The following is a 56,335-nucleotide window of genomic DNA, read 5'->3' on the forward strand; positions in this document are numbered from 1 at the left end:
ATGGGTGCCGTTCTCAAGACGGTGTCCTTCACCGATCCCTTCGCCGAAGACACCGAGAGTACGGAGCCGTAGCGGCCCGGCAGGGCACGATCCGGCCTGTCCGGCTGAGCGCCCCGCTCCTCCGCAAGGGCCACGCGTGGACGCCAAGGGAAGTGGGTGCGCATCGGCACACCCATCGAACACCCGCTCGCGATCGCAGGCAACGCGATAGCGAACGGCACTCACACCGCGCGACGCTCCAGAAGAAGCGCACGAACGCCTCCGAGATCGTCATCCCTTCAGGCACGATCAGGACACAGCTCACACCTCCGAGCACCCCATGCGCCCAGGATTATCACCATTCACAGCGAACTTCGCGCTGGCGAAACCGAGAACCTCCCCGATACCGTCAGACCTCTTGAACGGACTTTTGTCTCACGGGGAGTTCACTGTGAAGCGCCGTACTTTGCCCGCCGCTGCCGCGCTCGCGGCAACCGCAGCGCTGCTGTTGACCGCCTGCGGCAGCGGGGACGACAAGGCCAGCGAAAACGGCAAGATCGCCGGGGCCGACCAGGGGACGAAGACTCCGACGGCTTCGGCATCAGCTTCGGGAGCGCCGGCGGCGGACAAGCCGGACGGCGTGGACGTGTCGCTGCCCAAGGACATGGACCTGACCATGATCTTCGACTGGGACAAGCCGAAGGACCAGAACGAGGCTGCCGCGATGGAGGATGCCGCGAACTTCCTCCGGGCCATCTACCGGGGCATCGACAAGCGCACGACCAAGGACGCGGCAGTGACCACCTACGCCACAGGTGACGGGCTCCACTACGCGCAGGTGCAGATCAACGACTGGATCAAGGGTGGTTGGACGGCGACCGGCACGGAGCGCCACTACGACGTCAGCACCCGGTCCACCACAAACGGCCAAGCCGTAGAGGTGGCGTTCTGCGTGGACTCAACCAAGTTCTATGGCAAGGAGATCAAGACCGGGAAGGTCCTGAAGACCAAGCCCAGTCTCGCGGACTTCGACTACTTCAAGATCGTCATGGCCAAGTTCCCCACGGCGGACGACCTGTGGCAGGCGTCCAAGGTGTACGTCCAGACCAAGGCGGCGAAGTGCCAGTGAGCGGATCGCGCCGCGTCCTGCTCGGCACCGGAGCACTGACTCTCGCTCTCGGCATTGCCCTCCTCACGGAACCGGCCTATGCGGCAGGGCCGACGGGGAAGGACAAGGGCGCCGACACGGAGCAGTCGGGCGGCGGGGACTCGAACGGCATCTACGCCGCCGCCAAAATCCAGTACTCCGGCTCCGTCACCAAGGACGGCAGCACCGGAAACGTGACGTCTTCGGACGTCAACTGGACTCCACCACCGTGCTGGTACGCCCCGTACCTCGGTGCCAAGGACTTCAAGAAGAAGATGTCCGGGGAGATCGAGAACGCCAAGAGCACGCCCGGTATGGGCGGTACCGCGGGCGCGGCGATCGGTGAGATGCAGCGGCACTACGAGGACGAGTACGGCTGGACGGACACTCCCGGCTACAAGGACTACAACGTCGACAAGGACGGCGACGGGATGTTCTGGGCCGCGGTCGAGAATCCCGACGAACCCGACGTACTCAAGCGGAGTTCGTGTAACGACCTCCCGTTCTGGGTCGAGAACGGCGACACCCCGCCGGCCCGGTACGAAGAGGCCCTCAGCCCGGAGATCCTCGCTGCCCTCGCGTACCAGCGCATGCAGTTGCCCGACAGCAAGGTGTCCCTCGCGCCCGAGGCCACCACCAAGGTGAACCTGCCGACCTGGGCCTGGCTCGACAAGGCCGTCTTCGACGAGGTGCAGGCCACGGCAGCCATCGATGTCCCCGGTTTCAACATCCGGGCCACGACCACCGCGAAGCCCGTCGCCCTCAAGCTCGAACCCGGCACCGCTGACGCCGAGACCTTCCCCGCCTCCGGCGAGTGCGTCTTCAACACCGACGGCTCCATCGGCAAGCCCTACGTCACGGGCGACGCGGGCAAGACGCCGCCCTGCGGCATCCGGTACCTGCACTCCTCCGGCGACGGCGTCTTCAAGCTTCGGGCGACGATCACCTGGAAGATCTCCTGGACGGGTACCGGCAACACGGGAGACGACCTGCCCGACGGCACCTTCGGCACCACGCAGGACATCACCGTCCAGGAAATCCAGGCCGTCGTTCGCTGATCGGACGTATGCGGCCCCAGTGGTTCTTTCTGCCGGTTCTGCAGAACGCTCGCTGCGGGGCCTCCAGTCGGTTCAGCAGCGCTTAGGACACGGTCAGCGTCCTGGCAATGCTGTCCGCAGCATCCTCCATGATGTCGTCGAGGCCCGGCACGGTCCAGGAAACGAGAAGAACGAGGGCGTCGTCGGTTCCCTCCGGAAGGACTCCGTACGTGACGGTCTGGATCAGCGCTCCTGGACCACCGCGGGGCATACCGTCCGCGGCGAAGTTCTGGCGAAGGCGGACGGCGGGGCCGATCGGCACCTTGGGGTGTGAGATCTGCGGAGGGCCGAAGTCATGTGCGGTGAAGGTGTCCGCCAGCCAGTCGAGTGAGAACCTCGGGACCGTGTCGTCGGTCCGAATGACCTCGACTTCCAGAAGGGCCAAGGCGGTGTCGAACCCGTCGGGGTAGAAGGCGAAGCCGTACAGCGGAGCACGACTGCGGCTGTCCTCGGCCCAGTTCCGCAGGTCCTTTCGCAGGGCCCTGCCGTCCAATTCGTACCCCGCGGCGCTGCTTCGCTCGCAGAGTTCCGCCGCGGTGCTCTTTGCCCACCTCTTCACGTCGTCCGACGGGTCGAGTGGGAGCGGTACCCAGTCCGTCGGACAGACGATGCCGCACATCTGGATGTCACTCATGGATGGGGTCACCGTCCAGCCAGGTGAGCGAACCAGCCACCGCGTCGAAGAGCTCGACCATGGCGTCGGCGATCTGGAGGAGTGGAGTGGAGAAGGTCAGCAGCAGGTGCGCCGCTGCTCCCGGAACCGGGAGTTGGTAGTCCAGCGTGACCGATGGCAGCGCATAGTCCTCCTCGGTTGTCGGCGGCGCCACCGGGGCCGCCTGTGGATCCCGGCGGAGTCGGAGGGCAGTGCCGGCTGCAAGCTCGACAAGTGACGCGGTGCGGCCGTCACCGCCGAGGCCGGTAGCCAGTTCGCTCAAGGAGGGGGCGCCGCCGGAGCTCGGAGGCAACAGAGTGATCAGCAACGAGGCGGGAATCGTCAGCGTGGCTGCCCTCTGCAGGCTGAGATAGAGCTCGATGCCACCGGCGTCGTAAGCATCGGTCGCACGTTCCAGCATTTCCTTGCGCAGCAGTTGACGCAGGTGTGGCACGTCGTCCGCACCGCTGAACTGCCTCTTCACCAGGGCGTCGACGGACCGCTCGCGGCGCTCCGGTTCGAGCGAGACGCGAAACCAGCCGCTGGGCAGCATGAGTTGGTAATCGGAAGGTGGCGTCGGCGTGGTAGTCATGCCGCCTCGCCTTCAGCTCGGCGATCGAGCCGGAGGCGGCTCGTCAGACGATGCGCGACGACTGGTACGAGTTCCGCGAGGATGGTGAGGGCCGCCAGTACACCGGCCACCCGCGCCACCGGCTGATCGGAGCCAAGGCCCAGCAACGGGATCAGACTGAGGATCGGTACCACGATCGCTTCCCCGCCTCCGAGCACTGACGAGTGCCAGCTTGTCTTCTCGCGCGCCCTCTTGGGGTCGACCGGGGCCAACCATCGTGCGTCGGCGGCCATCGTGTGGTTCTTCCACCACCCGTCCGCGTCCCGGCTGTGCCGTACCTTCTCGTCGGAGACGGGCAGACCCGATGCTTTGACGAAGCGGGACCAGTTCTCGGGCCCCGCGGGCCCGGCAAACCACCATCGCCACGGCAGCAGTGCCCGTGCCGCGTTCTGCCCGTCCCTGAACTCCACGCCGAGCACAGCACCGGACGACGGTTCCACCAGGCGGACGAGGCGCGTCACGCCGTGGTTTCTCCGCAGCGGGAGCCATCGTTCCGCACCCACGGTGTCGGTGAGCACCAAGTCTTCGGGGAGGACGTGAAGTACCGCCGTGTCGAGAAAGCGGCGCGTGGCACCGGCTCCGGACTCGGGGGAGGGCACGATCACGTCCGCCCCGGCGAGCAGTGCGTCACCGTGCGTGCGTGTTCTCTGGAAGATTCGCAGAACCAGGTCGGCGCCGGGCACCAGAAACAGGCCAGTCGTCGCAATCAGCATGGTCCACCGGTTGCCGTGTCCCAGCATGGGCAGCACGAGGAAAAACACGAACCAGACCAGCGTGCCGAGACCCCGGACCCAGCTGTGCCAGAGGGCGAGATCCGCGTACCTCGCGATGTCCGGCCGTGCCCCGGATTCCCGGTCGGCCTCGGTTTGTCCCGTCGACGCGTCGCCCTCGCCCCCCTCGAGAAGGACACCAAGATCCGCGACGAGCGCCGGGAGACCCGTACGCTCCAGGCATTTCCTCGGGGTCAGTTCCAGAAGGCCGACCCGTCCTGCCTCAGGAAGCCATTCCGCCAGGGGAACCCGCAGTACAGGACTGCCGTCCGCCGTGAGGAAGTCGACCACGCCCCATCGCTCCGCAGACGGGACGTTCTTCCCGCTCCCGGGCGGAGGGACATACCGTGCGCGCGTAATGCCGCTTTCCCCGACGGGAAAGTGACGCTCGCGTTTCCTGCGATCACGCAGGATCAGCTCGCTTCCGCGCCGGTACACCCTCGCGTGACGCACGACGTCCGCCGCGTAGAAGGGTCTCATCCTCGGCCGCAAGGCCGGTTCCGGGGTTTCGGTTCCGGAGACGAATCTACTAGCCATCACTCGTTGTCCAAGCGTCCTTGATGCCGGTGGCCGCCCACAGTCCGTCGTCCAACGCGTCGGTGCCGAAGAGATCGCCTACATATTGGGTCAGCTCTCCCTTGTCCGCACCGTCGATGAAGGATGCCACGGCCGTCGTACCCTGCCAGATGCGGGTCTGTGTCTTGAATACGTCCATGGCGGCCTTTACCTTGTCGACCTCACGGATCTCCGGTGCGATCTTGTTGATCTCCTGGCTCAGTGTGTCCAAGCCGCTGTCGCCGGGCCTGAACGAGACGTCCGCCCACGTACCGCGGTTGAACAAGCTCCTCACGTTGGTCGAGTTGAACTCGGTGATGCCCTTGAAGCCCTCCTTGGTCTCCTGGTAGATCGCCTCGGGGCTGAACGCCTCCTTGACGCGTGCCATGCCGGGGAACCAGCCCTTGGGTGCGCCGGCCAGAGCCTGCGCACCCACCTTTCCGCGCGGTGCGCCACCGCTGAGCCGGTTGGCGAGCTTCCATGCCTGAGTCTCAGCCCTCTTGAAGGCAGCGCTGCCGGCCTTCGCCGTCACCCCTTCCATGGCTTCCCGGAAGGCCGTCGTACGGGCCACCACTTTCGCACCCTGCATCGCTCCCTTGGCACCCGCGATGGCGCCCCGGCCGATGCCCATGGTGGCAAGGCCGACGACGTCCAGTGCGACATCGAACCAACTGCCCTCGCCGGCGAGCGCCAGCATCAGGTGTCCGATCAGGGAGAGAAGCGTGGCCGCCAGGGCAATCGACCCGAGCAGGCCCGCCAGGGCCTGGCCGACGATGGGGATCCACCCCACGAACAACGCCAGGGTGCCGCAGATGGTGGCGACCCAGCCGAGTACGTCGAGCCACCAGTTCAGCGTCCCCGCGTGATCGTGCACCCACCCCTTGAACTTGTCCCAGCCGCTGTCCTTGAGACCGTCATGGTCGATGGCGTGCCGGATCGCGTCGCGGGCGCGTTTCGCCGCCGCGTCGCGGACGTCCTTCGCCGCCTCCAGGTCCCGCTTCGCCCGCTCCAGTGCCGAACCGGCGGCCTCCTGGCGTTTCTCCAGCTTCTTGCGGCCGGGATCGTCGTCGGGGGTGTCCTTGGGCAGCTTGTCGAGGGCGCCGCCGCTCGCGCGGTGCTCGTCGTCGGCGGTCCGGGCGTCGCGGAGCGCCTTGTCGGCCATGATCTGGGCGCGGTGGAGCTCGGAGGCGTACTCGGTGGAGGACGAGCCGTCGAGGACCCGCTCCCCCAGCGCGTCGGCCGCCGCGTCGTAGCGCTGGAAGGCCTTGCGCAGCTTCCCCCCGGCCTCTTCCGCCTGCTGCCGGAACTCGTCCGCCGCTTTGCTCTTCCACGCCTCGACCGAGGACAGTGCCTTGATCTCGGCGGCCTGCTTCTTGATGGACTCGGCGGTCTTCCGCAGTTCCCTGCCGAGTGCGGCGACTTCGTCCGGGTCGCCGGGCACCGGGTCGGCCGGTTCCCCGATCACCGCCCACTCGTCGGCCCGGGGCCGCGTCACTTCGCCCCTCCCGCGGGCCCGGCCGGCTTGGCGTCCGTGCCGCGCAGGGCGTCGGCGAGTTGGTGGTCGATGTCCTCGTAGCCCTTCGCCGCCGCTGTGAGGATCTTCGAGAGCCTCTCCAACTCGTCCAGCAGACGCCCGCGGTGGACCCGCCAGTTGTCGCCGAAGTCGTCGAAGACGTCGACCAGCCCCTTTTCGCCGAAGACGGGCACCCCCAACCCCTTCGCGGGGTTCGCGTTCTCGGCGAACTCCTTGTGGATCCTGGAAAGCGAGCGGGCGCTCTCCTTGATGCGTGAGAGATCAGCCGTCTGATCCGACACAACTACCCCCGTTGCCCCGTCGAGAAAAGCCGGGAAAGGCTGAGAAAGGCTGAGAAAGCTTGTGGAACGTTCGCACAAAGCCCGTCGGTGCGATGGCCGACCACTCCATCGCACCGACGTGACTCATCACATGCCGGGTCGACCCGGTGACTAACCCTTGGCCTGCTTCGCCAGCGAGTCGTCCAGCTGCTCGTACGCTTCCTTGGCCTTCTTCAGGAAGTCGGACAGGCCGTGGAGGCCCTGGATCGTCTTCGTCGCGCCCTTGGTGAAGTCCTTCATGGAGTCGTCGTACGCTCCCGAGGCCTTCTGGGTGGTGAAGCCGTTCTCCACCAGGGCGGAGACGCGCTTCTCGACGTTCTTGATCTTGTCCTCAAGCTCGTGCATGTCCTTGATCAGGTCGCCTGCGACCTTCTCCATCTCGGCATATGTGAGATCCGTGTCTTTGCCGGCCATGACGGCTCCCTCCCGTTCGTGTGGCCTCAGGGCCTTCCCCCGTGGCACCGTTCGCGCGGATCCTTGGCCATGGCATGGCCGTCCGCACGAGCAAAGATCCTACGGGGGTGACGCGTGCGACCGCACGGGCCTTGTGCGGCGGAATCGTGAACCGTCCACATCCCGTTGCACCCGGGAAAGAGCGGGCGGCTATGGTCACTTCCACTGTGTTGGGTGCTCTAGGTGTGTTGGGGGACGGAACGTGCGCCTGAGTCTGACCGTCGTCGATCCGGTCGGCGGCGCCACCGCCGACGTGGTGCTCGACGCGGATCCCGAGTCCACCGTCGGAGACGTCGCGCGGGAGCTGGCCCGGCAGGTCGGACCGGGGTATCCCGACCCCGGTGAGGGCGGCGCCCGGGTCATCCCGATCGGCGCGCACCGGCAACAAGCCGCGCCCGTCCAGGTCTCCGGGCCGCTCGCCTACGTCGACGGGTACGCCCTCGACCCCGCCGCCACCGTCGTCGGCTCGCCGCTGCGGGACGGCGTCGTCGTCAGTCTGCACGATCCCGCCGGGTGTCTGCTCGGTGAGCCCACCGGTGTGGTGGAGTTCCGGGTCGCGGGCGGTCCGGCCGCCGGTGCCGTGCACCGGCTCGGGGTCGGGCGGTACGACATCGGTACCGGGCCCGCCTCCCACCTCCGCGTCGAGGACCCCGAGCTGCCCGCCCGCGCCGCCACCCTCACCATCGCCATCGACGGCACCTGCAAAGTGCAGATACATACCGACGGGGCGAAGTTGGACGGGGAGGGGGTGGAGAGCGGCGGGGACTGGCCGCTCGGCGCCCAGCTCGCGCTCGGCAACACACTGCTCGAAATCACCGGGTACACCCCGCCCAACGCCGCCCTCAAGTGGTCCGACGACGGTGCCGGGCTCGACTACAACCGGCCCCCGCGGCTGCGCCCCGCCGACCGGCAGACGCACTTCTCGCTGCCCAACCCGCTCAGCGACTACGAGGCCCGGCCGCTGCCCTGGCTGATGGCGCTGCTGCCGCTCGTCGGTGCCGTCGTCTCCGTGATGATGTTCGGGCGCTGGTACTACCTGATCATGGCGCTGATGAGCCCCCTCATGCTCTTCGGCAACTACTACATGGACAAGAAGCACGGCCGGAAGTCCCACGCCAAGCAGCTCAAGGAGTACAAGGAGCACAAGGCGCGGATCGAGGAGGAGGCGCAGGAGGCGCTCGTCGCGGAGCGGTCCGAGCGGCGGGCCGCGGTGCCGGATCCGGCGGCCGTGCTGACGTACGGCACCGGGCCGCGGACGCGGCTGTGGGAGCGGCGGCGAACCGACGCCGACCACCTGCTGATCCGGTTCGGCACCGGGCGCGTGCCCTCCGAGGTCGAGCTCGACGACCCCGAGCAGGACGAGCACAAGCGCAAGGTCCGCTGGTACATCGAGGACGCCCCGGTCGGGCTCTCGCTGCGCGACCTCGGGGTGATCGGGGTCGCCGGGCCGGGCGACTCGGCGCATGCGCTGGGGCGTTGGGCCGTCGCCCAGACCGCTGTCCTGCACAGCCCGATGGACGTGCAGTTCTACGTCCTCACGGACAACGCCGCCGGTGAACGCTGGGACTGGGTGCGGTGGTTGCCGCACTCCCGGCCCGGCGGCGGACAGGACGTGAACGTCCTCATCGGCACCGACTCCGAGACCGTCGGCGCCCGCGTCGGCGAGCTCACCCAGCTCCTCGACGGCCGGCAGAAGGCCCTGCAGAAGGGCGGGCGGAGCAAGACGGACGGGCCGGCGTTCTCCGATCCCGACATCGTGGTGGTGTGGGACGGGTCGCGGCGGCTTCGCTCCATGCCCGGTGTCGTACGGCTGCTGAAGGAGGGGCCGGGGGTCGCCATCCGCTCCCTCTGCCTCGACGAGGAGGAGCGGTTCCTGCCCGGGGAGTGCCAGGGGGTCGTGGTCGCCGAACCGCGGGCCGCCAAGGAGACCGCGCAGGCGGCGCCCGTGGCCCAGCAGGCGGTCGGCGGGTTCCCGTCCTTCCAGGCCTGGCATCCGCAGAGCGGCAACGGCGGCGAGGAACAGGCGCCGCAGGACCTGGAGTTGCGGCTGCGCGTGGAGCAGAGCGGGGCGCTGCGCAAGCTGGGCGTACGGCCCGACTTCGTCTCCGCCGCCTGGTGCGCGCGGCTCGCCCGCTCGCTCTCCCCGCTCCGCGACATCAGCGGCGAGAGCGAGGACTCCGCCCTGCCCGCCGCCAGCCGGCTGCTCGACGTGCTCCAGCTGGAGCCGCCCACGCGGGACGCGGTCGCCGCGCGCTGGCAGATGGGCGGGCAGTCGACGATGGCGGTCATCGGGGAGTCGTACGACGGCCCGTTCGGCATCGACCTGCGGCGCGACGGGCCGCACGGGCTCATCGCCGGTACCACCGGTTCCGGCAAGTCCGAGCTGCTCCAGACCATCGTGGCCGCGCTCGCCGTCGCCAACACCCCCGAGAACATGACCTTCGTGCTCGTCGACTACAAGGGCGGCTCGGCGTTCAAGGACTGCGTGCAGCTGCCGCACACCGTGGGCATGGTCACCGACCTCGACGCCCACCTCGTGGAACGGGCCCTGGAGTCGCTGGGAGCGGAGCTCAAGCGGCGCGAGCACATCCTCGCCGCCGCCGACGCCAAGGACATCGAGGACTACCAGGACCTCGTCAGGAGAGACCCCTCGCGCTCCCCGGTGCCCCGACTCCTCATCGTCATCGACGAGTTCGCGTCGATGGTGCGTGATCTGCCCGACTTCGTCACCGGACTCGTGAACATCGCCCAGCGCGGGCGGTCCCTCGGCATCCACCTCCTCCTCGCCACCCAGCGGCCCTCCGGTGTCGTGTCGCCCGAGATCCGCGCCAACACCAACCTCCGGATCGCGCTGCGCGTCACCGACGCCGGTGAGTCGACCGACGTCATCGACGCGCCGGACGCCGGGCACATCGCGAAGAGCACGCCGGGACGGGCGTACGTCCGGCTCGGGCACGCCTCGCTGGTGCCGTTCCAGTCGGGGCGGGTCGGCGGACGGCGGCCCGGCGCCGCGGACCCGGCCACCCTCGCGCCCTGGGCCGGGGCGCTGTCCTGGCAGGACCTCGGGCGGGCCGCGCTGCGCAAGCCGAAGTCCGAGGCGAAGGAGGACGACGAGATCACCGACCTGAAGGTGCTCGTCGACGCCGTCCGCGAGGCCAACACCGCGCTGCGGATCCCGGCCCAGCACTCGCCGTGGCTGCCGGCCCTCGACGACATGCTGCTGCTCGACGACGTGCCGGCCGTGCAGGCGCAGGGTTCGCTGCCCGCCGCCGCGTACGGTGTCGAGGACCTGCCGGCCGACCAGGCCCGCCGCGCGGTCGCCGTCGACTTCGCGACCTTCGGGCACCTCATCATCGCGGGTGCCCCGCGCACCGGGCGCTCGCAGGTGCTGCGCACCATCGCCGGTTCGCTGGCCCGCACCAACTCCTGTGCCGACGTGCACCTTTACGGCATCGACTGCGGCAACGGCGCGCTGAACGCGCTGACCCGGCTGCCGCACTGCGGCGCGGTCGTCGGCCGCAACCAGACCGAGCGGGTGGAACGGCTCATGGCCCGCCTCTCCGGCGAGCTGAGCCGCCGTCAGGAGCTGCTCGCGGACCGCGGGTTCGCGGACATCGGGGAGCAGCGGGCCGCCGTGCCGGAGGCGGAGCGGCTGCCGCACATCGTGCTGCTGCTGGACCGCTGGGAGGGCTGGCTGCCCACCCTCGGCGAGCTGAACCACGGTGACCTCACCGACCAGATCATGGTGATGATGCGGGAGGGCGCGAGCGTCGGCATCCATCTCGTCCTCACCGGCGACCGGCAGATCCTGGCCGGCCGGATCTCCTCCCTCACCGAGGACAAGTACGGTCTGCGGCTCGCCGACCGCGCCGACTTCTCGATGCTGGACATCAACTCCCGCAAGGTTCCCGAGGAGATCCCGCCCGGCCGCGCCTTCCGCAGCGAATCGGCGGCCGAGACGCAGTTCGCGCTGCTCTCCGCGGACACCACGGGACAGGGCCAGAACGCGGCGATCGTCGCGATCGGCGAGGCGGCCGAGGCCCGCGACGCCCGGGTGGAACGCTCCCGGCGCCCGTTCCGGGTGGACGTGCTGCCCGGCCGGATCTCCTTCGAGGACGCCTGGGCGATGCGCTCCCCCGCCGCGGCTGCCACCCCGCTGTGGGCCCTGGTGGGCGTCGGCGGCGACGAACTCACCGCCTTCGGACCGGACCTGGCGCAGGGCGTCCCCGCCTTCGTGATCGGCGGCCCCGCCAAGTCCGGCCGCTCCACGACCCTGTTGGGCTTCGCCCGCTCCTACCTCGCCAACGGCGTACGGATCGTCGTCGCCGCGCCCCGGCAGTCCCCGCTGCGCGAACTGGACGGTCAGGAAGGCGTATTGAAGGTCTTCACCGGTCGGGACGTGGACGAGGACGAGCTGACGGAGGTGCTGTCGTCGGCGTCCCCGGCCGAGCCGGTCGTCGTGCTCGTCGACGACGCCGAGGTGCTGGACGACTGCGACGCCGAGGGTGTCTTCAAGCGGATCGTGGAGCGCGGCACCGAGGAAGGCCTCGCCGTCGTCATCGCCGGTGACGAGGACGAGATCTGCGACGGCTTCTCCGGCTGGCAGGTCGACGCCAAGAAGGCCCGCCGGGGCATCCTGCTCTCCCCGCAGGAGTCCGGCTCCGGCGAGCTGATCGGCATCCGTACCACCCGCGCCATGGTGGGCGGCCCGATCCAGCCCGGCAAGGGCATGCTCCACCTGGGCACCGGGGAGCACGTCACGGTGACGACCCCGCAGTAGCCGAAGCCGGTCCCGGGGCGGTCGCGGGACCGCCGCCGGGCCGGGGGGACCCCCGGGGTTCTCAGTCCCCCGTCTTCGACATCACCGCGACCGGGTTTCCCTCCGCCGAGCTGTTCGACGTGTAGACGAGGTCGCCGTGGCTCGGGGTCAGGTAGACGGTGTTCGTGGCGGGGTCGCAGCCGTCGTGGTTGCCCTTGGCGCCGGTGGAGGAGGCGACGAGCCGGGCCGCCGTCACCGATCTCAGCGTGAGGATGTCCGTGCAGACCCCGCCCAGCTGGTCCGTCTGCCGCAGGCGGCCCAACTCCTGGCCCACCGCAACCTGTTCGACGGTGACCCGGAAGGTGCCGATGGGCAGGTTGCCGGACAGGGCGGTCGCCGAGCCCTCCCAGGTGCCGAGGTAGGCCGCCGGGATCTCCCCGCCGCCGGCCGCGGACGACGCCGACGCCGACTTCGAGGGCGATGCCGACGTCGATGCCGATGTCGAGGGCGACTTGGCGGTGGCCCCCGCGTCACTGTCCGACCCCCCGCCCGCCCCGAGGAACGGCTGCACCAGGAACCCCACCCCGACGGTGACCACCGCCAGCGCGGCGGCCACCGCGAGCGCGACCGTGCAGCTCACCCGCCGCCCGCGGCCGTCCGCACCCGGTACGGCGGTCGCCGCGACGCTCACGGACACCTTGCCGGGCTTCCCGGGCATCCCGAGGGTCTCGGGCATCCCCTCCGACGCGGGCGCGGCATCCCGCGGCTCCGGTACGACCGCGGGCGGCACCGTCGGCGGCGGGCCGAACTCCCCGACCACGGACGGGGTGCTGAACTCCACCGGCCCGGACACCGGCACGGGCGCAGGTACGGGCGCAGGTACGGCGGCCGGCACCGCCTCCGCCGCCTCCAGGTTCAGCACCTCCACCGCGCTCCGGCTCACCCGCTCCACCAGCGCCCCCGGCAGCCACCCGCCCGTCACCAGCCGCGCGGCCCCCTCCGGCGCCAGCCGCCGGGCCACCTCCGCCGGGCCCGGCCGCAGCCCCGGCTCCTTCGCGAGGCAGGCCTCGGCCACCTCCCGCAGCTCACCGCTCAGCGAGCCGAGTTCGGGCTCCTCGTGGACGACCTTGTAGAGCAGGGCGGCCGAGGAGTCCCCGGGGAACGGCGGCGCCCCGTTCGCCGCGTACGCCAGCACCGCGCCGAGGGAGAAGACGTCCGCGGCGCCCGTGGCGCCCTTGCCGAGGATCTGCTCCGGGGACATGTATCCGGGCGAGCCGATCGACACCCCCGACGACGTCAGCGACGCCGTGCCGTCCGTGGCACGGGCGATGCCGAAGTCGATGAGGAGCGGCCCGTCGAGGGTCAGGAGCACGTTCGACGGCTTCACGTCCCGGTGCACGAGCCCGAGTTCGTGCACCGCGGTCAGCGCCTCGGCGAGTCCCGCGCCGAGCGCCCGTACGGTGTGCGCGGGCAGCGGGCCGCCGTCGGTCACGGCGGCCGTCAGGGAGGGACCGGCCGCGTAGGCCGTGGCGACCCAGGGCACGGGGGCGTCCGGGTCGGCGTCCAGGACGGAGGCGGTCCAGGCGCCGCCGACCCGCCGCGCGGCCTGCACCTCGCGGCGGAAACGGGCGCGGAACTCCTCGTCCAGGGCGAAGTGCGGGTGCACGATCTTGACGGCGACGGAGCGGCCTCCGGCCGAACGGCCGAGATAGACGCGGCCCATGCCGCCGGAGCCGAGCCGGCCGAGCAGCCGGTACGGGCCGACGGCCGTGGGTTCGTCACCCGCGAGCGGCTGCATGCGCCCTCACCCCCCAGAGAGTTCGGCAGCAGCCTATTCGCTCCGCGGGTCGGGTGGTTGTTTTGCTGCGGGCCCGGTGGGGGCTGGTCGCGCAGTTCCCCGCGCCCCTACGGGGCGCTCAGCAGGTCGACCTTCACGTCCGGTGCGAAGCCGGTTGTCGGGCCCACGCGGCGGGCGAACTCGGCCACCGCGGCCAGCTGGGGTGCGCCGAAGCTGAAGTCGAGGGTGGTGAAGTACTGGGCGAGGGTCGCCTCGTCGAACGCCTCCCAGCGGGCGGCCTGTTCGGCGACCTTGGCGACCTCCTCCAGGGAGAGGTTGCGGGAGTCGAGGAAGGCGCCGTGCACCTCGCGGGTGATGTGCGGTTCGCGCTCCAGGTAGTCCCGGCGTGCCGCCCACACCGCGAAGACGAACGGCAGACCCGTCCACTCCTTCCAGAGCGCGCCGAGGTCGTGGACCTCCAGGCCGTAGCGGGGGCCGTCCAGCAGGTTGGCGCGCAGGGCCGCGTCGCCGATGAGCACCGCCGCGTCCGCCTCCTGCATCATCAGGCTGAGGTCGGGCGGGCAGGTGTAGTACTCGGGCTGGACGCCGTAACGGTCGGCGAGCAGCAGCTGGGCGAGGCGGACCGAGGTGCGCGAGGTGGAGCCGAGGGCGACCCGGCGGCCGTCCAGCTGGTCCAGAGGGACCTGCGAGACGATCACGCAGGACATCACCGGGCCGTCGCAGCCGACGGCGATGTCCGGGAAGGCGACCAGGTCGTCGGCGTTGCGCAGGAACTCGACGAGGGTGATGGGCCCGATGTCGAGGTCGCCGCGCACCAGCTGCTCGCTGAGCTTCTCAGGGGTGTCCTTGGTCAGCTCGAAGTCGAGGAGGGTGCCGGTTCTCGCGAGCCCCCAGTAGAGGGGCAGGCAGTTCAGGAACTGGATGTGGCCGACGCGCGGCCGGGTGCGAGAATTGTCCACATCGCGAGACTAGACCCCATGGGGTAGCGTGCTGAGACCGCCCCCACCTCAGGTGTCCCGACCGCCCCTCCGGTCAACCCACCCTCGGGGCCATTCAAACGTCCGGGTGACGTGATCTTGGCCTCTGTTGCTTTCGGCTGCCTACATGCTAGGCTCGCCGCAAGTTGCAGTTTGGTTTCCCTTGCAGTACAGAGCCTGCGGAGCATGTAACCGCGGGCTCTTGTAGTTTTCAGACATATGCAGTTGTGCGGCACTTAGTTTGTTTTCACACTTGCAGGTTCTGGAGCAGGGCGACCCTTTGGGCCCAAGGAGGGCTTATGGCTACCGGAACCGTGAAGTGGTTCAACGCCGAAAAGGGCTTTGGTTTCATCGCCCAGGAAGGCGGCGGCCCCGACGTCTTCGTCCACTACTCCGCGATCAACGCCAGCGGGTTCCGCTCCCTGGAGGAGAACCAGCAGGTGAGCTTCGACGTCACGCAGGGCCCGAAGGGTCCGCAGGCGGAGAACGTCACCCCCGTCTGATCCCAGACAAATCAAGTCTGATCGCAGACTGAGTGCAGTACCCAAGGAGCCCCGCGCCGTCAGGCGACGGGGCTCCTGCCTTTTCCGTCCGCTTACACGTGCTGCATCACCAGCACGAACGTGGTGCCGGGCGCCAACGCCTCGTACACATGCGGAACATCGCCGCGATACGTCAGATAATCCCCGGGGTTCAATTCGACGGTTTCTCCGCGTGGCCCGGCCTTCACCTGCCCGCCGCATACGACGAGATGCTCGACCGTACCCGGAATGTGCGGCTCGGACTCCCGCGCCGCACCCGGCTCCATCCGCAGGTGGTAGATGTCCCGGCGGACTCCGGGCGGGCAGGACGACAGCAGGGTGGCGGCGAAGTCGGCCCGCTCCGACGCGACCGTGGGCCCCTCCCCCGCCCGGATCACCTGAACACCGGACACCGGCGGCTCGACCAGCGCGCTGAACGGCACGCCCAGCGCGACGCCCAGCGACCACAGCGTCTCCACGCTCGGGTTGCCGCCGCCGGCCTCCAGCTGGGAGAGCGTGGACTTCGCGACGCCGGCCCGTTTCGCCAGCTCGGACAGGGAGAGCCCGACCCGGGCCCGCTCGCGCTTCAGCGCCCCGGCGATCCACTCCATCGGAAGCCGGTCCGGCCGGCCGGTTGCTTCGGACATCTCGCTCGTTCGCTCCATCGGTACGACCGTTCGCCTTGACGAACACCACCCTACTCGTTCACTGTAAAAAACATGCGTTCGCCAAACCGAACAACCCGAACAACCCGAACAACGCAGCCACGGCGGACGGCCTCCCTGGTCCGGGACAGTTCACTCGTCTGGCTGGCCGGCGGAATCGTCGGCGTCTCCTTCGGCGCGGTCAGCGTCGCCGGCGGCCTCCCGGTCTGGGTCCCGGTCGCCATGTCCCTCGTCGTCTACGCGGGCTCGGCCCAGTTCAGCGCGGTCGCCGTGCTGTTCGCCGGCGGCGGCCCGCTCGCCGCCGCGGCCACCGGCCTGCTCCTCAACACCCGTACGGCGGCCTTCGGCCTGGCCGTCGCCGACCTGCTCGGCCCCGGCCGGGCCACCCGCCTGCTCGGCGCCCACCTGGTCACCGACGAGACGGTCGCCTTCGCCCTGGCCCAGCCGGACCCGGCCCGCCGCCGGGCCGCGTTCTGGATCTCGGGCCTCGGCCTGTTCGCCGCCTGGAACGTGGGGGTGGCGGCCGGCGCCCTCGCGGGCGGCACCCTCGGCGACACCGCCCACTACGGCCTGGACGCGGCCTTCCCCGCCGTCCTGGTCGCCCTGGTCCTGCCCGCCCTCCGCAAGGACACGGGCGTCCGCCGGGCAGCCCTGCTCGGCGCGGCGATCGCCCTCGCGGTGACCCCCGCCGTCCCGGCCGGGGTCCCGGTCCTGCTCTCCCTCTGCGCCCTGGTGGTGGTACGACGATGAACGCAACGGTGGTCATGATCCTGGCCCTCGCCCTCGGCACGTACGCCTTCCGGCTGGTGGGCCCGGTACTGCACGGCCGGGTGGAAATCCCGGCGCGGGTCCAGGAGCTGGCGTCGGCGGGAGCGGTGGTCCTGCTGACCGCGCTCCTCGCGACCGGCGCACTCACGGAGAACGGCGGCTTCGCGGGCTGGGCGCGCCCGGCCGGGGTGCTGGTGGCCGGCGTACTCGCATGGAAGAAGGCGCCATTCGCGGTGGTGGTCGTGGGGGCGGCGGCGGTGACGTCGGGGCTGCGGGCGGCGGGGCTGGGGTAGGAGCGTGATCAGGTGCGGATCAGGATCAGGGTCTCGGTGGGCGTGATCCTGCCTTCGGCGCGGTGGCGAAGAATCTGGAGGCCGGCGGCGACCCGGCGGCAGCGGGAGGCCAGGGCGGGGGCGAAGGCGCCGTCGTCGGCCACCGCGGCCAGCGTGAACGCGGCGACTTCCATGTGTGCGAGGTGGACGCGCCAGAGGTCTTCTCCGGCATCGGGATCGGGCAGCGATCGGGCCAGCGAATCCAGTTGTCGAGCCAGCCGACTCAGCAGCACGCCGCCCTCGTACATCGGCCGGTTGTCGGAAACAGTCGACGCGTGTGCGACGGCCTCTTCGAGCGTGGGGGTGATCTCGTCGCCGTAGACCGTGAGGAGCTGACGCGTCTGCGCGCTCAGCGGGTCGGCCACGCTGCTGTCGGATGCGCGCGGGCGTCTTCTGTTCTGCGGCGGAGGGTCCGGTTCACCGAGCGTGAGCCACTGCAGAAGCCGGTGGGCGGAGAAGGCTGCTTCAAGCAGGTCCGTCTCGGCAGGCGGAGCGGGATAGAGCCGGTCGAGGTCGTCGGCGAAGGCCCGGCTGCGAGCGGTCACCTCGGGAGGAGGGGCGGGGACGTAGCCGGAAGCGACCAGGATTTCGAGGGCCATGCCGTGAGCAAGGGGAAGGTCGGTGGGCCGGTCGGCAACGAGGTCAGCGATTACCTGAACGGCAGGGAGAACCTCCGATCCGTCCTGAGCGCCGGCCGCGAGTTGGTCAGCGGCGCCCCGGGCGGCACGGTGCAGACGGCCGTCGGCATGCTGGAAGGGGGCACTGAGGACGTCTCTCAAGTCGACGTACAGACCGTCCACATGGTCCAGGCCGAGGCGGACGGCACGGTCGAGGTTGCGGGCGAGGGCGAGCGTCAGGGCGATGGTCGCGTCGGGGTCGTAGTCGGGGCCGGGGAACTCGGCATCATGAAGGCCCCGGACGCGTGCCAGGGTCGCTGTGACCGCGACCAGGTCGAAGAGCCCCTCGGGAACGCTCGTCCCGCCCGACCACGGATGGGGCAGGCCGTCCGGAACCCACAGCTCCGGCAGGGCCCCCGACTCCACGGCCGCGTGCCACACGCTGTGTTCGGGTGAGCGGCTGGTCAAGGTGAAGGCCGGATCGGTGACCTCCGCGTAGGTGGGCAGGCGGACGGTGGTGCCCTCGGGGAGGAGGTCGTTGATCCAGCTGACCAGTTCCACCGCCTCGGTGCGGGTGATGCCCACGGCGGGGTCCGCCGGCCTCGGCCCGGTGGGCTTGCCGGAGAAGAGGCCGTACAGCTCACGTGAGACCGGCCGGACCGTGACCCGGGCGTCGTCGGTGAGGCGTACCGTGTCGCGGAGTTGGCGGACGACGGTGACCGCGGTCATCAGGCGGCGGCGCGGGGAGCCGGGTGGCTCGTCCAGGAGTTGCCGGCGCAGGGTGTCGAGGCGGACCGCGGTGGCCGGGGACAGTTCGGTGGCCTGTTCCGCGCAGTCGAAGGCCAGGGCCAGCGTCCGGGTGGTGTCCGCCGCCAGGCACGCCTCCACGATCGGGGCGGGATCCGTACGGGCCGCGTACAGCAGCGTCGTCTCCCGCCACCAGTCGGCGTCGATCCCGGCGACGAGCACGTCGACGAGCCGGCGGTGCTGGATGTGCAGGGCCGCGAGGTGTTCCTGGAGGGTGAGGTGGGCGAAGGCGTACAGGCCGTGTTCGCGCTCCACCAGGAGTCCGCTGGTCACCACGGAGGCGAGGAAGACGTCCGGTCCGGTCGTCGCGGCGACCCTGGCCAGCGCCGGTTCCAGCAGCTCGGCGGCCTGCCCCGCGGCGATGTCGCGACGCCCCTCGGCCATCATCGTGTACGCCAGCTCCCGCAGCACCACCTCCTTCTTCGCCCCCGGCACCTCGTCCGCGACCGTCGCCACGTTCTTCGCCTCGGCCCTGCGCCACAGCAGCACCTGGCAGATCTCCGCGTACAGCTCCGCCCGGCTGCCGGGCAGCGCGCCCCGGTAACGGTGCACGTTCGCGATCATCGTCAGGAGGAGCGGGTTCGCCGCGAGGTCGTACAACACCGAGCGGTCCCGCAGGCGTCGGATCAGGTCCTCCGCCTCCGCCGCCGCCCGCGTCTCCACCCCGGCGTCGTGCACGCCCGTGCTCAGGCGCTCGATCGTCCGGTACCAGCCGTGCAGGAAGCGGGAGATCTGTTCGCCGGTGAAGCGGCGCACCTGGAGGACACGGGCGCGGTTGAGCGGGGCGGTCCGGTAGCCGTGGGGGCGGGAGGTGAGGACGAAGTCGTTGCGTTCGTAGCGCTCGATCTGTCTCTCCGCCCACGCGGAGACATGCCTGCGGTCCTCCTCCCGGGCCACCTCGTCCAAGCCGTCGAGCAGCACCAGGCAACGCCCGTCCCGCAGTTGCTCCTCGAACCAGCCCTCCGGCTCCGGCGGCTCCAACCCGCCCACCGACGCCGTGATGATCTGCGGGAGCGTGAGGGAGGCGTCGGCCGTGATCGCCTCCGCGTGGTCGCGCAGGTAGAGGAGTACCGGTACCCGGCCGTGGGAGTCTCCCGCCAGCCGCAGCGCCAAGTGCTTGAGCAGCGTCGTCTTTCCCGTGCCCGGTGCGCCGATCAGCGCCAGGCACGCACCCTGTTCCCCGCCCAGGAACGCGTCGATCGACTGCCGCGCCCCCGGCCCCGGCACGGCACCGGCCAGCGGCTCCCGTTCCGCCGTGTGCACCGGCCCCGGCGCCACGCTCACATCGACGAACACCTCTTCCAGCCCCGGCGTGTAATCCCCGCGCGTGGCCAGCCCCTTGAGATCGACGAAGCGGTGCGTGCTGCGCACGTGACGCCGGTACGACTGCTCGAACCTCGACGTCCGCCGTTGCACCCAGCGGTCGACCGCGTCGGCGACCCGCGTCACCCAGCGGCCCTGCAACTCCCCGAAGACCTTGCCCGCGAACCCGGTGACGACCACCAGCACCTCGTACCCGACCAGGGCGCAGGCCGCGAGAACGGGATGCCGCGCAACGGCGGACGGATACACCGCCGCGAGTGCCCCCGGCGGCGCAACCGTGAGCGCGACCAGGCCGACCCGGGCCAGAACCGTCGATCCTCCCCCGTCCCCCATCGCCGTGGCCCCCTACGAGGAGGCGATCCCCGTCAGAAACGCCGACCAGGAGGAGAGGGAGAGGGTCAGGTGGGGGGCGGCTCTGCGCTTGGAGTCGCGGATGTGTATTGCGGAGGGGTGGGTGCAGACTTCGAGGCATTGGCCGCCCTCGCCGTCGCTGTACGACGACTTCCGCCAGGCGTAAGCGGCTTCGAGGCATTGACCGCCCTCGCCACTGCTGTGGCTCGACTTGAACCAGCTCAACTTCTCTATGGTCATCGTTCTTCCAGCATCTTCTCGATCAGGTCCAGGGACTCATGCGGGTTCAGTGCCTGCGCCCGGATGATCCCATAGCGGGCAGCGAGCACACGGACCTCTTCTCGGTCAGTGACGAGCTTTGGGTACCCCTGACTCTCCATGTAGCCCACCTGTTCCTTCCCTTTGGGAGTCAACAGCGTGAACGAGTTGTCCAGACAGGGGTGTTCATGGCGTTCGGTAGGCATCACCTGCATCTGCACGTTGCGCATTCGCCCGATCCGCAGCAACTGCCGGAGCTGCGCATGCTGTACGTCGACACCACCGATCGGCCGCTCCAACACCGCCTGTTCCATGATGAAGCTGAACTCGGGCAGCGGCCACTGCTCGAAAATGTGCTGGCGGGAGAGCCTGTCGGCGACTCGCCTCTCGATCGTGTCCTCGTCCAGTGGTGGGTACCGTTGGGTGAACACGGCCCGCGCGTAGTCCTCGGTCTGCAACAAGCCCAGGACGCCCATCGTGCTGTAGTCGTAGAGCGAGACGGCCTGCGCTTCCAGCACCGCATATCCCCTGTACCACTCTGGATGCCGCGTCCGCGCCCTCTTCATCGCCTCCTTAAGCTCAGGGATCGCCGCGACCAGCAACCCCCCGGCCCCCAACAACTCGTCCGCCTTCACGAGCATGTCCGGCTGCGGGACGCGCACCCCCCTCTCCATCGCCGAGATGGCATCGGGGCCGTACCCCACCATCGCCCCGAACTCCTTCTGCGTGAGCCCCGCCCGCTCGCGCAGCAGCTTCAGCATCTTGCCCAGGGCTGTGATGAGCCCCGTCGTCCCGTCGGCCTCCGCCGGAGTCTCCGGCCTCCGCTCCTGCTGTACGTCCGTCACGCACCCCACCGCCTCGACGTCCTCGTGGTCACGGCCGACGACCCGTACGCCTCACCCGACACACCCGTACGGTCACCGTGAGTCGCGCGATCGCCCCTGGTCAGGGTACGGAGAACCGACCACGCTCTGTCACGTGAACGCCGAAATCTCCACCCCCACCGCCGAACTGACCCAGCGTCTGAGTGCCACCCCACGCGGCGCACGCCTGGCTCGCCGCCTCGTGGCCAACGCGCTGGACGCCTGGGGTCACCCCTACGACGGCGAACTGAACCACACGGCCCAGCACCTGGTCGCGGAGCTGGCCGCGAACGCCGTCACCCACGGTCGCGTCCCCGGCCGGGACTTCGAGGTGCGGGTGCTGCTGCTCGCCGACGACGACACCCTCCGTATCGAGGTGAGCGACGCGAGGGGCGACCGGGGACTGCGGTTCGTGACGGATCCGGAGGCGGACGGGGGGCGCGGGTTGCTGCTCGTGTCGCTGCTGGCCCGTACCTGGGGAGTCACCGGGCGGGACGTCGGCAAGACGGTGTGGGCCGAGCTCGCGCTGTGTGTCAGTGGCGGCCGTTAGGGTCCGCGGCATGACAGCCGACTTCCTGGACGCCACCCGTACGTTCTACGACGCGGTCGCCTCCGACTACGCGGACCGCTTCCGCTCCGAGTTCGCCGGCAGGCCCGTGGAGAGGGCCATGTTGGACGTGTTCGCCGAACGCGTGGGCCCCGGCGCCGAGGTGGCCGATCTCGGCTGCGGTCCCGGCCGGGTGACCGGCCGGCTGGCCGCGCTGGGCCTGTCGGTCTTCGGTCTCGACCTCTCGGAGTCGATGCTCGCCATCGCCCGCCGCGAGAATCCCGGACTGCGCTTCGTCCAGGGCTCGATGCTGGAACTGGAGGCGGCGGACGGGGTGTTGGACGGGGTGCTGTGCTGGTACTCGTCCATCCACACGCCGGACGACCGGCTGCCCGCGCTGTTCCGGGAGTTCGCGAGGGTGCTGAGGCCCGGCGGGCAACTGCTCCTGGCGTTCCAGGTGGGGGACGTGGCACGGCGGCACGAGAACCCCTGGGGCCATCCGGTGACCCTGGACTTCCTGCGGCGGCGGCCGGAGCAGATGACGGCCCTGTTGGCCGACGCCGGGTTCACGCTGTACTCCAGCACGGTGCGGCAGCCCGACGCGGGGCTCGAAGAGGTCTGCCCGCAGGCCTTCCTGCTGGCCGGGCGCTAGTGCTGTGACCGGGTGGACAAGCCCGTCACCAGCCGGTGAAGCATCGCTCACGACGCCGGGTGAGTGCGTCCGTCTGTGGGCCGCTGCGACATGTGCGTCCGTGGTGTCGGTGTGCTGTCGGTGGTCTGTCGGCTGCCGGTGACGGTTGCCGCTGAGGCGTCGGCGCTTTGTCGGCGGGGTCTGGAACGTTCTGTGGAGGTCCTGCCGGGGTCGTCCGGCAGGCGTGAACACGCGAGGAACCACTATGAGCACTCACGTCACGATCATCGGCGCAGGACTCGGCGGTCTCACACTCGCCCGTGTCCTGCACGTCCACGAAATCCCGTCCACGGTCTACGAGGCGGAGCCTTCCCCGACGGCGCGCACGCAGGGCGGGCTGCTCGACATCCGCGACTACAACGGCCAACTGGCTCTGCGGACGGCCGGTTTGATGGACGAGTTCCGCGGCATCGTCCTGGAGGGACGTCAGGCGATGCGGGTCCTGGATCGGGGCGGGAAGATCCTCTTCGACCTGCCGGACGACGGTACGGGTGGCAGCCCCGAGGTCCTGCGTGGCGAGCTGCGGCAGATGCTGCTCGACTCGCTCCCGGCCGGCACTGTCCGATGGGGGCACAAGGTCAGTGGTGTCCGTGCTCTCGACGACGGCCGCCATGAGGTGGCCTTCGCCGACGGCACCACCGTCACCACGAGCCTGCTGGTCGGCGCGGACGGCGCCTGGTCGAGGGTCCGGCCGTTGCTGTCCGATGCGGTCCCCGAGTACATCGGCATCTCGTTCGTCGAGACCTACCTGTTCGGCGGCGACACCCGGCACCCGGCCAACGCGAAGACCCTCGGCGCCGGAGCAACGATGGTGCTTGAGCCGGGAAAGGGAATCATGGCTCACCGGGAGCGCGACGGGAACTTCCACACCTGGGTGATGCTCACCAGGCCGCAGGACTGGTTCACCGGCATCGACTTCACCAGTCCCCCCGCGGCCACCGCACGGATCGTGCGGGAGTTCGAGGACTGGGCACCGGAGCTCACCGCGCTGATCACCGACGGTGAGACCGCACCGGTCCTGCGCACCCTCCATACCCTGCCCGTCGAGCACCGGTGGGACCGGGCGCCGGGGGTGACCCTGATAGGCGACGCCGCCCACCTCACGGGCCCGAACGGCGAAGGCGCCAACCTGGCCATGTACGACGGCGCCGAACTCGGCAAAGCCATCGCCGCGCACCCCGACGACATCGAGACCGCGCTCACCGCATACGAGCAGGCCATGTTCCCCCGCAGCGCCGCATCCGCCGCTGAAGCCCCCGATCTCCACGAGATCCTGGGCGACGGCACACCCCACAACCTGATCACCAGGTTCGCCGGGAGCTGAGCGTTCCGACCGCAAGCGTTCGCCGCGGATGCGGGCGCGTTCTCTGCGCTCGGCGGCCAGGACGTCGCGGCGGCGGGCGTCGACGTCGCGCCACCGCGGCCGGACCGCCTGGCCGCCGACCTCTGAGGCACCGCCGCGCGACGGCCGCCGGGCGGAGCGGCGTGCCTGCTACCAGGCCACCGGCAGCTCCAGCGGGAACCGGCGGATGGTGTCGGTGTCCCAGCGGACCTCCTCCGGTCGCACCGCGAGACGGAGGTCGGGGAAGCGGTCCAGGAGGCGGCCCACGGCGACCTCCAGTTCGGCCATCGCCAGGGGAACCGCGATGCACCGGTGGCCGCCCCAGCCGAAGGTCATGTGGGGAGCGACGGGACGGTCGGGCACGATCTCGTGCGCGTCCTGGTAGCGGCCGGGGTCGCGGTTGGCCGTCAGGTACGAGACGTGCACGAAGTCGCCGCGGCGGATGAGCACGCCGTCCAGCTCGACGTCCTCCAGCGCCACCCGGGGGATGCCCACGCCCTTGCGGAAGGGGATGAACCGGAGCAGTTCGTGGAGGAAGTCCGTCAGGTCCTTCTGGTGCGCGTAGGCGTACCGCGCCAGCTCCGGGCGGGTCAGCAGCAGGTACATGATGTTGCTGATCTGGCAGGTCGCCGTGTCCTGGCCGCTGAGCGTGAGCGTCAGGAGCAGGACGGCCAGTTCCCGGTCGTCGAGCTGGTCGTCGCCGTCCCGGGCCTCGACGAGCAGGCTGACGAGGTCGGTGCCGGGCTTCCTGCGGCGTTCGGCGACGAGTTCGCCGAAGTAGGCCGTCAGGTCCTGCTTGGCCGCGCGGGCGACGTCGCGGTTGCCCGAGCCCAGCACCAGGAGCCGGTGGACCTGCTCCTGCATCCGGGGCCACTCGGCGCGTTCGATGCCCAGCAGGTCCATGATCGTGTGCTGGGGAAGGGTGTCGGACAGGTACCGGACCAGGTCGGCCGGCGAGCCCTCGGACTCCATCTCGTCGAGGAGCCGGTCCGTGAGGAGGGAGATCCGGTCCCGCATGCGCTCCACATGCTGCTGGGTGAAGGCCTGGGTGGCCAGGTGCCGGATCCGGCTGCTGTGCGGCGGGTCCATGACGTTGATCGACTCGGGGGAGACGATCGGCTCGGCCGTCATCCGCGGATAGTCGTGCTCGATGATCTCGGCCCGGCTGAACCGGGGGTCGGTGGTCACGACCTGTACCGACTCGAAGCTGGTGACCAGCCAGGCGTCCGACTCGCCGTAGGGCAGACGGATGGTGCCGAGGGATCCGCGCTCCATGAAACCGGCCAGGGCCGGGTCGAACTCGAGGGCCTTGCTGAAACCGAAGGGGCAGTCGACGGCCTGCACGTAGTTCTCCTTCATCGGTCGACCATGGTGAACCTCCCTTCGTGATGGAAGCACGGGTTCCGGATCGACCGGTGTTCTTATCGCCCTGGTGAGGCCACGTGGGCTAACGCAAACCACCGTGCGCGGCGACGCCGCGGACCGGCGGTCGCCTCACCTCGGGTACAGGCCCTCGATCTCCGTCGCGAAGTCCTTCATGACCGCCTCGCGGCGCAGCTTCATCGAGGGGGTCAGATGCCCGGCCTCCTCGGTGAAGTCGACGGGGAGCATCTCGAAGCGGCGGATGGACTCGGGGCGGGAGACGAGTTTGTTGGCCTCGTCGACCGCGCGCTGGAGGACGGCCCGCAGCTCGACGTCGTCCAGGAGGAGTTCCGGCGGCACCGGGTGCTTGCCGTTCATCTGGCGCCAGTGGGTGAGGCCGTCCCGGTCGAGGGTGATGAGGGCGCTGACGTACGGCAGCCCGTCGCCGATCAGCATCACCTGGGAGATGAGGGGGTGCGAGCGCAGCCAGTTCTCCAGCGGGGCCGGGGCGACCGACTTGCCGCCGGCCGTGATCAGCATCTCCTTCTTGCGGCCGGTGATGGTGAGGTAGCCCTCGTCGTCGAGTTCGCCGAGGTCGCCGGTGGCCAGCCAGCCGTCCCTGGTCGCCGGGACGACCCCGCCGGCCGCCGGGTCCCAGTAGCCGCGCAGGACGTGGTCGCCGGCGACCAGGATCTCGCCGTCGGCGGCGATCCGGACCTTGGTGCCGGGCATCGGCCAGCCGACCGTACCGAGGCGGGGCTTGAGGGGCGGGGTGCAGGTGCTGGCGGCGGTGGTCTCGGTCAGGCCGTAGCCCTCGTAGATCTCGATGCCGGCCCCGGCGTAGAACGCGGCGAGGCGGCGGCCCAGCGGGGAGCCGCCGCAGATGATGTGGCGGACCCTGCCGCCCATGGCGGTGCGGATACGGCGGTAGACGAGCGGGTCGTAGAAGGTGCGGGCGGTCTTCAGGGCGCGGCCGGGCCCGCTGCCGGTGCCGGTCTGTTTGGCCTCCAGCGCCTCGCCGTAGCGCTGCGCGACCGCGGTGGCCCGGTCGAAGACGGAGACCCGGCCGCCCGCCTCGGCCTTCGCCCGGGCGGTGTTGAAGACCTTCTCCAGCATGTAGGGGATGGTGAGGAGGCAGGTCGGCTTGAACCCGGCGAGGTCCGGCAGCAGGTCCTCGGCCTTGAGGCTGGGCGCGTGGCCGAGGCGGACCCCGGCGCGGACGCAGGCGATCGCCACCATGCGGCCGAAGACGTGGGACATGGGCAGGAAGAGGAGGATGGAGACCTCCTCGTCGTTGCGCGCCTTGAAGATCGGGTAGAGCAGCTCGATCGCGTTGTCGACCTCGGCGAAGAAGTTGCCGTGCGAGAGGGCGCAGCCCTTGGGGCGGCCGGTGGTGCCCGAGGTGTAGATGAGGGTGGCGAGGGTGTCCGGGCCGAGCATGCCCCGCCGTACGCCCACCTCGGCGTCCGGCACCGGTGCGCCGGCCTCCGCGAGCCGGTCCACGTGCCCCTTCTCCATCACCCACAGGTGCCTGAGGTCGGGCAGCCGGTCGAGCTCGGGGCCGAGCGCGGCGGCCTGCGCGGCGGTCTCGGTGACCAGGGCGACGGCACCTGAGTCGTGCATGATCCAGCGGGTCTGGAAGACCGAGGAGGTCGGGTAGATCGGCACGGTCACCAGGCCGGCCGCCCAGGCGCCGAAGTCGAGGAGGGTCCACTCGTACGTGGTCCGGGCCATGATCGCGATCCGGTCGCCGGGCAGCAGTCCCTCGGCGATCAGGCCCTTGGCCACCGCCTGCACCTGGGCGGCGAACTGAACGGCCGTCACGTGCTCCCAACGGCCTTCCTCCTCGGCCGACTTGCGGCTGAGCACCACGGCGCCGGGCTCCGCCTCCGCGTTCTCGAACGGCAGGTCGGCGAGCGAGCCGTGCCGCATCGAGGGTGCGAACGGCGGTACGTACGCCTCCCGTACCACCCCGTCCAGCCGCTGCACGAGGGGCTCGACCAGGATCGGGTTCCCGTCGTAGTCCGTGGCCTGGATCGCCGCGCCGGAGGAGACGGGGGCGGCGTTCGGATAAGACGACGTGGACACGGGGCGGCTCCTCGGGCGTGCAGCGGTGAACTGCTTGCTGCATGACGTACGTGCCTCGCGCACCGAGGCGTTCACCGGCACCGGGCCTCAGGAAGGGGTTACCGGCGGTTCAGGCTGGAGATCGTACGGGGCCGCTGTGGCGGGCTTGTGGGTTTTCGGGGGTTGTCCGGGGCCGGGCCTGTGCAATCCCGGAGGTTACGTGAGGGTCCTTCACGTTCGGCCCGTTTCCCGGTACTTGACAGCTGTGACATAGGCTTACCTACGGTAACCTTACTCCAGAGTCAGGAATCTGGCGAGATGGGGGGCATGAGCAAAGTTGCGAGCTGCGGGTGCGTCGTGGCTTGTCGCGCCCACGCGGCGGCAGCCGCATGTCAAACGCAGCCCCGCGCCCCTGGAAGCAGGGCACTTCCGTCACCGGCACTGAAAGGCAACCCCTGTGATCGTTCTTGACCGGGCCCCTGCTCTCGGCCCGCTGCTGGTCCTCGGCGCGCTGCGGTCGCCCTTCAAGAAGCCGGGTTCCGACGCCTCGTTCCCCCGCACCCGCCTCGTGCTGCCCGGGGTCCGTGCCGATCCCGGGAAGCTCGCCGCGTACGAGCGGGTGTGCGGGTTCGCGACCGGGGACGACGGGCTGCCGGTCACCTACCCGCATGTGCTGGGGTTTCCGCTGGCCATGCGGCTCATGAGCGCGCGGGAGTTCCCGTTGCCGCTGCTGGGGCTGGTGCACACCTCCATCGAGATCGAGCGGTACGCCGAGCTGCCCGGCGGCGGGACGTACGACATCGCCGTCCACGTCGAGGAGCTGAGGCCGCACCGGCGGGGCACCGAGGCCACCGTCGTGACCGGGGTGCGGGTGGGCGAGGACGTCGTATGGGAGTCGCGCAGTACGTATCTGGCGCGGCACCGCACGCGGCACTCCGGCGGGACGGTCCGGGACGAACCCGGTCGCCCGCCGCTGCCCGTGGTCGAGGAGTGGCGGATCGCCGGGGACGTCGGGCGGCGGTACGGGGCCGCGTCCGGGGACCGCAACCCCATCCACCTGCACCCGCTCACCGCCCGCCTCTTCGGCTTCCCCCGGGCCATCGCGCACGGCATGTGGACCGTGGCCCGCTGCCTGGCCGCGCACGGGGTGCCGACGGAGGCCGCCGTGCGGGCGGAGTTCCGGGCGCCGGTACTGCTGCCGGGTACGGTCGAATACGCCGCCGCGGACGGCCGTTTCCAATTGCGCAGCGGGGACCGGGTGCACGTGGAGGGCAAAGTGCTCCCACACGTTGCCCTTTGATCCGCCAACGCTGTACAAAAATTGTGTTTCGCCTGTCTGTGCGGATCCTGTCAGGAAATGTCGGATCCGCAGGTCACAGCCGCGCCCGAGGCTCTTTTCACAGGGTGTACTCAGCTTGCCCAAGGCTCCGTGAAGGAACCCCCCATGCTGCGCTCAGAATGCGTCCTTAACCTCAGCTCACTTTTATGATCCATTGCACGAAAGGCACTGAGCATGCCTCCCAGACGCGTCGCAGTAATCGCCGACTCTGACACCCGTTGGAAATGGGGGGCGTCGGTGGCACGGCAGCTCGCCCCCGACTGCGCGCTGGACGCGTACTTCCTGCGGGGCCGGTCCACGCCCACCGAACGGCAGCTCGCCGAGATCGGCATCGAGCCCGACAGCCGGCGTGAGGTGCCCGCCGCCGCACTGGTCGACGACGAGGAGCTGGCGACGGCCGACATCGTGGTCCTTGCGGTCCTCGGCGGCACGGTCCTGGCGCTCGTGCACAGCCTGGGGCGTGCCTGGGAGGGCCGGCTGCACCGGCCGGTCACGGTCAGCGGGTACGTCGGCGTGGTCTACGAGAAGATGGTCGACGGCCTCATGACCCGGGCCGGCACGGACCTGGTGCTCGCCAACTCCGACCACGACACCCGCCGTTTCCGCTCCGTCTTCGCGAGCGTCGGCGTCGACCCCGGCTCGGTGGTCGAGTGCGCCCTGCCCTTCCTCGGCGGCGCCCCCTACCGGCCCTCCGCCGACCGGCCGTTCACCGTCACCTTCGCGGCCCAGCCGTCCGTGCCCAAGGACCGCGCGTCCCGGCTCCGGCTCCTGGAGCGCACCGCCGCCCACGCGCGCCTGTACCCGGAGCGGCTCGTACTGGTCAAGCTGCGCAGCCTGCCCGGCGAGCAGACCACCCACGTGGAGTCCGACCCGTACCAGGAACTGGTCGAGACCCTCGCCGAACCCGCGCCCGCGAACCTCCAGCTCGTCTACGGCAACATGTCCGACGTGCTGGACCGCACCGACCTGCTGGTCACGGTGAGTTCGACGGCCGCCCTGGAGTCGATGCACCGGCGGATACCCACCGCGATCCTCACCGACTTCGGCGTCCGCGAGGCCCACGGCAACCACTACTTCGTGCACTCGGGCTGCCTCGCCTCCTGGGACGACATCGACGCGGGCGCGCTCCCGCAGCCCGACCCGGAGTGGGCGGCGGCCCAGGGCATCGGCAAGAGCGACCCGTACGCCGCGGCCCGGACCCGCATCGCCGCGCTGCGCGCCGCCGGCCCGCTGCGACCGCTGCTCCCCTACTACACACCGCAGACCGCCGGCACCTACCTCACCGGCATCCTCCGCAACAACGGCCTCGACGAAGCGGGCCGCCCCCTGCCCGTGGTGCCGGGTGCCGTGGGCCGAAGCCGGGTGAAGAAGGCCGTACGGCGGGTCGCCGGGCGAGGCGCCAAGAAGCTGTACCGCGTCGGCCACCAGCGACTGGCGCCCGCGCTGCGGAGGTGGGGGGCGGTGTGACGGACCGGGCCGGTCACGGCGGGGACCAGGGCCGGCCCTCCATCAGGTTGCCCAGCCCCGCCCAGGCGAAGTTCATCAGGGTCGCCGCCGCCTGGCGTGCCGTCACTCCCGGGGTGGCGTTGGCCCAGGCGGCCAGCGACTCGGCGGCGCCCACCAGTGCCTCGGCGAGGCCGGCGACCTCGCTCTCCGCCAGGTCGGGGTCACGGTGGGCGGCGCGGGCGGCGGCGACGATGAGCTGGGTCACGAACGCGACGATCTCCTCGCGCATCGCCGCGACCTCGGAGGCGAACCGCTCGCCGTGCGTGCGGGCCTGGAGGTGCAGCACCGACCAGCCGTCGGGGTGCTCGGCGGTATAGGTGAAGAAGGCCCGGAGCCCGTCCCAGAGCTGCCGGTCGGCGGGCAGCTCGCGGTCGACGCCGGTGCGGACCGCCTCGGTCAGGGCGCTCGCCTCACGGCGGATGCAGGCCGTGAACAGGTCGTCCTTGGAGTTGAGGTACAGGTACACCAACGGCTTGGAGACACCGGCGAGTTCGGCGATCTCGTCCATCGACGCGGCCATGTAGCCGCGCTGGCCGAAGGTCCGCACGGCGGCGTCCAGCATCTGCTGCTCACGTACCGCGCGCGGCATCCGCTTGGTCTTGACGGTCCCCATGGGACCAAGCCTAGTTGGGGCCGGAGACGCGGGAGCCGCTCAGGAGCTGGTCCTGGCCTGGTCCGCGGCGTCGACCGCCTCGTCCTCCTGGCTGCGGTTGGCCTCGATGTTGGCCTGCATCCGCTCGACCCGCTGCGCCACCTGCACCGAGGCCCGGTCCCGCTCCTTGCGCAGCACGACGAAGCTGATCGGCGCCGACAGGACGAGGGAGAGCAGCAGGACCCACAGGAAGTTGGAGTCGCCGAAGCCACGCGGGAACGCGCCGGCGTAGACGAGGCCCCAGACGACGAGGAGGCAGCCCGCGAAGATACCGAGGCGCATCAGCGTGTAGCGGAGCATCTCAATCCAGTCTTCCGATGACGAAAAGGGGCACCGTCCAGTGAAGCACGCCGTGGGGCCGATCTTTCACCGGGGTCGGGTCGGGCCGGGGCGGTTCAGGTCAGCGGGAGCAGCATGGTGATGTCGTCGCGGTCGTCGCCGGGGGCGACGCGGACCGCGGCCGGGACCCGGCCGACCTCCTTGTAGCCGCAGGAGCCGTAGAAGTTCTCCAGGCCGAGGCCGCCGCGGCAGCTGAGCCGTATCGCGTCGATGCCGTCGAAGCCGCGGGCGGTGTCGGCTGCGGCGGCGAGGAGGTCGCGGCCGTAGCCCTGGCCCTGGTGCTTCGGGTGCACCATCACCGTGTACAGCCACACCCAGTGCGTCATCAGCCGGTGCGTGTTGAAGGAGAAGAAGGCGGTGGCGGCGACCTCGCCGGCCTCGTCGTGCCCGACGAGGAGCCGGTGGCGGCCCTCGGCCATGGCGACGAGGTGCCGGACCAGTTCCGGGCGGATCTCCTCCGCGGTGACCGGCGCGACGAACCCGACGGCTCCACCGGCGTTGGACACGTCCGTCCACAGGCTGAGGACACCGTCGCGGAGGGTGGGGGTGACCGCGGGGTCGAGGGTGAAGGTAAGGGGCATGGCGGGATCGTATCCATTACGGCGGGGGGTGGGTAGCGCCAATTCGCCGTGGGGCTGCGGTCGCCACACGGGTGCGGGTGCGCCGTGGCTTGTCGCGCAGTTCCCCGCGCCCCTAAAAACAGCCGCGCACTGCGCAGCGGCCCCTGCTTTTGGCTTTTAGGGGCGCGGGGAACTGCGCGATCAGCCCCCACGCACCCGCACCCGACAACGCACCGTCGGCCGTCGCCTCACACCCGCATCGGCTGCGGGGACTCCCTGCGCGCCGGGTCCGGCCCGTCGTACTCGCGGATGATCTCGTAGCGGGTGTTGCGCTCCACCGGGCGGAAGCCCGCGTCGCGGATGAGGTCCAGCAGGTCCTCGCGGGTCAGCTTGTTCGGCGTGCCGTAGTTGTCCGCGTCGTGAGTGATCTTGTACTCGACGACCGAGCCGTCCATGTCGTCGGCCCCGTGCTGGAGCGCCAGCTGCGCCGTCTGCACGCCGTGCATGACCCAGAAGACCTTCACGTGCGGGACGTTGTCGAAGAGCAGGCGCGAGACCGCGAAGGTCTTCAGGGCCTCCGCGCCGGTCGCCATCTGCGTCCTGGCCTGGAGCCGGTTGCGGACCTTGCCGTCCTTCACGTCCACGAAGTCGTGCTGGTAGCGCAGCGGGATGAAGACCTGGAAGCCGTTGGTCTCGTCCTGGAGCTCGCGCAGACGCAGGACGTGGTCCACCCGGTGCTTCGGCTCCTCGATGTGGCCGTAGAGCATCGTGCAGGGCGTCTTGAGGCCCTTCTCGTGCGCCAGGCGGTGGATCCGGGACCAGTCCTCCCAGTGGGTGCGGTGGTCCACGATGTGCTGGCGGACCTCCCAGTCGAAGATCTCCGCGCCGCCGCCGGTGAGGGACTCCAGGCCCGCGTCGATCAGCTCGTCGAGGATCTCGGAGGCGGAGAGCCCGGAGATCGTCTCGAAGTGGTGGATCTCCGTCGCCGTGAAGGCCTTCAGGGAGACGTCCGGGAGGGCCGCCTTCAGTTCGCGCAGCGACCGCGGGTAGTAACGCCACGGCAGGTTCGGGTGCAGGCCGTTGACGATGTGCAGCTCGGTGAGGTTCTCGCCCTCCATCGCCTTGGCGAGCTTCACCGCCTCCTCGATGCGCATCGTGTACGCGTCCTTCTCGCCCGGCTTGCGCTGGAACGAGCAGTACGCGCAGGACGCGGTGCACACGTTCGTCATGTTGAGGTGGCGGTTGACGTTGAAGTGGACGACGTCGCCGTTCTTCCGCGTCCGCACCTCGTGGGCGAGGCCGCCCAGCCAGGCCAGGTCGTCCGACTCGTACAGCGCGATGCCGTCCTCACGGGTCAGCCGCTCACCGGCCCTGACCTTCTCCTCCAGCTCACGCTTGAGCCCGACGTCCATGCCCACACCTTTCCTCACGACCACGACCACCCCACCGTACGACTAGACCTCTTCGGGCAGTTCCCCGACCCGGTTCTCCCACTTCGTGGACAGCACGATCGTGGTACGGGTCCGGGAGACGCCCTTCGTGCCGGACAGTCGCCGGATGGTCTTCTCCAGGCCGTCCACGTCGGTGGAGCGCACCTTGAGCATGAAGGAGTCGTCGCCGGCGATGAACCAGCAGTCCTCGATCTCCGGCAGGTCCCGCAGCCGCTGCGCCACGTCCTCGTGGTCGGCCGCGTCCGAGAGGGAGATGCCGATGAGGGCGATGACGCCGAGGCCGAGCGAGGCCGCGTTGACGGTGGCGCGGTAGCCGGTGATGACCCCGGCCGCCTCCAGCCGGTTGATGCGGTCGGTGACGCTGGGTCCCGACAGTCCGACGAGGCGGCCCAGCTCAGCGTACGAGGCCCGGCCGTTCTCCCTCAGGGCCTGGATGAGCTGCCTGTCCACGGCGTCCATGCGATCGAAGCCTTCCGCTGAAGTTCCCGAAGTAGATGAGAGGTGGTGCAGAGGTGGTGCGGAGGTGGTGCGGAGGTGGTGCGCGGGTGGTGCTACTTGCTTCCGCCGCCGAGGTCCCCCGTCCAGCGGCGGTAGAGCCGGTGTCCGACGCCCGCCGCGTCCAGCACCCGCCCGGCGACGAAGTCGACCAGGTCCTGGATGTGGGTCGCGCCCGCGTAGAAGGCCGGTGAGGTGGGGACGACGACCGCCCCGAGGTCGTCCAGGGTGACCAGGTGGCGCAGGGTCTGGCCGTTCAGCGGGGTCTCGCGGACCGCGACGACCAGCGGCCGGCGCTCCTTGAGGGTGACGCTGGCCGCCCGCTGGAGCAGGTCCTTGGAGAGGCCGAGGGCGACCCCGGCGACGGCGGCGGTGGACGCCGGCACGATCAGCATGCCCTTCGCCGGGTACGACCCGGAGGACGGCCCCGCGGCCAGGTCCCCGGCGCTCCAGTACCGCACGCGGGCGAGGTCCACCGCGAAGGTCCCCGGCTTGCCGTCGGCCCCCCGTGCCAGCCATTCCCCCAGGTCGTCCTGCCAGTGCGCGTCCCGGAAGGAGATCCCGGTCTCGTCCAGCAGGGTGAGCCGCGAGGCCCGGCTGACCACCAGGTCGACGCTCTCCCCCGCGTCCAGCAGGGCACGCAGCACAGCAGCGGCATACGGCGTTCCGGACGCCCCGGACACCCCCACGATCCAAGGCACGCGCTGCGTTTCTCCTGCGTTCACACCACGAGCGTACCGGCGCGCCCCATCGTGTTCAGGACGGGGCGGCAGCCTGGGACCGTCCCCGGACAAACGGCGACCACGTGACCGTGAACGGATTCATCGCCGTCGCCCTCGAATCGTCCCTGCCGTGGCGGGGACGATCCGACGACATGACCGGTGACGGACCCCGAGATCGGCGGGACCGGCCGTCGGACCGCCGCCCCCCGCCGCCACTCGGACGGGCTAGACGGCGAGCCCTCGCAGCAGCAGGTCGATCAGGGCGCACACGAAGAGGCTGATGCCGATGAAACCGTTCGTCGAGAAGAACGCGCGGTTGAGGCGGGAGAGGTCGTGCGGGCGGACGATGGTGTGCTCGTACAGGAACGCGCCCGCCACGATCACCAGCCCCAGCCAGAAGAAGGCACCGGCGTCGGTGGCGATCGCGTACCAGACGAACAGGGCCGTGACGATCGCGTGGCAGACCCGCGCCCCCCAGATCGCCGCCGGGATGCCGAAGCGGGCCGGGACCGACATGACGCCGATCTCGCGGTCGGTGTCGACGTCCTGGCAGGCGTAGATCAGGTCGAAGCCGCCGATCCAGATGCCGACGGCGAGGCCGAGGATCACCGCGTCCCAGGACCACTCGCCGGTGATCGCCAGCCAGCCGCCGATCGGGCCCATGGCCTGGGCGAGACCGAGGATGGCCTGCGGGAAGTTCGTGAACCGCTTGCCGTAGGGGTAGACCACCATCGGGATCACGGCGACCGGCGCGAGGGCCAGGCACAGCGGGTTGAGCAGGGCCGCCGAGCCGAGGAAGACCGCCACCGCGATCAGCGCGCCGGTCCAGGCGTGCTTCACGCTCATCGCGCCGGTGACCAGCTCGCGGTGGGCGGTGCGCGGGTTCCGGGCGTCGATCTCGCGGTCGATGATCCGGTTGACGGCCATGGCGAAGGTGCGCAGGCCGACCATGCAGATCGTGACAAGGAGCAGCCGGCCCCAGTGGATGTTCCGGTCCAGCTCGAACATCGCGGTCAGCGCGGCGATGTACGCGAAGGGCAGCGCGAAGACCGAGTGCTCGATCATCACCAGGCGCAGGAAGGCTTTCGTCCGTCCCGGCTGCGGGAGGGCTGCGGAGGCGGAGCTCACAGGCCGTACTCCTTCCAGCGGCGGTCGACCTTCGCCGCCGTATCCGGGTCCGACAGGACCATGTCCGGCCAGCCCCCGTCCCGGGTGTAACCCTCCTCGGGCCACTTCTTCGTCGCGTCGATGCCCGCCTTGCCGCCCCAGAACTGCTGGTAGGAGGCGTGGTCGAGGTGGTCGACCGGGCCTTCGACGATGCTCAGGTCACGGGCGTAGTCGGTGTTGCCGAGCGCCCGCCAGGAGACCTCGTGCAGGTCGTGGACGTCGCAGTCGGAGTCGACGACCACGATCAGCTTGGTGAGCGACATCATGTGCGCCCCCCAGATCGCGTGCATGACCTTCTGCGCGTGCTTCGGGTACTTCTTGTCGATCGAGACGATCGCACAGTTGTGGAAGCCGCCGGACTCGGGCAGGTGGTAGTCCACGATGTCCGGGACGATGATCTTCAGGAGGGGGAGGAAGAAGCGCTCGGTGGCGCGGCCCAGCGGGCCGTCCTCGGTCGGGGGGCGGCCGACGACGATCGACTGGAGCAGCGGACGCTTCCGCATCGTCACGCAGTCGATGGTCAGCGCCGGGAACGGCTCCTGCGGGGTGTAGAAGCCGGTGTGGTCGCCGAACGGGCCCTCGGGCAGCATCTCGCCCGGCTCCAGCCAGCCCTCCAGGACGACTTCGGCGTTGGCCGGGACCTGGAGCGGGACGGTCTTGCAGTCGACCATCTCGATCCGCCGGCCGGCGATGAACCCGGCGAAGAGGTACTCGTCGATGTCGCCGGGGAGCGGGGCGGTGGAGGCGTAGGTGACGGCGGGCGGGCAGCCGAAGGCGATCGCGACCGGGAGCCGCTCCCCCTTCCGGGCCGCCACCTGGTAGTGGTTGCGGCTGTCCTTGTGGATCTGCCAGTGCATGCCGATGGTGCGCCTGTCGTGGCGCTGGAGCCGGTAGAGGCCCAGATTCCGGATGCCGGTCTCGGGGTCCTTGGTGTGGGTCAGCCCCAGGTTGAAGAAGGAGCCGCCGTCCTGCGGCCAGGTGAAGAGCGCCGGGAGCTGGTCGAGGTCGACGTCGTCGCCGGTGAGGACCACCTCCTGCACCGGTGCCTCCTTGACCTTCTTCGGCGGTACGTGCGCCATCGCGCCGAGCTTCCCGAACGCCTCGCGCACGCCGACGAAGCCGTGCGGCAGCTCGGGGCGGAGCAGCCCGCCGATCTTCTCGGAGATCTCGCCGTACGACTTCAGGTCCAGGGCCTTCAGGAGGCGCCGGTCGGTGCCGAACACGTTCATCGCGAGGGGCATGCTCGACCCCTTCACGTTCTCGAAGAGCAGCGCCGGTCCGCCGGCCTTCTGCACCCGGTCGACGATCTCCCCGACCTCCAGATACGGGTCGACCTCGGCCTTGACACGCTTGAGGTCTCCCTCGCGCTCCAGTGCCCGGAGCAGGGAGCGAAGATCGTCGTAAGCCATGTGTCCCAGTATCGGCCACCCGGTGTCGGGCCCCGGTCACCGCCCCCTGCATACGCGTCGGCCGCTAGTCTGGCCGCCATGCTCAGGTATCTGCCCTACTTGCTGGTCCTCGCCCTGTGGATCTACGCCTTCGTGGACTGCCTGAACACCCCCGAGGACGAGGTCCGCGCCCTGCCGAAGCTGGCGTGGGTCTTCATCATCCTGCTCTTCGGCGAGGTCCTGGTCGGCCCGGTGGCCTGGCTGGCAGCCGGCAAGACCCGCCGGCCACGCGAGCACTGGGTCGCCCCGGACGACAACCCGGAGTTCCTGAAGTCCCTGAAACCGGACGACCCACGCACCGAGTGACCCCGGGACCGGGGTGCCGGCCGGAATCCTAGAGAAGTGCCTTCACCTGCGCCGCCGTCAGGGCGCGTTGGAATACCTGGACCTGTTTGATGGAGCCGGGGAACCAGTCGGTGGGGCCGGTGGGGCCGGTGGCGCGGCCGATGGTGAGGGGGCCTTCGGCGGCGGTGGGGTTGGTGTCGTTGATGCCGGCCTCCTGGGTGCCGCCGACGTAGAGGACGAGCTGGTTGCGCAGGCCCTCGTAGACGCCGACCAGGTGGGCCCAGGTCCCGGGCTCGGGGACGCTGTACGAGAGGGCGCGCAGGCCGGGGCGGGCGAAGGCCCAGCGGTTCTCGGCGGGCGAGTACTGGAGGTAGAAGCCGCTGACGACGCCCGCGTCCTGGGCGACGGCCGTGGCGAAGGACGCCGGCTGCCGGGTCAGGCACACCCAGGCCGAGACGGTGAAGCCGCGGCCCCTGCCGGTTCTGAGCACGGACCCACGGGTGACGATCTGGCTGGAGCCGCCGTCGAAGAGCGCGGCTCCGTCCTTGCCCCTGCCCCAGCCGACCGCGGTCGCGGTGCCGTCGTAACGGCCGGTGTCGTCGGCGGCGACCGTCCCGGAGGTCTCCTCCAGCGGCCACGCGGCGAGCGGCGAGGGCACGGAGACGGCACCGGTACCGGCGGAGTGCTGTGCGGCCTTCTTGTTCCCGGCCCGGTTGAGGACGTGCGCGACCGGTACGGCCCCGAGCGCGGCGACCGCGAGAACTCCCCCGGAGACGAGCAGCGCGCGGCGGCCCACCCCGCCGCCCGGAGCGGCGGCGGGTGCCGGGGCGGCACGGGTGAGGGGGCGGGTGGCGGCGGGTGCCGGGGCGGAGCCGCCCGTGAGCGCGGTCCGGGGGTCCGCGGCAGGCCGGGCGAGGAACGCCGTGGCGCCTGCGGCCGGGCCGATCCTCGTCAGGATCTCCCGCGGCGTGGGACGGTGGGCCGGGTCCTTCGCCAGGCAGTCCGCGATGAGGGCGGCGAGCGCCGGGTCGCCGACGGCGGTGATGTCGGGTTCGTCGTGCACGACCCGGTACAGCAGCGCCGGGGTCGGCCCGTTGCCGAAGGGGTTGCCGCCCGTCGCCGCGTACGTGAGGACCGCGCCCAGCGCGAACACGTCGCTCGCGCCGGTCACCTCCCCGCCCGCCACCTGCTCCGGCGACATGAAACCGGGCGAGCCGACCATGAGCCCGGCCCGCGTGATCGTGACCGACTCGACGCTGCGGGCGATGCCGAAGTCGATGACCCGCGGCCCGTCCTCGGCGAGCAGCACGTTCGACGGCTTGAGATCGCGGTGCACCAGCTGCGCCGCGTGGATCGAGGTGAGCGCCTCCGCGAGCCCGGCGGCGAGTTCGAGCACGGTCGCGGCGGGCAGCGGTCCGCGTTCGGCGACCGCGTCCTGGAGCGAGGGCCCGGCGATGTAGCTGGTGACCAGCCAGGGCAGCGGGGCGTCCGGATCGGCGTCCACCACGGGTGCGGTGAAGGCACCGCTCACCTTGCGGGCGGCCTCCACCTCACGCCGGAACCGTGATCTGAACTCGGGCTGCCCCGCGACCAGTTCGGCATGGACCACTTTCACGGCGACGGCCCGGCCGCCCGGGGAACGGCCGAGGAAGACCCGCCCCATCCCGCCCGCGCCGAGCCGCCTCAACAGCTGGTAGTCCCCGACGGAACGCGGATCGCCGGGCTCCAGAGCTGCCACGACCCCTCCCGCACCGCTGACTCCCGAAGACCCGGTCAGCATAGGACCACCGGCTCCGGCGGTTGGCCGATTCCGGCTCCCCCAGGGCAAGTTGCCCCCGGGTCTGCCCTTGCGGACAAGTGACGGACGAGTGACCGACGAGCGGGGGCCGGGCGGGGCCGGGTCTCCGCGGCGGGGACGACGACGGAACAGGGCCCTCAGCAGGGTGAGTCGGGAAGGTGTTCTCGTGCCCACTCGCCCAGGGCCTTCAGTGACGGCTCCAGTGCCGCTCCCTGGGCGGTGAGCCGGTACGAGACGCGCAGGGGTGGGCCCTCGTCGACCTCGCGGACCACGAGTCCGGCCGTGGCGAGTTCGGCGAGCCGGTCGGAGAGCATGCGTTCGCTGATGCCGGGGATGGCGCGGCGCAGGCTGGCGAAGTGCGTGGGCTGATCCATCAGGACGGACAGGATCGGGCCGTTCCAGCGCTTGCCGAGCACTTGGAAGACGCGCGTGATGCCGGCATCGACACCTTTGCACGCTTCCGGGTCATGGGCCTGCTCCACCGCCATGGGATCAGGGTACAGCCCCACGGAAAGGAAGGGGGTGAAAAAAAGTAAGCACCTGTGTTATCTATAGCTGAGTACGAATCCTCAGCCCCCACGGCTCTGCCCTGGGCCCGTGTATCCGGAGACCTCTCATGGCCACGCTTCTCCACATCGACTCGTCCCTCCTCCCCGGCGGGGCCTCCTCCTCCCGTGCCGTCACCGACGCCTTCCGCACGGCCTGGCTGGCACAGCACCCCGACGGCGAGGTGATCTACCGGGACCTGGCGGCGGACCCCGTACCGCACCTGAACGCGGCTGCCCACACCGCCGGTTTCGCCGACCCCGCCACCCACAGCCCCGAGCAGACGGACGCCTTCGCGGCCCGGGTGCGGCTGATCGAGGAGCTGGAGCGGGCGGACGCGGTGCTCATAGGCGCCCCGATGTACAACTTCACGATCCCGTCGACGCTGAAGGCCTGGCTGGACAACGTGGTCCTGTTCGGCCGCACGATGGGCGAGACGCCGTCCGCCAAGGGCACGCCGGTCACCGTCGTCGCCAGCCGCGGCGGCTCGTACGCGCCGGGCACCCCGCGCGAGCCGTTCGAGTACGTCCAGAACTACCTGACCGCGCTGCTCTCCGACGGCCTCGGCCTGGACGTCGACTTCATCGTGCCGGAGCTGACGATGGCCCCGCAGAACCCGGCGATGGCCGAGCTCGTGCCGCTCTACGAGGCCTCCCGCGACCGCGCCCTCCAGGACGCGGCCAGCAAGGCGAAGGAGCTGGCGGACCGCCTCGCCGCGTGACGGACGCACCGGCCCCGGGCCCCCGGTCCGGGGCCGGTTGCGCCGATCGGCCCAGCAGCACATGCGGCTCCGGTGGCGGCCGGTTGTGATGGACGCGTTCCGACCCCCGACGCCCAGGAGGCAGTCATGCGCATCCGTTCCCTCGCCGTCACCGGCGCCGTCGCCGCGGCCCTCGCCCTCGGCGGCAGCACCGCCGCGTTCGCCGACAACGGCGCCGAAGCCACCGGCTCCGCGACCAACAGCCCGGGGGTACTGTCGGGCGACGTCATCCAGATCCCGGTCGACGTCCCGATCACGGTGTGCGGCGACTCGATCAACGTCATCGGCCTGCTCAACCCGGCGATGGGCAACACCTGCACCGTCGGCTGACCCGGGCCGCACAGCCGCACACGCGAGGAACTTCCGGAGGGCGAGCCGCCCCCGGAAGTCCTCGCATGCGTGCAGGTTGTACGCCGGTGAGCCGCCCGAAGCGGACAGTGCGCCCCTGGGCCGCACCGGGAGCGATCCCGACACTTACCTCGTATGACGACTGCTCCCGCCGGTTCCACCACCAGCATCGCGCCCGAGTACGGCGACCGGGTCATCGCCGTGGAGGCGGCGGGCTCGGAACCGATCCCCGACGCCGAACGCCACGGCAGCCCCCTCCAGTTGCTCTGGACCTGGGCCTCCCCCAACATCGAGTTCGCGACCGTCTACATCGGCGTGATCGCGGTCCTCTTCTTCGGCCTCGACTTCTGGACGGCGACCGCCGCGATCCTGCTGGGCACCGCGATCGGCGCGGTCACCCAGGGCGTGCTGTCGCTGGACGGGCCCCGGTTCGGCGTCCCGCAGATGGTGATCGGCCGCTTCTCCTTCGGCTTCCTCGGCAACATCCTGCCGTCCGCCGCCAACGGCCTGCTGGCCGGCGTCGGCTGGTTCGCGGTGAACAGCGTCAGCGCGGCCTTCGCCCTGAACACGCTGACCGGCCTGCGCCCGCTCCCCTCGCTCCTCCTCGTCGTGGTCGCCGAGATCCTCATCGGCTTCATCGGCCACAACTTCGTGCACACCTTCGAGAAGTACGCGTTCCCGGCACTCGCGGTGATCTTCCTGCTGGCCGGGGTGTGGACCTTCAAGGACGCGGACCTCGGCGGGGGCGGCTCGGGCGGCGGCGTCGGCGGCTTCCTGCTCGCGTTCAGCGCGGCCTGGGGCTACGCGGCCGGCTGGAACCCGTACGCCACCGACTACTCCCGCTACCTGCCGCGCACCGCGAACAAGGTGAAGACGGTCCTGTGGCCGGCCGTCGGCCTGTTCGTGTCGGTCTCCGTCGTCGCCGTCATCGGCGCGGCCTCGGCGACCATCATCGCCCCCAAGGACGCCACCCCGACGGCCGCCTTCACCGGCCACCTCCCCGGCTGGCTCGGCGACCTCGTGCTGCTCGCCATCATGCTCGGCGGGGTCTCGGCGAACGCCCTCAACGTGTACTCCGGCGCGATCTCCATCGCCTCCTTCGGCCTGAAGCTCCCCGCCTGGCTGAGCCGCAGCGCCCTGGTCGTGGTCTCGGGCGTCGCCGGCACGGCGGCGGCCTGGGCCTCCCTGGACGACGCGGGCGCGGCCTACGAGGCGTTCCTGCTCGTCATCGCGTACTGGGTGGCACCCTGGCTGGGCGTCGTCCTCGTGGAACGGTGGCTCCAGCGCCGCACCGCCACGGACGAGGAACTCTCCGCCCGCCTCACCGACCGCTCCTTCACCAACTGGCCCGGCCTCGCCGCCCTGCTCATCGGCGTCGCGGTCTCCGTCCCCCTCTTCTCCAACCAGGAGGACTACGTCGGCTACGTCCCCAAGCACTGGCCGTCCTTCGGCGACATCACCCCGGTGGTCGGCTTCGCGATCAGCGCCCTCCTCTACACAGCCCTGCGCAAGCGCACCCGCATCTAGCGCCAGCGCCCCGCAAGGGGCGCGGGGCTGTACTCGATATGCGGCTCCGCCGCGTGGGCGCGACCAGCCCCCACCGGCCCGCACCCGACCCACGACCCACCCGGCCCCTCCCGGCCCCCTATTCGTCATCCCGCAGCCGCCGCCAGATCCGGCTCCGGTGCAGCAGGACCAGCGAACCGACCACGGCGACCAGCTGGAGCCCCACGGCGAGCAGCCAGAACTCGTCCCTGGTCTCCAGCCGGTTCGTCAGGAACTCGAAGTTCATGCCGAAGAACCCGGTCAGGAACGACAGCGGCAGGAAGATCACCGACACGATCGCCAGCCGGTTGATCACCCCGTTCTGCTCGCCCGCGACCAGCGAGCCGTAGCTCGCGAAGGCCCGGCGCGTGGCGTCCTGGAGCGACTCGATGTCCGCGAGGACCAGCCGCGCCGCCCGCTGGAACTCCTGGGCGAGCCGCTGCCGTTCCACCGGGAAGTCGGGGTTCAGCATCCTGCGGGTGATCACCTCGTCGACCCCCTGGAGGTACGGCAGCAGCGCATGGTGCAGGACGGCGGAGTGGCGGCGCAGCTGGGACAGCCGGTAGATCTGCTCGGGGCGCCGCTTCTCGAACATGTCGTCCTCCAGCTCCTCCACCTGGAGGAGCGCCTCCACCGCGGCCCGGCGGAACGTCGAGAGCGCCTCCTGGAGCAGCAGGAACAGCGCGGCCACCGCGTCGCGCGGCCGTTCCCTTCGCACCAGTGCCGTGATGTCCCCCGCCAGGCCCGCCCAGTGGCCCCAGTGAACGGCGACCAGGAAGCCTTCGGAGGCCAGGGCGTGCACCTGGTGGACCTGGCCGCCCCGGACCACCGGCACGACGAACCCGGCGGTGTCGCCCAGGAACTCGGCCCGCGGGGACCCCTCCCGCCGGCCGAACCACTCCAGGTCCTCCTCGTCCAGCCCGAGCTGCCGGACCACCGGCTCCTCCGCCGGGCCCGGTTCCCCGGGCAGTTCGACACCGAGGAGCAGGAACGGGTCGGTGGCGAGCCGCCGGCGTGCCTCCGCCGTGGAGACCGTCGTCATGCCCCCGTCCGGCACCGACACCACCGTCACGATCATCGATCGCCCTCACCGCTGATCCCGTCGCCCACGCTCCCAGCCTGCGGGCGGCCCGCGGTACGCGCACCCGCTGCCGCCCCGACCAGGTGCGGGCCGTCCGGGCGAGGCGGCACCCCGCGCCTAGGCGCTCCGCCGGAAGTGCCGCGCCATGCCGTCTGCCGACTGCTGCGCCGTCGTGGCTGATCGCGCAGTTCCCCGCGCCCCTTCAGGGCGCGTACCCGCGGCGCCCCGCACCACCCGCTGCGCGCAGGCCGCCGTCAGGAGTTCGCCCAGCAGGTCGGGGTCGTCGATCTCCAGGCCGAGGAGGGACTCGATGCGCTCCAGGCGCTGGTAGAGGGACTGGCGGCCGATGTGCAGGAGGGCTGCCGTGCGGGTCGGGGAGCAGCCGTGGCGCAGGTGCACCTCCAGGGTGCGGACCAGGTCGCTGGGGTGGGCGGCCTCCCAGGCCAGCAGCGGGCCGAGGGTGTGCTGGACGAGTGCGGCGAGCCGGTCGCGGTTGGCGGCGACCCCGCCCCGGGTCAGCTCGCGTTCCAGGGCGAGGGCACGGGCCGAGGTCACCGTCGGGCCCTCGGGCGCTCCCGGTTCGGCGGGCGGCACGGTCAGGGCGAGTTCGAGGGTGGTGCGGGCCGCACGCAGCGTCTCGCTCCAGTGCAGCCAGCCGCCGGGGCCGACCGCGTGGCCGACGGCGACCGTGGCCCCCGCCTCGGCGGCTCCCCGGAACGCCTCCTGCACGGCCCGTACAGGATCGCCGGGGACCGCGGCCGGCACCGCGAGCAGGGCCAGGACGTCCCCCGGGAACACGGCGCGCAGCACCCCGGCCCCGCCCAGCGCCCGGACCGCCCGGTCCACCGCGCCCACGCCCCGGCTGCCGTGCAGCGAGACGCCGAGCAGCCGGGCGCCGGGGCCGGGGTGGAACCCGGCGAGCGCGGCCCGCGCCTCCACCTCGGGCTGGTTGAGGGCCTGCCCGTCGGCCAGGTCGGCGAGAAGCGCCACCGCGTGGTCGTCGCCCCAGGGCCGCACGACCGTACGGCGGCCGGACAGACCCCGGGCCACGATCGCCCGGTTGGCGGCCTCCGTGATCCGCACGAACGGCACCACCCGGTGCAGGGCGAGCAGCGGCAGGCCGAGCCGGCAGGCCTCGTCGGTCACCTCGGGCGGCATGCCGGGCAGGGCGCGCCCGACTTCGACCGCGAGTCCGGCGGCACCGCGCGCCGCCAGCTCCCGGACGTACCGGCGGCGGACCTCGTCGTCCGCGTCGGTCAGCCCGAAGCCGTTGGTGAGCAGGAGTTCACCGCCGTCGAGGAAGTTGGCGCCCTCGTAGACCTCGCTGGAGTGCACCCAGCGGACCGGGCGGTCGAGGGCGCCTTCGCCGGCGAGGAGTTCGGGGCGGGCCGCCCGCACCGGGTCGAGGGCCAGGACTTCGCGGAGGGTGAGTGCGGGCACGGCGACCTCCAAGGGACGGGCACGGCCGCTGACATTTCGTCCGGCCGGGGGTTGCCCGGAGGGTACTTTCCGCACGTTGCCCTCGTGTTTCGGCCACAGGAGAGTGAAGACATGGATCAGTCACAAGACCGGGCCCGGCTCGCCACCGCCGTGGCCGAGGCCCGCGCCGGGCTCGCCGAGGGGGGCATCCCGATCGGCGCCGCGCTCTACGGCGCCGACGGCACCCTGCTCGGCCGCGGCCACAACCGGCGCGTCCAGGACGACGACCCCTCGATGCACGCGGAGACCGCCGCCTTCCGCGCGGCGGGCCGGCAGCGGTCGTACCGGGGCACCACCATGGTGACGACCCTGTCGCCGTGCTGGTACTGCTCGGGCCTGGTCCGCCAGTTCGGCATCTCCCGGGTCGTGATCGGCGAGGCGGCCACCTTCCACGGCGGCCACGAGTGGCTCGCCGAACACGGGGTGGAGATCGTCCTGCTGGACGACGAGGAGTGCACCGCGCTGATGCGCGACTTCATCAACGACCACCCGGCCCTGTGGAATGAGGACATCGGTGAATGAGCCCCGGCCCCGTATCCCCACCATCGATCTGCGCCCCTGGCTGGACGGTGACCCGGCGGCCCGCGAGGACCTCGCCCGGACCGTCGACTCCGCCCTGCGGACCGCCGGCTTCCTGCTCGTCACCGGGCACGGGGTCGCCCCGGAGCTGCGCACCGCCGTACGGGAGGCCGCGCGCCGGTTCTTCGCCCTTCCCGCCGAGGCCAAGCAGGCGTACGAGGCGAAGGTCGGCGGGCGCGGCTGGCTCGGGCCCGGCGCGGAGGCCAACGGCTACTCCGAGGGCACCGAGACCCCGCCCGACCTGAAGGAGTCGCTGACCTTCGCGACCCACGAGCCGTTCGACGACCCGGCCGTCAACGCGGAGTGGTACGCGCCCAACGTGTGGCCGGCCGAGGTGCCCGAACTGCGCACGCTCTGCGCGGAGTACCTGGACCGGATGGCCGAGCTGGAGAAGGAGCTGCTGTCGCTGCTCGGGTACGCGCTCGGGCTCGAACGGGACTTCTTCTCCCGGCACATGGACCATCCGACGTACGGCTTCAACATCAACTGGTACCCGGGGACCGAGGTGCTGGGCGAGCCCGCGCCGGGCCAGTTCCGGATCGGGCCGCACACCGACTTCGGGACGGTGACCATCCTGGACCGGCAGGCCGGCAAGGGCGGTCTCCAGGTGTACACCGACGACGGCGGCTGGGAGGACGCGCCGTACGACGCCGACGCCTTCACCATCAACATCGGTGACCTGATGGCCCGTTGGACCGGCGACCGGTGGCGGTCGGGACGGCACCGGGTGCTGCCGCCGCCCGTCGACGCACCCGCCGAGGAGCTGATGTCCCTCGTCTACTTCGGCGAGTGCACCCCGGGCACGACCGTCGAGTCCGTCCCGGCGCCGGTCGGCCGGGTCGCCTACCCGCCGGTCGACTCGCACGTGTACCTGCGGGAGAAGCTGGACTCCATCACCGTCGGCTGACCCCGCAGCGTCAGGATTCGTGACCCAACAGTCATCACGCGATCTGGCCCGGAGCAACTCCCCCTTCCTACACTCGTGTCGAGGGGGGACTTGCCTTGCACAGACGGCTGCACGGGCGCGGGGCGCTGTTCGACGTCGAGCCGGCCGGGCTCGTGCCGAGAATCGTCGGGTTACGGCCGTACCAGCACCGTGTCCTTCCCCTCGAACACCCCGGAGAGCTGCCGTTCGTCGTGCTGACCGGGGCACGGGGGCTCGGCAAGAGCGCGGTGCTCGGCGAGTTACGGGACGCGTACAAGGGGCACACCCCGGTCGCGCTCGTCGACTGCGCCGAGCCGCAGTTCGCGGGCCCGCCGCCGGAACGGCCCGCCGAGTCCTGGTCGCCGGTCGCGCAGGCGCTCCTCGTCGTCGCCGAGCAGCTCGCCGAGCCGGTCACCGGCGCCGGGCGGATCACCTTCCCGCGGCTGATGTCCGGCCTGGTCGCAGTGGCCGCCGGCGGCTGGGGCGACGCGGACTCGGAGCGGATCCGGCGCGAGGTGGAGCGGATCCTGCTGCTGAACGAGAGCGGCTCGTGGATCAGCGGCTTCGCCGGGCGCTGGTCCGGGAAGGTGGCGGCGAAGGTCGTCGCCGCCGCGACCGGGACCGGGCCGCTGGTTTCCGGGGCCATCGAGGCCACCCTGGAGTCGATCGCCGAGGGCTTCGCCAGCCGCCGCCACCAGAAGGCGTCGGTCTGGTATCGGACGTATCCCAACGCGGGCGGGCACGCCCAGCGCGGGCTGATCCTGCTCTCCGGGCACTTCCGCGCGGGCGGCACCTCCCGCGAGCACGCCGAGCGGTATCTCGTACGGGCCCTGCTCGCCGACCTGACCGAGGCGTACGCGGGCGTGCTGCCCCGGATGCAGCGGCTCGGCCGGCCGCTGGTGCTCGTCGACAACGTGCAGACCGGACCGGGCCCGGGCCTGCTGGAAGCCGTGCTCAGGGACCGCGCCGAGGGCGTCGCCGACCAGGTGGCCTTCGTCGCCGGACTGCGCGGCGACGGCCGGCGGCTGCTGCGCGGCGGGGTCCGCCGGGAACTGGCCGGGGTCGCCCGGCGCGCGGCGTGGACCCCGGACCCGGCCGTGCCCTCCTCGCGGGCGCTGCTGGTGGCGCTGCCGCCGCTGACCCCCGACGACACCCTGCACCTGGTCGGCGCCCCCGCCGCGCCCCGGTTCCCGCAGGCCGTGCACCGGCTGACCGGCGGCAACCCGCTGGGCGTCGCGCTGCTCGCCGAGGCCGCGGCCCGGCATCCGGAGCGCGCCGGCTCGCCGGCCGACCTGCTGACCGCCGACGTACGGCCCGTCGAGGACGGTCCCGCCGCCCCCGCCTACCTCCTGCTCCTCGACCGGCTGGTCCCCGCCGACCGCCTCGACGAGCTGACCGTCCTCGCCGCCGCCCACGACCACGACTCGGCGTGCGCGCTGGCCGCCGCGCTGCTCCCGGACGACTTCGGCCCGGCCGACGTACGCGCCCTCCAGAACCGGCTCGCCCAGGAGGGACTGCCCGCCGTGCCCGGCCAGTTCGTCGGGGACCCCTTCGTACGGACCCTGCTGCTGCTCCGGCTGCACCTGCGGGACGCCGACCACAGCGGCTGGCGCACCGCCCACGAGACGCTGATCGCGTACTACACCGAGGACCGGCCGGACGGGTCGGACGGGCCGGACGGGAGGGACCGGTTCCGGCTCCACCACCAACTGGCCCTGGGCCGGACCGGACCGGCCGTCGCCCACCTGCGCGACACCTTCCCGGTCCTGGACACCCGCGACTGGCTGCGGACCCTGCGGTTCGTCGCCGCCGCGCCCTACTTCCACGCCCACGACGCCGAGGGCCGCGACTTCACCGGCCACGGCGACCGGCGGGCGGCGGTGGCGCTCGGCCGCACCGACGCCCAGCAGCGGGTGCCGGACGGCGTGGACGGCGTACTGCACCTGCGGATACGGCGGTTGCTGCACGCGGTGTGGCTGCTCGGCGATCCGCTGGTGCTGCCCGACCCGAAGGTCGGCGACCGGCTCCGCTTCGAGCTGGAGCAGCTGTCCAACCTGCGGCCGGCCGGCAACGCGCTGCTGTGGCGGGCCTCCCGCAGCTGGCCGTCGGCCGCGCTGGCCGGCCGCCCGCCGACGGCGGACGGTGCGGGCGGCGAGGACTCCGAGGACGGCGACGACGAGGGCGACGCGGGTGACGACGAGCGGAGCGGGGTGGCGTGATGGCCGGGCGGGGCGTGGGCACGTGGTTGCGTGAGGGCGTCTGGGAGATTCCGCTCCGCCGCTATCTGGCCCTGCTGGTCACGGCCGCGGTGCTCGCCGGGCTGGTCGTCGGGGTGCGGGCGGCCGTCCGCGACGACCGGTCGTGCGCGCCGGGGGTGGCCCGCCCCGAGGGCAGCGACGAGTGCGTGGGCGTGGCGACGGCCGGCTACGACTTCGGGCAGCCGCGGCTGCGGGACACCGTGCGGGCGATCACCCGGGAGAACGCCCGCCTGAAGCCCGGGAGTTACGTCACGGTCGCGGTGATGCTGCCGTACACCGCGACAGCCGCGGCCAGCCTCGCCGACATCCAGCACGAGCTCCAGGGCGCCTACCTCGCCCAGTACCAGGCCAACCACGACTCCAACGGCCAGTCCCCGGCGATCCGGCTGGTGCTGGCCAACCCCGGGGCGACCAGCCGGTACTGGCAGCCGATGGTCACGCGGCTGGCGGGCATGACCGGCGGCACGGACCGGCTGCGGGCGGTCGCCGGGGTCGGGCAGAGCACCGACGACAACAAGAAGGCCGTCAGGGAGCTGACCCGGCTGGGCATCCCGGTGATCGGGTCGTCGATCACCGCCGACGACCTCGCCAACGGGCAGGGCGGCAAGGACCCCTACCCCGGTCTCGCCCGGGTCTCCCCCACCAACACCGACGAGGCCCGCGCCCTCGCCTCCTTCGCGAAGGTGAGCGCGGGCCGGGCGCTGCTCGTCTACGACAAGCCGGGCGACCCGTACACGCGGACGCTCCAGACGTCGTTCGCGGCGCTGATCAAGGGCTCGCCGTACGAGCCGCAGCCGTTCACCCCACCGGCCGACCGCAGCAAGGAGGGGACCACCGCGAACACCTTCCGGCAGATCACCAACCTGGTCTGCGACACCTCGCGGACGACGGACACGATCCTCTTCGCCGGCCGCCACACCCAGCTGCGGCAGTTCATCAACGCGCTGGGCGCACGCGGCTGCCAGGACCGGAGGTTCACGGTGCTGACCGGGGACGAGGGGTCGTACCTGACCGGCGAGACGAAGCTGGACCGCAGCGCCCTGCGGCACAATCTCGCCGTCCGCTACACCGCCCTCGCGCATCCGGACGCGTGGGGCAGCGGGAGCCCGAGGACGGGCGGTTCGGCGGCGGACATGGCGACGCTGACCGGGCTCCTGAAGAGCGCGGCGAAGGCGCCGGTGGGGCCGATCGGGCCGGTCGCCCTGGACGACGGGCAGCTGATCATCGCCTACGACGCGGTGCGGCTCGCGGTGCACGGGATCCGCGAGGCGGTGCCGGCGGGGAGGTCCGTGCCGGCGCTGGCCGACGTGGGCTTGCAGTGGCCGCAGGTGAAGGGGTCGCTGCGGGTGGACGGGGCGAGCGGATGGATCTGCCTGGACGCGCACGGGAATCCGTACGACAAGGCGGTGCCGATCGTCGAGTTGCGGGCGGAGGGCGGGTCGCGGTTCGTGACCCTGGCGTGGCCGGAGGGGAAGCCGCCGGGCTCGGAGTGTCTGCCGCCGTCGTGAGCTGCGGGTCCGGTGGGGGCTGGTCGCGCCCACGCGGCGGAGCCGCATGTCAGATACAGCCCCGCGCCCCTTTCGGGGCGCTGCAGCTCGCCATGCCGTCAAGGGCCCAGGGTTTCAATCAGGCGTTCGAAGCGCGCCCGCCACGCCGGTTCCGCCTCCCCCTCCCCCGTGAACTCGTGCGTGAAGCGCAGGGTGCTGCCGGTGGTGCCGTCGGGCTCCAGGTGGAAGCGGATCCTGCCGCCGGGGGTGACCGTGTACTCGGCGACGCGGTCGACGTCCCACGCGGTGACCGTGCCCGTGCCCAGGTCACCGAGGGTGACCGTGCCGCCCAGTCGTGGTTGCAGGACGTCGGCCGGGGTGAACCAGGCGGCCAGGCCCTCCGGGGTGGAGAGGCTCGGCCAGACCTGGTCCGTCGGCCTCGGCAGGCGGGTCAGCAGGTGCAGGACGGCCATGACACCAGCCTGCTCCGCACCCCCGGGATCCGCACCCCTTACGGGCGCTCGCCCGCCTTGTCGACCACGGCCCGGCGGAGGATCGCGGAGCCGCCGGCCGACGTGCCGTCCCGGTACTCGCGCTCGCCCAGGAACGCGTACGTCCGCTCGTCGAAGATCAGCTGGACGCGTTCCGTGCCGCTGCCGCGGGTGATCGCGACGCCCTCCCTGCCGGTCAGGTCCTTGACACCGTGGACCACCTCGACGCCCGGGATCGTCGCCGCGGCCCGGTAGAGCGCGGCGCTCGCCTTCGGCGGCATCAGGGACTCCCTGATCAGGTCGCCGAAGAAGGTGAAGGCCGCGGCGTCCCGGTCCGGCCGCTCGGCGTCGACCTCGCCGGCGCTCACCCGGTACAACCAGTCCCGCATCGCCCCGGTACCGGTCGGCAGCTTCGCCAGGTCCCGGTAGTAGGTGTCGGCCCGCTCGTCGGCCTTCTTGTTCTTCGGGCCGAGGACGACGTGCCCGTTGTCCGGCGCGTCCTCCTCCAGCAGGCCCTTGCGGGTGCCGTCGACCGACAGCCAGATCTCCCGTTCGTGGACGGGCTGGAGCCTGCCGGGGCCGCCGTTCTCGTAGACCAGTCCGGCGACCCGGCTCTCGATGTACACGAACTGGTCGTCCCGGACGCCGGCCGGCGCCTTCTCGTGCTCGGCGGCCAGCGCGATGTGGCCGAGCAGGGCCGTGGCCTCCCGGGACGCCTGCGGCTGTGCCGCGTCCCCGGAGGGCACGGCCACGGTGACGGCGATCGCGGCGACGGCCGCCACGGCCGCGGCGACCAGCGCGGGCCGCAGCCACCTGCGGCAGCGCTGCGGCTCTTCGCGTTCTTGCCGTTCTACCCGTTCTACCCGTTCTTCCCGTCGGATCTCGGTCATCAGATGCTCCTTGAGGAGTCGGTGACGGGCCGGCGGGAGGTCGTGTTCGTGCGGCTGGTTCATCGGGTTCCCTCCTTCAGGGGCCCGACCGCGTCGGTGCGGTCACCTCTCATCTGTCCAGGGATACGAGCGGGTTCCAGGTGTTTCGCGAGTTTTGCGCGGGCACGGGAAAGGCGGGAGCGGACCGTGCCCACGGGCACGCCGAGGGCCTCGGCCGCCGCCGCGTAGTCCAGGCCGGACCACACGCACAGCGCCAGGACCTCCCGCTCGGGCCGCCGCAGCTTCGCCAGTGCCGTGCGTACGAGGGCGAGTTGGGCCGCGTCGTCGACGCGTCCGGCGACCTCGTCGGCGAAGTCCCGTACCGGCTCCTCGCGGGGCAGCCGGGCCAGTGCGGCCGAGTGCCGACGGGCGGCCCGGCGCTGGTTGCGCACGACGTTGGTGGCGATGCCCAACAGCCAGGGACGCGGTGAGCCGCCGTCCGCGTCGAGGGCCGTGCGGAGCCGCCAGGCCTCCAGGAACGTCAGCGAGACGGCCTCCTCGGCGGTGGTCCAGTCGCCGGTCAGGCGGTAGGCGTGGTTGTAGACCGAGCGCGCGTAGGCGTCGAAGAGGGCGGCGAAGGCGTCGTGGTCTCCGGCGCGGATGCGTCTTCGCAGATGTGTGTCCACGTCCTCCTACCTGTCGTACGACGAAGGCCGGTTCCCGTGAGCTGGATCACTCACGGGAACCGGCCTCGGCCGGACGGGGTCAGACGCCGGCGTAGGAGTGCTTGCCGGTGACGAAGATGTTGACGCCGTAGTAGTTGAAGAGCCAGCAGCCGAAGGCGATCATCGCCAGGTAGGCGGCCTTGCGGCCCTTCCAGCCCGCGGTGGCGCGGGCGTGCAGGTAGCAGGCGTAGGCGACCCAGGTGATGAAGGACCAGGTCTCCTTGGGGTCCCAGTTCCAGTAGCGGCCCCAGGCGCTGCCGGCCCAGATCGCGCCCGCGATGATCGTGAACGTCCAGAGCGGGAAGACGGCCGCGTTGACGCGGTAGGCGAACTTGTCGAGCGAGGCCGAGGCGGGCAGGCGCTCCAGGACCGAGGTGGCGAAGCTGCCGGGCTTGCCGCCGTTCTCCAGCTTGCTCTCGTAGGAGTCCTTGAAGAGGTAGAGGATCGTGGCGACCGCGCCCACGTAGAAGACCGCGCCGCAGAAGATCGCCGTCGAGACGTGGATGTACAGCCAGTACGAGTGCAGGGCCGGGACCAGCGGCTCGCTCGCCGTGTAGAGGACGGTGACCGCGAGACCGAGGTCGAGCAGGACCGTGGTGATCAGGAAGAGGCCGAGCCAGCGGACGTTCTTCTTCAGGGCGAGGAGCGTCAGGTAGACGGCGACCGCGACCGTGGAGAACGTGATGTTGAACTCGTACATGTTGCCCCACGGCGCCCGCTGCACGGAGGCCGCGCGGGTGACCACGCCCGCCAGCTCCACGAGGAAGGCGAGGACCGTGAGGGAGATCGCGATGCGGCCGTAGAGGTCGCCCTGCTCGTCGCCGCCGTGCGCGCCGGGCCCGTCCGGCACGTCCCGGGAGCCGGCCGCGGACCGCACGACCACCTGCGGGCGCTCCAGTACGGCGGTGCCGCCGGCCTTCTTGACCGTCACGGCCGGCGCCTTCTTCGCCCCCGCCGTGGTGGTGAGCGCGTTGGCGGTGCGCGCCACCCGGCTGCGGCTGCCCAGCAGCCACTCGAAGATGTAGGCGAAGAACGCCAGCGTGTAGACGGCCATCGAGGAGTAGACGAGCGTGTTGCTCATGCTCGCCAGATGCTCGTTGGTCGCGGCGAGGGTGGTTGCGTCGAGCGCGGTTGCGGCGGCGGAAGTCATCGCTTCTCAGCCCCTTCGGCAGGTACGACTTCGGGGTCGGGGGATTCTGCGGGGTCGTCGTCAGTGGTGTCGCCGGGGTCGGGGGCTCCCGGCGCCTGGTCGTAGAGGATTCCGGCGAGGTCGCCGAGCTCCTCGGGCACCTTCGCGGACTCGCTGCGGCCCAGTCCGCCCATCTCGACCACCGTGACGCCGTCGGCACCCCGCACCGCGCGCACCCACACGCGACGGCGCTGGATGAACAGCGAGGCGGCCAGGCCGAAGATCGCGGCGAGCGCGCCGCCCAGCGCCCAGCCGCTGCCGGGCTCCTGGACGATCTCGAAGCCGGCCCATTCCTTGACGTCCTTCTCGAACGTCACGGACCCGGCGCCGTTCGGCAGCTGCATGGTCTGCCCGGGCTTCAGGTTGTCCCGGAACTGGGCGCCCTTGGAGTCCTTGAACTCCTTCATGTGCGTCTTGTCGAGCTGGTACACGCTCTGCGGGATGCCCGAGTTGACGCCCAGGTCACCGTGGTACGGCGTCAGGTTCAGCACCGGGTTGTCGAGCGCCGGGAAGCTGGAGAGCACCGAGGACCCGCCCGCGTACGTCGGCAGGAAGAAGAGCGAGATGCCGAGCTGCTCGCCGACGCCCTTGGCGTTCTGGTAGCCGTCCATCACCTTCACCACGCCCTGGGAGGTGACGTTGGCGTCGAGCGGGAGCAGCGGGACGGCGTCGTGGTAGACGACCTTGCCCTTGCTGTCGCGGACGGTGATGACGGGCGCGTAGCCGTGGCTGACGAGGTAGACCTTGGCATCCTCGATGTGCAGCGGCTCGTTCACCTTGATGGTGGTCCGCTTCGACTTGCCGTAGGCGCCCTCGCTGTAGTCGATGTCCGCCTTGAAGGAGACCGCGGTGCCCTTGCTGGGGCCGCTGGTCTGGTAGCTGGCGCTGAAGTTCCTCAGGTTGAAGCTGAACGGCACCAGGTCGTCGGTGCTGAACATGGAGCCGGACTTGAAGTCGTCGTACTGGAGGATCGAGTTGGCGAACCCGTCGCCCTCGACGACCAGCTTGGTGCCGTCCGACTTGTACATCTGGCCGGAGGCGAACGCGATCAGCAGCACGATCAGCGCGATGTGGAAGACCAGGTTGCCGAACTCGCGGACGTAGCCCTTCTCGGCGGCGACCGCGTCCCCGGCGAGGTGCGCGCGGAAGCGCCGCTTCTTCAGCAGCTTCAGCGCCGCCGCCCGGATCTCCTCGGGCTCGGCCGCGGTCCGCCAGGTCGTGTACGCGGGCAGCCGGTCGAGCCGCTTCGGGGCGCCCGGCGGCCGGCCGCGCAGCTGGCCCACGAACTGCCAGGCGCGCGGGATGATGCAGCCGACGAGCGAGACGAACAGCAGGATGTAGATCGCCGAGAACCACACCGAGCTGTAGACGTGGAACAGCCCGAGCTTGTCGTAGACCGGCGCGAGCGTCTTGTGAGCCTTCTGGAAGTCGGCGACCTTGTTGATGTCGGCGCCGGACTGCGGGATCAGCGAGCCGGGGATCGCGCCCAGCGACAGCAGCAGGAGCAGCAGCAGCGCGACTCGCATCGAGGTGAGCTGGCGCCAGAACCAGCGGGCCCAGCCGACGATCCCGAGCCCGGGGGCGGCCGGCGGCTCGGCGGGGGCGGTGGAGAGCTGTGAGCCCGCCGCGCCGAGGTCCGGCTCGGTGTTCTCGGTGTGCTCGGTTTCGGTCTTGCTCATCGATCAGATCCCCACAGTGAAGCCGTCGGACCAGCCCTGCATCTCCTGCACGAGGCTGTCCCAGGCCCCGGTCAGCAGCAGCACACCGGTCACGATCATCATCGTGCCGCCGATGCGCATCACCCAGACATAGTGGCGCTTGACCCAGCCGAAGGCGCCGAGCGCCTTGCGGAAGGCGACCGCGGTGAGCACGAAGGGGACACCGAGGCCCAGGCAGTACGCGACGGTCAGTATGGCGCCGCGCCCGGCGCTCGCCTGGTTGAAGGACAGACTCGTGACGGCCGACAGGGTCGGGCCGATGCACGGTGTCCAGCCGATCCCGAACAGCGCGCCCAGCACCGGCGCCCCGGCCAGCCCTGCCACCGGTCGCTTGTGGAAGCGGAACTCGCGCTGGGTGAACCAGGGCATCATGCCCATGAAGAACACGCCCATGGCGATCATCAGCGACCCGAGGACCTTGGTGAGGACGCCGGACTGCTCCTGAAGGGTCTGGCCGAAGTAGCCGAACAGGGCCCCGCCGGACACGAACACGGCGGTGAAGCCGAGGACGAAGAGGGAGGCGCCGGCCGCCATCCGGCCGCGCCGGGCCTCCGCGAGATCGGTGCCGGCGACCCCCGTGACGTACGAGAGGTAGCCGGGGACCAGGGGCAGCACGCAGGGCGAGAAGAAGGAGACGAGTCCGCCGAGCAGCGCGATCGGCAGGGCGACCAGCAGGGCGCCGTTCATGACGGTCGTGTTCGGTCCGTCGGTCGCGGCGGCGACCGTGAGGAGGGCGTTCACGTCACTTCTCCGCGACGACCGGCTTGATCATCTTCAGCAGGGTCTCCTCGCTGAGCGCCGCCAGCGAGCGCGCCGCGATCTTCCCCTGCCGGTCGAGTACCAGGGTGGAGGGGATGGCCTGCGGGTTGAGCGTGCCCTTCTTGAAGCGGAGCATCAGCTTGCCCGTCGGGTCGTACAGGCTCGGGTAGTCGATGCCGTTCTGCTTCTCGAAGGCGACCGCGGAACCGGTGCTGGTGTCGCGGGTGTTGATGCCGACGAACTGGACGCCCTTGCTCGCGTACTCCTTGGCGACGGCGGCGAAGTTGGGCGCCTCGGCCCGGCAGGGGCTGCACCAGGAGCCCCAGACGTTGATGACGACGACCTTGCCCTTGTAGCTCGCGACGTCGAGGGTGCTGCCGTCGATGGTCTTGCCGGACAGGTCGGGGGCCGCCGCCCGGTGGCCCTCCGCAACCGTGTCGATGCCGTCCTTGCCGGTGACGAAGTTGGTGTTGCCGCCTCCGCCGGACGTGCCGCCGTTGCCGCACGCGGACAGGGTCAGGGCTGCCGCGGCGGCCGCGGCGCCGAGCAGGAGGGCGCGGCTACGGGTACTCATGTGAAAAGTTTCGCATGCCCGTTCTGAGGATCTTGCGCACCCCCCTGGGTCCGG

Annotated in this window: 53 protein-coding genes (1 of these 53 only partly in view); 20 read left to right on the forward strand and 33 right to left on the reverse strand. The window is 71.0% G+C overall.

What is annotated here, in order from left to right:
- From AB0D74_RS24740 to AB0D74_RS24750, 3 genes are all read left to right on the forward strand, one after another.
- Positions 1–72, forward strand: partial view of a hypothetical protein gene (locus AB0D74_RS24740; RefSeq protein WP_362590859.1) — the end only. Its footprint begins 432 nt before the window's first position; only the last 72 of its 504 coding nucleotides appear in the window; its start codon lies beyond the left edge, outside the window; the stop codon is at positions 70–72.
- A gap of 358 nt (positions 73–430) precedes the next feature.
- The gene (locus tag AB0D74_RS24745; RefSeq protein ID WP_362590862.1) at positions 431–1,108 is read left to right on the forward strand and encodes a hypothetical protein; all 678 of its coding nucleotides are present in this window, start codon (positions 431–433) and stop codon (positions 1,106–1,108) included.
- Positions 1,099–2,184: a hypothetical protein gene (locus AB0D74_RS24750; RefSeq protein ID WP_362590865.1), complete on the forward strand. Its 1,086-nt coding sequence runs from the start codon at positions 1,099–1,101 to the stop codon at positions 2,182–2,184. Before AB0D74_RS24745 ends, AB0D74_RS24750 begins: the two co-directional genes overlap by 10 nt.
- An 82-nt stretch (positions 2,185–2,266) precedes the next feature.
- On the opposite strand, the gene AB0D74_RS24755 is transcribed toward AB0D74_RS24750, so the two are convergent.
- The 6 genes from AB0D74_RS24755 to AB0D74_RS24780 all read right to left on the reverse strand — a co-directional run bounded on the left by AB0D74_RS24755 (position 2,267) and on the right by AB0D74_RS24780 (position 7,099).
- On the reverse strand, positions 2,267–2,857 hold the full coding sequence (locus tag AB0D74_RS24755) for a hypothetical protein (RefSeq protein WP_362590868.1): 591 nt from the start codon (positions 2,855–2,857) through the stop codon (positions 2,267–2,269).
- The gene (locus tag AB0D74_RS24760; protein ID WP_362590871.1) at positions 2,850–3,467 is read right to left on the reverse strand and encodes a hypothetical protein; all 618 of its coding nucleotides are present in this window, start codon (positions 3,465–3,467) and stop codon (positions 2,850–2,852) included. Before AB0D74_RS24760 ends, AB0D74_RS24755 begins: the two co-directional genes overlap by 8 nt.
- Positions 3,464–4,567 carry a hypothetical protein gene (locus AB0D74_RS24765; protein WP_362590874.1) on the reverse strand — a complete coding sequence of 368 codons (1,104 nt, stop codon included), beginning with the start codon at positions 4,565–4,567 and terminating at the stop codon, positions 3,464–3,466. The genes AB0D74_RS24760 and AB0D74_RS24765 overlap by 4 nt, the downstream gene beginning before the upstream one ends.
- Before the next feature lie 238 nt (positions 4,568–4,805).
- Positions 4,806–6,326 (reverse strand): putative T7SS-secreted protein, encoded by a 1,521-nt coding sequence (locus tag AB0D74_RS24770; protein WP_362590877.1) that lies wholly within the window; start codon positions 6,324–6,326, stop codon positions 4,806–4,808.
- The gene (locus AB0D74_RS24775) at positions 6,323–6,646 is read right to left on the reverse strand and encodes a hypothetical protein (protein WP_362590880.1); all 324 of its coding nucleotides are present in this window, start codon (positions 6,644–6,646) and stop codon (positions 6,323–6,325) included. Before AB0D74_RS24775 ends, AB0D74_RS24770 begins: the two co-directional genes overlap by 4 nt.
- 150 nt (positions 6,647–6,796) lie before the next feature.
- A complete protein-coding gene (locus tag AB0D74_RS24780; RefSeq protein ID WP_093499785.1) occupies positions 6,797–7,099 on the reverse strand; it encodes a WXG100 family type VII secretion target in 303 nt (100 codons plus the stop codon).
- Positions 7,100–7,340: 241 nt separating this feature from the next.
- Here AB0D74_RS24780 and AB0D74_RS24785 point away from each other — a divergent pair, with 241 nt between their 5' ends.
- Entirely contained in the window at positions 7,341–11,918 is a 4,578-nt protein-coding gene (locus tag AB0D74_RS24785; protein ID WP_362590884.1) for an FtsK/SpoIIIE domain-containing protein, read from the forward strand.
- 61 nt (positions 11,919–11,979) lie between these two features.
- Here AB0D74_RS24785 and AB0D74_RS24790 read toward each other — a convergent pair whose 3' ends face one another.
- Positions 11,980–13,695, reverse strand: a complete 1,716-nt coding sequence (locus AB0D74_RS24790) for a serine/threonine-protein kinase (protein ID WP_362590887.1) — start codon at positions 13,693–13,695, stop codon at positions 11,980–11,982.
- A gap of 107 nt (positions 13,696–13,802) precedes the next feature.
- Positions 13,803–14,654, reverse strand: a complete 852-nt coding sequence (locus AB0D74_RS24795; RefSeq protein ID WP_362590890.1) for a menaquinone biosynthesis protein — start codon at positions 14,652–14,654, stop codon at positions 13,803–13,805.
- Between the two features lie 317 nt (positions 14,655–14,971).
- Here AB0D74_RS24795 and AB0D74_RS24800 point away from each other — a divergent pair, with 317 nt between their 5' ends.
- Positions 14,972–15,175: a cold-shock protein gene (locus AB0D74_RS24800; protein ID WP_003992177.1), complete on the forward strand. Its 204-nt coding sequence runs from the start codon at positions 14,972–14,974 to the stop codon at positions 15,173–15,175.
- A gap of 92 nt (positions 15,176–15,267) precedes the next feature.
- Here AB0D74_RS24800 and AB0D74_RS24805 read toward each other — a convergent pair whose 3' ends face one another.
- Positions 15,268–15,840, reverse strand: coding sequence for an XRE family transcriptional regulator (locus AB0D74_RS24805; protein WP_362590893.1), 573 nt, complete (start codon positions 15,838–15,840; stop codon positions 15,268–15,270).
- A 72-nt stretch (positions 15,841–15,912) separates the two neighbouring features.
- On the opposite strand from AB0D74_RS24805, the gene AB0D74_RS24810 reads away from it, so the two are divergent.
- On the forward strand, positions 15,913–16,608 hold the full coding sequence (locus AB0D74_RS24810) for an AzlC family ABC transporter permease (RefSeq protein WP_362590896.1): 696 nt from the start codon (positions 15,913–15,915) through the stop codon (positions 16,606–16,608).
- On the forward strand, positions 16,605–16,919 hold the full coding sequence (locus AB0D74_RS24815) for an AzlD domain-containing protein (RefSeq protein ID WP_362590898.1): 315 nt from the start codon (positions 16,605–16,607) through the stop codon (positions 16,917–16,919). Before AB0D74_RS24810 ends, AB0D74_RS24815 begins: the two co-directional genes overlap by 4 nt.
- An 8-nt stretch (positions 16,920–16,927) precedes the next feature.
- On the opposite strand, the gene AB0D74_RS24820 is transcribed toward AB0D74_RS24815, so the two are convergent.
- The 3 genes from AB0D74_RS24820 to AB0D74_RS24830 are packed head-to-tail and all read right to left on the reverse strand — an operon-like array spanning position 16,928 to position 21,159.
- Positions 16,928–20,038 (reverse strand): NACHT domain-containing protein, encoded by a 3,111-nt coding sequence (locus tag AB0D74_RS24820; protein ID WP_362590901.1) that lies wholly within the window; start codon positions 20,036–20,038, stop codon positions 16,928–16,930.
- 12 nt (positions 20,039–20,050) lie between these two features.
- The gene (locus AB0D74_RS24825) at positions 20,051–20,296 is read right to left on the reverse strand and encodes a DUF397 domain-containing protein (RefSeq protein ID WP_362590904.1); all 246 of its coding nucleotides are present in this window, start codon (positions 20,294–20,296) and stop codon (positions 20,051–20,053) included.
- Positions 20,293–21,159, reverse strand: a complete 867-nt coding sequence (locus AB0D74_RS24830; protein ID WP_362590907.1) for a helix-turn-helix transcriptional regulator — start codon at positions 21,157–21,159, stop codon at positions 20,293–20,295. Before AB0D74_RS24830 ends, AB0D74_RS24825 begins: the two co-directional genes overlap by 4 nt.
- Before the next feature lie 133 nt (positions 21,160–21,292).
- Here AB0D74_RS24830 and AB0D74_RS24835 point away from each other — a divergent pair, with 133 nt between their 5' ends.
- The 3 genes from AB0D74_RS24835 to AB0D74_RS24845 all read left to right on the forward strand — a co-directional run bounded on the left by AB0D74_RS24835 (position 21,293) and on the right by AB0D74_RS24845 (position 23,739).
- On the forward strand, positions 21,293–21,727 hold the full coding sequence (locus tag AB0D74_RS24835) for an ATP-binding protein (RefSeq protein WP_362590910.1): 435 nt from the start codon (positions 21,293–21,295) through the stop codon (positions 21,725–21,727).
- 10 nt (positions 21,728–21,737) lie between these two features.
- On the forward strand, positions 21,738–22,376 hold the full coding sequence (locus AB0D74_RS24840; RefSeq protein ID WP_362590913.1) for a class I SAM-dependent methyltransferase: 639 nt from the start codon (positions 21,738–21,740) through the stop codon (positions 22,374–22,376).
- Positions 22,377–22,620: 244 nt separating this feature from the next.
- Positions 22,621–23,739 (forward strand): NAD(P)/FAD-dependent oxidoreductase, encoded by a 1,119-nt coding sequence (locus tag AB0D74_RS24845; protein ID WP_362590916.1) that lies wholly within the window; start codon positions 22,621–22,623, stop codon positions 23,737–23,739.
- 168 nt (positions 23,740–23,907) lie between these two features.
- Here the strand turns inward: AB0D74_RS24845 and AB0D74_RS24850 are convergent, their stop codons facing one another.
- Positions 23,908–25,116, reverse strand: a complete 1,209-nt coding sequence (locus tag AB0D74_RS24850) for a cytochrome P450 (protein ID WP_362590919.1) — start codon at positions 25,114–25,116, stop codon at positions 23,908–23,910.
- A gap of 135 nt (positions 25,117–25,251) precedes the next feature.
- Positions 25,252–27,156 (reverse strand): AMP-dependent synthetase/ligase, encoded by a 1,905-nt coding sequence (locus AB0D74_RS24855; RefSeq protein WP_362591205.1) that lies wholly within the window; start codon positions 27,154–27,156, stop codon positions 25,252–25,254.
- A gap of 487 nt (positions 27,157–27,643) precedes the next feature.
- On the opposite strand from AB0D74_RS24855, the gene AB0D74_RS24860 reads away from it, so the two are divergent.
- Entirely contained in the window at positions 27,644–28,486 is an 843-nt protein-coding gene (locus AB0D74_RS24860; protein ID WP_362590923.1) for a MaoC/PaaZ C-terminal domain-containing protein, read from the forward strand.
- 213 nt (positions 28,487–28,699) lie between these two features.
- The gene (locus tag AB0D74_RS24865) at positions 28,700–29,992 is read left to right on the forward strand and encodes a DUF6716 putative glycosyltransferase (protein ID WP_362590925.1); all 1,293 of its coding nucleotides are present in this window, start codon (positions 28,700–28,702) and stop codon (positions 29,990–29,992) included.
- Positions 29,993–30,005: 13 nt separating this feature from the next.
- Here AB0D74_RS24865 and AB0D74_RS24870 read toward each other — a convergent pair whose 3' ends face one another.
- The 8 genes from AB0D74_RS24870 to AB0D74_RS24905 form a co-directional block, all read right to left on the reverse strand.
- Positions 30,006–30,644, reverse strand: a complete 639-nt coding sequence (locus AB0D74_RS24870; RefSeq protein WP_362590928.1) for a TetR/AcrR family transcriptional regulator — start codon at positions 30,642–30,644, stop codon at positions 30,006–30,008.
- A gap of 39 nt (positions 30,645–30,683) precedes the next feature.
- Positions 30,684–30,983, reverse strand: a complete 300-nt coding sequence (locus AB0D74_RS24875; protein WP_362590930.1) for a DUF4229 domain-containing protein — start codon at positions 30,981–30,983, stop codon at positions 30,684–30,686.
- A 95-nt stretch (positions 30,984–31,078) separates the two neighbouring features.
- Positions 31,079–31,603, reverse strand: coding sequence for a GNAT family N-acetyltransferase (locus AB0D74_RS24880; protein WP_362590933.1), 525 nt, complete (start codon positions 31,601–31,603; stop codon positions 31,079–31,081).
- A 227-nt stretch (positions 31,604–31,830) separates the two neighbouring features.
- Positions 31,831–32,994 (reverse strand): aminofutalosine synthase MqnE, encoded by a 1,164-nt coding sequence (mqnE, locus tag AB0D74_RS24885; RefSeq protein ID WP_362590936.1) that lies wholly within the window; start codon positions 32,992–32,994, stop codon positions 31,831–31,833.
- A 42-nt stretch (positions 32,995–33,036) separates the two neighbouring features.
- Entirely contained in the window at positions 33,037–33,492 is a 456-nt protein-coding gene (locus AB0D74_RS24890) for an Lrp/AsnC family transcriptional regulator (RefSeq protein WP_073901832.1), read from the reverse strand.
- 92 nt (positions 33,493–33,584) lie between these two features.
- Entirely contained in the window at positions 33,585–34,229 is a 645-nt protein-coding gene (locus AB0D74_RS24895; protein ID WP_362590940.1) for a UbiX family flavin prenyltransferase, read from the reverse strand.
- Between the two features lie 246 nt (positions 34,230–34,475).
- Positions 34,476–35,378: a menaquinone biosynthesis prenyltransferase MqnP gene (mqnP, locus tag AB0D74_RS24900; RefSeq protein WP_362590943.1), complete on the reverse strand. Its 903-nt coding sequence runs from the start codon at positions 35,376–35,378 to the stop codon at positions 34,476–34,478.
- The gene (locus AB0D74_RS24905; protein WP_362590945.1) at positions 35,375–36,826 is read right to left on the reverse strand and encodes a menaquinone biosynthesis decarboxylase; all 1,452 of its coding nucleotides are present in this window, start codon (positions 36,824–36,826) and stop codon (positions 35,375–35,377) included. Before AB0D74_RS24905 ends, mqnP begins: the two co-directional genes overlap by 4 nt.
- A 78-nt stretch (positions 36,827–36,904) precedes the next feature.
- Between AB0D74_RS24905 and AB0D74_RS24910 the strand changes: the two genes are divergently transcribed.
- Entirely contained in the window at positions 36,905–37,171 is a 267-nt protein-coding gene (locus AB0D74_RS24910; protein WP_362590947.1) for a PLD nuclease N-terminal domain-containing protein, read from the forward strand.
- Positions 37,172–37,199: 28 nt separating this feature from the next.
- Here AB0D74_RS24910 and AB0D74_RS24915 read toward each other — a convergent pair whose 3' ends face one another.
- Positions 37,200–38,888: a protein kinase gene (locus AB0D74_RS24915; RefSeq protein WP_362590950.1), complete on the reverse strand. Its 1,689-nt coding sequence runs from the start codon at positions 38,886–38,888 to the stop codon at positions 37,200–37,202.
- A 197-nt stretch (positions 38,889–39,085) separates the two neighbouring features.
- The gene (locus AB0D74_RS24920; RefSeq protein ID WP_362590953.1) at positions 39,086–39,436 is read right to left on the reverse strand and encodes a helix-turn-helix domain-containing protein; all 351 of its coding nucleotides are present in this window, start codon (positions 39,434–39,436) and stop codon (positions 39,086–39,088) included.
- A 128-nt stretch (positions 39,437–39,564) separates the two neighbouring features.
- Here AB0D74_RS24920 and AB0D74_RS24925 point away from each other — a divergent pair, with 128 nt between their 5' ends.
- The 3 genes from AB0D74_RS24925 to AB0D74_RS24935 all read left to right on the forward strand — a co-directional run bounded on the left by AB0D74_RS24925 (position 39,565) and on the right by AB0D74_RS24935 (position 42,129).
- The gene (locus AB0D74_RS24925) at positions 39,565–40,215 is read left to right on the forward strand and encodes an NAD(P)H-dependent oxidoreductase (protein ID WP_362590956.1); all 651 of its coding nucleotides are present in this window, start codon (positions 39,565–39,567) and stop codon (positions 40,213–40,215) included.
- Positions 40,216–40,341: 126 nt separating this feature from the next.
- Positions 40,342–40,584, forward strand: a complete 243-nt coding sequence (locus AB0D74_RS24930; protein ID WP_362590959.1) for a chaplin — start codon at positions 40,342–40,344, stop codon at positions 40,582–40,584.
- Positions 40,585–40,737: 153 nt separating this feature from the next.
- Positions 40,738–42,129, forward strand: a complete 1,392-nt coding sequence (locus AB0D74_RS24935; RefSeq protein ID WP_362590962.1) for a cytosine permease — start codon at positions 40,738–40,740, stop codon at positions 42,127–42,129.
- 118 nt (positions 42,130–42,247) lie between these two features.
- On the opposite strand, the gene AB0D74_RS24940 is transcribed toward AB0D74_RS24935, so the two are convergent.
- Positions 42,248–43,225 (reverse strand): CorA family divalent cation transporter, encoded by a 978-nt coding sequence (locus AB0D74_RS24940; protein WP_362590965.1) that lies wholly within the window; start codon positions 43,223–43,225, stop codon positions 42,248–42,250.
- A 120-nt stretch (positions 43,226–43,345) separates the two neighbouring features.
- Positions 43,346–44,668 (reverse strand): PucR family transcriptional regulator, encoded by a 1,323-nt coding sequence (locus AB0D74_RS24945; protein WP_362590968.1) that lies wholly within the window; start codon positions 44,666–44,668, stop codon positions 43,346–43,348.
- Between the two features lie 111 nt (positions 44,669–44,779).
- Here AB0D74_RS24945 and AB0D74_RS24950 point away from each other — a divergent pair, with 111 nt between their 5' ends.
- From AB0D74_RS24950 to AB0D74_RS24965, 4 genes are all read left to right on the forward strand, one after another.
- On the forward strand, positions 44,780–45,229 hold the full coding sequence (locus AB0D74_RS24950) for a nucleoside deaminase (RefSeq protein ID WP_362590971.1): 450 nt from the start codon (positions 44,780–44,782) through the stop codon (positions 45,227–45,229).
- On the forward strand, positions 45,210–46,193 hold the full coding sequence (locus AB0D74_RS24955) for a 2-oxoglutarate and iron-dependent oxygenase domain-containing protein (RefSeq protein ID WP_362590974.1): 984 nt from the start codon (positions 45,210–45,212) through the stop codon (positions 46,191–46,193). Before AB0D74_RS24950 ends, AB0D74_RS24955 begins: the two co-directional genes overlap by 20 nt.
- Positions 46,194–46,288: 95 nt before the next feature.
- A complete protein-coding gene (locus AB0D74_RS24960; protein WP_362590977.1) occupies positions 46,289–48,430 on the forward strand; it encodes a hypothetical protein in 2,142 nt (713 codons plus the stop codon).
- Positions 48,430–49,977 carry a hypothetical protein gene (locus tag AB0D74_RS24965; protein ID WP_362590979.1) on the forward strand — a complete coding sequence of 516 codons (1,548 nt, stop codon included), beginning with the start codon at positions 48,430–48,432 and terminating at the stop codon, positions 49,975–49,977. The genes AB0D74_RS24960 and AB0D74_RS24965 overlap by 1 nt, the downstream gene beginning before the upstream one ends.
- 98 nt (positions 49,978–50,075) lie before the next feature.
- Here the strand turns inward: AB0D74_RS24965 and AB0D74_RS24970 are convergent, their stop codons facing one another.
- The 7 genes from AB0D74_RS24970 to AB0D74_RS25000 form a co-directional block, all read right to left on the reverse strand.
- Entirely contained in the window at positions 50,076–50,429 is a 354-nt protein-coding gene (locus AB0D74_RS24970; protein ID WP_362590982.1) for an SRPBCC family protein, read from the reverse strand.
- 38 nt (positions 50,430–50,467) lie between these two features.
- Positions 50,468–51,400: a CU044_5270 family protein gene (locus AB0D74_RS24975; RefSeq protein ID WP_362590984.1), complete on the reverse strand. Its 933-nt coding sequence runs from the start codon at positions 51,398–51,400 to the stop codon at positions 50,468–50,470.
- On the reverse strand, positions 51,397–52,002 hold the full coding sequence (locus AB0D74_RS24980) for an RNA polymerase sigma factor (protein WP_362590987.1): 606 nt from the start codon (positions 52,000–52,002) through the stop codon (positions 51,397–51,399). The genes AB0D74_RS24975 and AB0D74_RS24980 overlap by 4 nt, the downstream gene beginning before the upstream one ends.
- 79 nt (positions 52,003–52,081) lie before the next feature.
- Complete coding sequence (gene ccsB / locus AB0D74_RS24985) at positions 52,082–53,191, reverse strand: c-type cytochrome biogenesis protein CcsB (protein ID WP_362590990.1); 1,110 nt, start codon at positions 53,189–53,191, stop codon at positions 52,082–52,084.
- The gene (locus AB0D74_RS24990) at positions 53,188–54,909 is read right to left on the reverse strand and encodes a cytochrome c biogenesis protein ResB (RefSeq protein ID WP_362590993.1); all 1,722 of its coding nucleotides are present in this window, start codon (positions 54,907–54,909) and stop codon (positions 53,188–53,190) included. The genes ccsB and AB0D74_RS24990 overlap by 4 nt, the downstream gene beginning before the upstream one ends.
- Before the next feature lie 3 nt (positions 54,910–54,912).
- Entirely contained in the window at positions 54,913–55,689 is a 777-nt protein-coding gene (locus tag AB0D74_RS24995; protein ID WP_362590996.1) for a cytochrome c biogenesis protein CcdA, read from the reverse strand.
- A gap of 1 nt (position 55,690) precedes the next feature.
- Positions 55,691–56,281, reverse strand: a complete 591-nt coding sequence (locus AB0D74_RS25000) for a TlpA disulfide reductase family protein (RefSeq protein WP_362590999.1) — start codon at positions 56,279–56,281, stop codon at positions 55,691–55,693.
- Between the last annotated feature and the right edge of the window lie 54 nt (positions 56,282–56,335).

Origin of the sequence: Streptomyces sp. NPDC048278, from assembly GCF_040652195.1 — a bacterium.
GTDB lineage: Bacteria > Actinomycetota > Actinomycetes > Streptomycetales > Streptomycetaceae > Streptomyces.

Coding starts and splice junctions, on each gene's coding strand:
- AB0D74_RS24825 (WP_362590904.1), bottom strand. CDS start 20,296: ATGACCATAGAGAAGTTGAGCTGGTTCAAGTCGAGCCACAGCAGTGGC.
- AB0D74_RS24800 (WP_003992177.1), top strand. CDS start 14,972: ATGGCTACCGGAACCGTGAAGTGGTTCAACGCCGAAAAGGGCTTTGGT.
- AB0D74_RS24865 (WP_362590925.1), top strand. CDS start 28,700: ATGCCTCCCAGACGCGTCGCAGTAATCGCCGACTCTGACACCCGTTGG.
- AB0D74_RS24905 (WP_362590945.1), bottom strand. CDS start 36,826: ATGGCTTACGACGATCTTCGCTCCCTGCTCCGGGCACTGGAGCGCGAG.
- AB0D74_RS24875 (WP_362590930.1), bottom strand. CDS start 30,983: ATGCTCCGCTACACGCTGATGCGCCTCGGTATCTTCGCGGGCTGCCTC.
- AB0D74_RS24815 (WP_362590898.1), top strand. CDS start 16,605: ATGAACGCAACGGTGGTCATGATCCTGGCCCTCGCCCTCGGCACGTAC.
- AB0D74_RS24850 (WP_362590919.1), bottom strand. CDS start 25,116: ATGAAGGAGAACTACGTGCAGGCCGTCGACTGCCCCTTCGGTTTCAGC.
- AB0D74_RS24820 (WP_362590901.1), bottom strand. CDS start 20,038: ATGGGGGACGGGGGAGGATCGACGGTTCTGGCCCGGGTCGGCCTGGTC.
- AB0D74_RS24870 (WP_362590928.1), bottom strand. CDS start 30,644: ATGGGGACCGTCAAGACCAAGCGGATGCCGCGCGCGGTACGTGAGCAG.
- AB0D74_RS24880 (WP_362590933.1), bottom strand. CDS start 31,603: ATGCCCCTTACCTTCACCCTCGACCCCGCGGTCACCCCCACCCTCCGC.
- AB0D74_RS24910 (WP_362590947.1), top strand. CDS start 36,905: ATGCTCAGGTATCTGCCCTACTTGCTGGTCCTCGCCCTGTGGATCTAC.
- AB0D74_RS24805 (WP_362590893.1), bottom strand. CDS start 15,840: ATGTCCGAAGCAACCGGCCGGCCGGACCGGCTTCCGATGGAGTGGATC.
- AB0D74_RS24925 (WP_362590956.1), top strand. CDS start 39,565: ATGGCCACGCTTCTCCACATCGACTCGTCCCTCCTCCCCGGCGGGGCC.
- AB0D74_RS25000 (WP_362590999.1), bottom strand. CDS start 56,281: ATGAGTACCCGTAGCCGCGCCCTCCTGCTCGGCGCCGCGGCCGCCGCG.
- AB0D74_RS24890 (WP_073901832.1), bottom strand. CDS start 33,492: ATGGACGCCGTGGACAGGCAGCTCATCCAGGCCCTGAGGGAGAACGGC.
- AB0D74_RS24950 (WP_362590971.1), top strand. CDS start 44,780: ATGGATCAGTCACAAGACCGGGCCCGGCTCGCCACCGCCGTGGCCGAG.
- AB0D74_RS24760 (WP_362590871.1), bottom strand. CDS start 3,467: ATGACTACCACGCCGACGCCACCTTCCGATTACCAACTCATGCTGCCC.
- AB0D74_RS24955 (WP_362590974.1), top strand. CDS start 45,210: ATGAGGACATCGGTGAATGAGCCCCGGCCCCGTATCCCCACCATCGAT.
- AB0D74_RS24930 (WP_362590959.1), top strand. CDS start 40,342: ATGCGCATCCGTTCCCTCGCCGTCACCGGCGCCGTCGCCGCGGCCCTC.
- AB0D74_RS24940 (WP_362590965.1), bottom strand. CDS start 43,225: ATGATCGTGACGGTGGTGTCGGTGCCGGACGGGGGCATGACGACGGTC.
- AB0D74_RS24840 (WP_362590913.1), top strand. CDS start 21,738: ATGACAGCCGACTTCCTGGACGCCACCCGTACGTTCTACGACGCGGTC.
- AB0D74_RS24935 (WP_362590962.1), top strand. CDS start 40,738: ATGACGACTGCTCCCGCCGGTTCCACCACCAGCATCGCGCCCGAGTAC.
- AB0D74_RS24780 (WP_093499785.1), bottom strand. CDS start 7,099: ATGGCCGGCAAAGACACGGATCTCACATATGCCGAGATGGAGAAGGTC.
- AB0D74_RS24975 (WP_362590984.1), bottom strand. CDS start 51,400: ATGAACCAGCCGCACGAACACGACCTCCCGCCGGCCCGTCACCGACTC.
- AB0D74_RS24810 (WP_362590896.1), top strand. CDS start 15,913: ATGCGTTCGCCAAACCGAACAACCCGAACAACCCGAACAACGCAGCCA.
- AB0D74_RS24845 (WP_362590916.1), top strand. CDS start 22,621: ATGAGCACTCACGTCACGATCATCGGCGCAGGACTCGGCGGTCTCACA.
- AB0D74_RS24970 (WP_362590982.1), bottom strand. CDS start 50,429: ATGGCCGTCCTGCACCTGCTGACCCGCCTGCCGAGGCCGACGGACCAG.
- AB0D74_RS24990 (WP_362590993.1), bottom strand. CDS start 54,909: ATGAGCAAGACCGAAACCGAGCACACCGAGAACACCGAGCCGGACCTC.
- mqnE (WP_362590936.1), bottom strand. CDS start 32,994: ATGGACGTCGGGCTCAAGCGTGAGCTGGAGGAGAAGGTCAGGGCCGGT.
- AB0D74_RS24965 (WP_362590979.1), top strand. CDS start 48,430: ATGGCCGGGCGGGGCGTGGGCACGTGGTTGCGTGAGGGCGTCTGGGAG.
- ccsB (WP_362590990.1), bottom strand. CDS start 53,191: ATGACTTCCGCCGCCGCAACCGCGCTCGACGCAACCACCCTCGCCGCG.
- AB0D74_RS24920 (WP_362590953.1), bottom strand. CDS start 39,436: ATGGCGGTGGAGCAGGCCCATGACCCGGAAGCGTGCAAAGGTGTCGAT.
- AB0D74_RS24790 (WP_362590887.1), bottom strand. CDS start 13,695: ATGCAGCCGCTCGCGGGTGACGAACCCACGGCCGTCGGCCCGTACCGG.
- AB0D74_RS24755 (WP_362590868.1), bottom strand. CDS start 2,857: ATGAGTGACATCCAGATGTGCGGCATCGTCTGTCCGACGGACTGGGTA.